Below are 56,949 nucleotides of genomic sequence, written 5' to 3' on the forward strand. Positions count from 1 at the left end.
CTAGGTCCTGTCTGGAGTTCAGATCACGCCTGTGGTGCGATGCTGCGGAGCCAGAGCATCGCGCCACACAGGTGCAGTCCGGCTTCGTAGCTCTGCGGGGTCTTGTCGAAGCGGAACGCAATGCCCCGCCAGTTCCGCAGCCGGTTGATACACCGCTCCACGGTGTTGCGCTCGGCGTACAAGGCCGCGTCGTGGCCGACGGGGCGGCCGCCCTTCGAGCCGCGCTTCTTGCGGTGGGCGGCCTGGTCGGCCTTCTCCGGGATCACCGCCCGGATCCCGCGCTTGCGCAGGTAGCGGCGGTTGCGGCGGGAGGAGTACGCCTTGTCCGCGGCTACCGCGTCCGGCCGGGTCCGGGGCCGCCCGACCGGGCCGCGTATCTTGATCCGCTCCAGGACCGGGGCGAACTGCGGGCTGTCGCCGGCCTGTCCGGGCGTGAGCACGAACGCCAGCGGGCGGCAGCGCCGGTCGGCCGCAAGATGGATCTTTGTGGTCAGCCCGCCCCGGGAACGCCCCAGCTCAGCGGCCTTCAGGCGGGCGCGGTGCCGTCGGCGGAGCCGTCGCCGCTCGACACGTGAGTCGTCCCCGTCCCGCCCGTCTTGCGGCTCTTGTCCCTTCGCGCTGCCCCCTTTTCGGCCGCGACGGCCGCTTCCAGGACTGCCAGTTCCTCCGGGGCGAGGACCATCCCGGCGGCGTGGTGGTGGGCCCGGGCGGTCGCCGAGTCCACGCTGACCAGGCCCATGTCGGTCTGGTCGCGGGCGGCGGCCTCGGCGATCACCGCCTCCATCAGATGCTGGAGGACGCCCTGCCCAGCCCAGATCCGGAAGCGGTCGTACGCGCTCTGCCAGGGCCCGTACTCCTGTGGCAGATCGCGCCAAGGGCTGCCGACGCGGAACCGCCACATCACCGCGTTGAAGTGTTTCCGCAGGTCGGGGATGGGTCCGACCGCAGCGATAGGGAGATGGGGCTCGATCAGGGTCCACTGCTCGTCGGTGAGATCGCCTCGCGCCATGACTGATGGCCTATCAAGACCGAGTCCTGCAGCGCAGGCGATCTACCGAACTCGTGATCCGGACTCCAGACAGGACCTAGGGCGAGGGTCTGACAACGGCCCTGGGACCGCCCCTGCCTCGGCAGTTGTCAGCGCCGCTTGCTACAACTTGCAGGCATGTGGATGCGGCACACCGGACACGACAGGCGAGGAACGGCGGGAAGATGAGTTACGCGAGCCATCTGCGGGAGTCGTACGGACTGCCCGTCTTCGACTTCCCGGGGCCCGACGACGAGAAGGGCATGGACCGGCTGCCCGAGGCGGACGCCGTCGCGTGGCGGGTCTCCTCCGACACCTACGACGCGGAGGAGGGCTGGCCCGAGGCGTTCGCCCGGTTCACCGCGGCCGTCGACACGACCCGCGTCCGCGCGATCGTCGTCGGTGCGTGGGAGGAGGCGTACGACAGCGGCCCCGAACCGGTCATCGCCGCGCTCCTCGACGCCCGCCCCCGGCTGCCCGCACTGCGGGCCCTGTTCCTCGGGGACATGGAGTCCGAGGAGTGCGAGATCTCCTGGATCAACCAAGGCGACATCGGCCCGCTCCTCGACGGCTTCCCCGAACTGGAGGAGTTCGGCGTCCGCGGCGGCAGCGGCCTCGTCATCCCTCCCTTCGCCCACCAGCGGCTGCGCTCCCTCACCGTCCAGACGGGCGGCATGCCCTCCCGGGCCGTCCGCAACGTCGCCGCCAGCGACCTGCCCGCACTGCACCACCTCGACCTCTGGCTCGGCACCTCGCAATACGGCGGGGACTGCACCCTGAGCGACGTCGAACCCATCTTGCACGGAGACCGCCTGCCGGGCCTGCGTCACCTCGGCCTGCGCAACAGCGACATCCAGGACGAGATCGCCACGGCCGTGGCCTCCGCGCCCGTCGTCGCCCGCCTGGAAACCCTCGACCTGTCCATGGGTGTCCTCACCGACCAGGGCGGCACCGCGCTGCTCGGCGGCCAGCCCCTCACCCATCTCGCCGCCCTCGACCTCCACCACAACTACTTCGGCGACCCGCTGAAGCAGCGCTTCCGGGACACCCTGGAGAGTGCCGGCGTACGGCTGAACCTCGACCGGGGCAACGCCGACGAGGACGAGTGGGACGGCCGTGTCTGGCGCTTCGTCGCGGTCGGCGAGTAGCGCGGCGGCCATGACGGAGCACACGCCCCCGCGCTGGGCAGTCGTCGGCAACCCGGAGAACCGCCGCGTCGCCCTGTTCGCCCAGGCCGTCCGCGAGGCCGGGCTGCCCGCGCCCCGCATCGTGCCCTGGGCATCCGTCCTGCGCGAGGGCGGTGCCGCGTTCGATCCCGACGAACTCGTACGCCTCGACTCGCCCGGAGAGAACACCGAGGTCGACCGGGCCCTGCGCGGCCTGGACGACCCCACCCGCGTGGAGGGCGGCGCCCGCTGGTACGCGCGGTTCACCGCTGCCGTACGGAGCCTCGCCGGCGGCGTACGCCTCGACGACCCCGACGAGCTGTCCGTCCTCTTCGACAAGCGGACCTGCCACCGCACCCTGGACACCGCCGGGGTGCCCGTGCCCCGCTCCCCGACGTCCGGCGGCGGCACGCCGGTGCGCGGCTGGGACGACGTACGCGCCCTCATGGACGAGCACGGCATGCCCCGCGTGTTCGTGAAACTCGCCCACGGCTCCTCGGCGTCCGGCATCGTCGCCGTCGAGACGGCCGGCGGGGGCCGTATCCGGGCCACCACCTCGGTCGAGACGGCCGAGGACGGACGTCTGCACAACTCCCTGCGGGTGCGCCGCCTCACCAGCGAGCGGGAGACCGCCGCGCTGGTCGACGCACTCGCCCCTGACGGACTGCACGTCGAACGCTGGTGGCCCAAGGCCTCCCTGGGTGGGCGTGCCGCCGACCTGCGCGTGGTCGTCGTGGCCGGCCGGGCCACCCACGCGGTGGTCCGCACGAGCCGCTCGCCCATGACCAACCTCCACCTCGGCGGGAGCCGCGGCGACCTGTCCGCCGTGGTCGAGGCCGCGGGCCCGCGCTGGGCCGACGCCCTGGACACCTGTGAACGGGCCGCGGCCTGCTTCCCCGGCACCCTGTGCGTCGGCGTCGACCTGCTGCCCGCCGTCGGCTGGCGGCGGTTCGCCGTCGCGGAGGTCAACGCCTTCGGCGACCTGCTGCCCGGCCTGACCGGCCTGCCGGGCAGCGGAGCCGAGGGCCTCGGCACGTACGCCGCCCAAGTCGCCGCCGCGCTACCGTACGCACGGCGCCGCGCCCGGGTCCGAGTGCCCCGCTGAGGGCTGTCCCGGGGTGGGGATCGCCTCGGCGCGCTCGGCCTGCAGCAGCTGTCGGCGCTTGGCGCCTCCGGAGACGCGGTGCAGGCTGTACGAACCGGACTTGCGTGCCTCGTCGGCCAGATGCTTGACGGTGCCGCCGCACACGAGCTCCTTGAGCCTCGCGCCAGGGCGGCCGTCGATGTGGAACCACAGCGCGACGTCGTCCCTGTGGGCGAACTGGAAGATGCCGGCGCGTCGGCCCAGGCTGACGCACTGGCCGGCGAACACCTGGTTGAGGGGCGAGGGCTGCTCACCCGCGATGCGGCTGAGCACCGTGTCGGCGGCCCGCGCGCCCATGGGCATCGCGGCCTGGCAGCTCATCCGCAGCGGCAGGTCCGACGGTGCCGCCGAGTCGCCGGCCGCGACGATGCGCGCGTCGTCCACGCTCGTCAGCGTCTCGTCCGTGAGCAGCCGGCCCAAGGGGTCGGTGCTCAGCCCGCTGCGCACGGCCAGGTCGGGCACGCCGAATCCGGCGGTCCAGATGGTCACCTTGCTCGGCAGGTCGCGGCCGCCGCTGAGCCGAACGGCATCGCGGGTCACGGCCGTCACCAGCGCGCCGGGGCCGTCGAGCACGGTCACACCGAGCTTGGCCAGCCGCTTGGCGACCGAACGTCGGCCCCGCTGGTGCAAGTACGGGCCGAGCACCCCTCCGCAGACCAGGGTCACGGCACGGCCCGCCTCCGCCAGCTCGGCGGCGGTCTCGATGCCGGTCGGACCGGCGCCGACAACGGTCACCGCGGCCGTCGCGGGCGCGGCGTCGAGGACCGGCCGCAGTCGCTGCGCCTCCTCCAGGCCGGCGATCGGGTAGGCGAACTCGGCCGCTCCGGGCACGCGCGGGTCGGCGCTGCCGCTGCCCACCGCGTAGATCAGGTAGTCGTAGCCGACCGTTCCGCCGGCCGCCAACGTCACGCTGCGCCCGGCCGGGTCGATCCGTGTCACGGTGTCGACCACCAGCCGGACGCCCTCGGCCAGGACCTCCCGGTAGTCGACGACCGCGCCGTGGGACCCGCCCACCAACTGGTGCAGGCGGATCCGCTCGACGAAGGTCGGGCGCGGGTTGATCAGCGTCACTGTCACGTCGTCGCGTTGCGTCAGGCGGTTGGCGGCCATGACGCCGGCGTATCCGCCGCCGATCACCCGTGCGTCCTCCCCGCCGGCAGGAAGGGCTGGGGTCGCATCCGTGTCGCGCTCACTGCGCGCGCCTCGAGGCCTGGTCGAGTTCGCTGTCGAGGGCGAGGGCGGCGGTGATGAGGGCGAGGTGGGTGAAGGCCTGGGGGAAGTTGCCGAGCTGCTCCCCCGTGGGGCCTATCTCCTCGGCGAACAGGCCGACGTGGTTGGCGTACGTCAGCATCTTGTCGAAGGCGTAGCGGGCCTGTTCGAGCCGTCCCGCCCTCGCGAGCGCGTACACGTAGAGGAAGCTGCAGAGGGAGAACGTGCCTTCGGCGCCCTGAAGACCGTCGGGAGAAGCCTCCGGGTCATACCGGTACACCAGGCTGTCGGAGACCAGTTCGGCGTTCATGGCGTCAAGGGTGGAGAGCCAGCGCGGATCCTTGGGGGCGATGAAGCCGACGAGCGGCATCAGCAGCAGGGAGGCGTCCAGGACGGTACTGCCGTAGTGCTGGACGAACGCCCGCCGCTCCGTGCTCCACCCGCGGGTCATGATCTGTTCCATGATGGCGTCGCGGACCGCGGTCCAGCGGGTCAGGTCCGCCGGGCGTGCGTTGGCCACGGCTTGGCGGATGCCGCGGTCGAAGGCGACCCAGCACATGAGGCGACTGTAAGTGAAGTTCTTCCGGCCGCCGCGGGTCTCCCAGATTCCCTCGTCGGGTCGGTCCCAGTTGTCGGCCAGCCAGTCGAGTACGCCCGCGGAGCGTTTCCAGGCGTCGTAGCCGACGACGTCGTTGGTCTGGCCGGCTTGGGCGAGGGCGTAGACGGCCTCCCCGTAGATGTCCAACTGCAGTTGGTCCGCGGCTCCATTGCCCGCGCGAACCGGAGAGGAGCCGCGCCATCCTTCCAGGTGGTCGAGGACCTCTTCGGTCAGGTGCGGGTCACCGTCGACGCGGTACATGATCTGCAGGGGTTCGCCGTTGGGGGCGCCACCGGCCTGCACCCGTTGCTGCAGCCAGCGGCGGAAGCCGTCGGCCTCGTCGGTGAAGCCGAGGTCGCGCATGGCGCGTACCGACAGGGAGGCGTCGCGGACCCACGTGTAGCGGTAGTCCCAGTTGCGCTCCCCGCCTTCCTGCTCGGGCAGGCCCATGGTCGCCGCGGCGATGGGCCCGCCGGTGGGCGCGTACGTGAGGAGCTTGAGGGTGATGGCAGAGCGGTTGACCATCTGCTGCCAGCGGCCGCGGTAACCGCAGCGGCCGATCCAGCCGTGCCAGAAACGGCGCACGGCCATGAACTGCTCCACCGGCTCGGCCATGCCGAGGGGCGGCGGATCCTCGCTCCCCGCAGCGCTGACCGTCAGCCGGGCAGCCGCGTTCTCACCCGCGTCCAGGGTGACGGTCGCGCGCACGTCCTGCCCGTCGGCCTCCAGGGCAACGGTTTCGACGGCCTGCAGGCGTGCGGTCAGGCCCGGCCCGTCGAAGCGCGCGGTGGAGCCGTCCAGGACCAGCGCGTGCGGTGCCCGGCCGTAGTCGAAGCGGGGGCGGCACTCCAGCGTGAAGCGCACGGTTCCGCGTACCACTCGCATGTACCGCACCACTTGGTGCACGTCCGTGGCTGTGTGCTCCTCCGGGACGGGCATGAAGTCGACGACCTCACCGACGCCGTCCGCAGTGAGGAAGCGGGTGATGAGAATGGCGGTGTCGGCCAGGTAGAGCTGGCGCGTGACCACGCCGGCCCCAGGTGCCGGCCGCTCCGCGCCAAGGACGGCGGGCGCGTCCACGGTGATGCCGAAGTAGCCGCCGCGGTCGTGGTCGAGCAGGCCCGCGAAGATGCTGGGCGAGTCGAAGCGCGGCGAGCAGAACCAGTTGAGCACCCCCTCGGAAGAGACGAGTGCACAGGTCTGCAAGTCTCCGATCAGGCCGTGCTCGGCGATGGGCGGGTAAGGGTGCATCAATGCTCCACATGGGCTGCCGTGATGCTCCGCGGTCCTTGAGCTCGGCGAGCCGGCGCCCGGGGACCGGAGCATGGCCGGCCCGCGGGCCTCCGGCGCCGCGTCAAGCCGGTTCCGGCGCGAAGGGGAAGAGCTCGTCCGCCCCGGGCTGCACGACGCCGTAGCTGTTCTCCGGTACCTCGTTCCACGCGCCGGGCAGGTCGCCGAGGGGCTCGGACACGATCAGGCGGGTCTCGTCGGAGATGTCCTGGAGGTACGCCACGTCGGGGTGGAGCCTGCGCAGCGCATCCACCCGGCTGCTGTAGAACAGCGACCGGGAAGCGTGCTGGCTGGAGTACCGGAAGGCCCACACACGCTCGCCGTCGGTCATGGCGAGCGTCATCTGGAGGGGGAACTCCACACCGTGCTGGCGGCCGGCGCGCTCCACCACTCCCGCCATCCTGGCGACGGCGGTCGGCGGGTCCCGGTCCAGGCCGAAGGTGAGGGCCAGGTAGAACATCACCTCGGAGTCCGTCGTTCCCTCGATGTCGGCGTACAGAGCGGGATCGACGAGCAGGGTGAGGTCCCGGCGCATCAGGTGAAAACCGGCGATGGCCCCGTTGTGCATGAACATCCAACGGCCGTGACGGAACGGATGGCAGTTCGACTGCTGCACCGCCGTCCCGGTCGACGCCCGGATGTGGGCGAAGAACAACGAGGAGTGGACATGGTCCGCCATCTCCCGCAGGTTGCGGTTGTTCCAGGCGGGACCGACGTCCCTGAGGAGCGCCGGAGATTCGTTGTCCTCCGTGTACCAGCCGACACCGAACCCGTCGCCGTTCGTCGTCTCCACACCCAGCTTGGAGTGCAGGCTCTGGTCGATCAGCGAATGGGCCGGTTTGTACAGGATGGTGTCGAGCAACATCGGGGTCCCCGAGTAGGCGAGCCATCGACACATGTGCGATCACCTGTGTTCCCACTGCTACCTGGTGCCACGCGCGCAATGCCGCACGTGGCCCGGACGCCGCCTCTCCGGCGCTTCCATTCTCGCGGCGCCCTCGAAGGATCGCCACGCAGGGGCGACACGTCGCGATCGGTCACCGTTCGGCGGCACGAAGGGCGGCAGATTGCGCCCCATCAGCCGAAATTCCTTCTTCACCTGGGTGATCACGACGGGTTCGGGGGTACCCACATATCGTGATCACTGTTGGGGTCGAAGAGGAGTACCTGCTCGTCGACCCGGAAACCTGCCTTCCCACCCCGCTCGTACGGGAGGTGCGTGCCACGGCCCGCCTGACACCGATCGCGGACGACCGCGAGGTCCAGGACGAGCTGCTCCAGGCGCAGATCGAGGTCGCCACCCCCGTCTGTACGGCCCTGGAGGAAGTGGGGGGTCATCTCCTGCGGCTTCGGCACGCGGTCTCCTCTGCCGCGCAGGCGAACGGGTGCCGCGTCGCGATCTCTGCCACCGCCCCGGTCAGGGACGTCGTACCCGTACCCGTCACCAGCACGGCGAGGTATCTGAAGATGCGGGGCGAGGCCCGGTTGCTGGTGGACGAGCAGCTGATCTGCGGGATGCACGTCCATGTGGGGATCCCGGACCGGGAGACCGGAGTGGCTGTCCTGAACCGGCTGCGCGTCTGGCTTCCGACCCTGCTGGCGATGTCCGCGAACGGGCCCCTGTGGGACGGGCGGGACACCGGGTTCGCCAGCTGGCGCACGATCGTCTTCGGCCGCTGGCCGGTGAGCGGCCCACCACCGTACTTCGCGGGAGCCGCCGACTACGAGGCGCGGGCCGACGGGCTGGTGGAATCGGGGTTGATCCCCGACCGGGGGCAGATGTACTGGCACGCCCGGCTCTCGGACCGGTACCCGACCGTCGAGGTGCGCTGCTGCGACGTCCAGCTCGAGGCGGACGACGCCGTCATGCTCGCCGGCGTCGTCCGCGCGCTCGCCGCCACCGCGATCGCCGAGGAGAAGGCGGGAGCCGCTCCCGCGCTGTGCCCGCCGGAACTCCTGCATGCCGCGACGTGGCATGCGGCCCGGCACGGGATGGGCAGCACCCTGGTGGACCCGGCAGGACGTCTGCGGAGCAGCGTGGACGTGCTGGGCATGCTCCTGCGGCACATCACGCCCGCCCTCGAGGAGAACGGCGACCACCGCGAGGTGAGGGCGCTCGTCCACCGGCTCCTCCGGCATGGCACCTCGGCCGACCGCCAGCGCAGGGCACTGGCCGAAGCCGGCCTGCCGGCGGTCGCAGCGCTGATCACCGCACGGGAAACCACCGCGTGAGTCACTCACCGCGGAGCAAAGCGCTCGGGACACCCCGGCGGAACGGTGTCCGGGTGCGGACGGAGGAGCGGCCGGGACGCCGCCGCGGCTTCACTCTCCCGGGCGCTGCGCCAGACGTGTCCGCGCCGCGGATCCTGAAGCCGGACGAAGCCACGGCCTCTGCGGCCACCGGCCTCAACTGCTGACACGGTTCCGTGGGCCCAGCCCGTCGGCCTCGGGCCGACGGGCTGTCAGGAAGTGGTGCTGGTACTGGGCTTCGCGCGGACGTGCATGCGCTCTCCCTGCCGGCCGAAGAGGCTGAGGATCTCGACCGGCTGCCCGTCGGCGCTGCTGAACCAGTGCGGCAGGCGGGTGTCGAACTCGGCGGCCTCGCCCGGGCCGAGGACCAGGTCGTGGTCGGCGAGGACGAGCCTCAGCCGGCCGTTGAGCACGTACAGCCACTCGTAGCCCTCGTGCGTGCGGTGGTCCGGCTCGGCACCCCGGTCGGTGATGATCATCTTGTACGCCTGGAGGGGGCCCGGGGTCCGCGTCAGGGGGACGAACGTGCCGCCGCTCGGCAAGGCGTGTGGGGTCAGCCGTACCCGGGGATCCCCCACTTCCGGGGCGCCGACCAGGTCGTCCAGGGGCACCCGGTAGGCGCCGGCCAGCGGGAGCAGCAGCTCCAGGCTGGGGCGGCGCTGCCCGGACTCCAGCCGGGAGAGGGTGCTCTTGGAGATGCCGGTGACTTCGGAGAGGGCGGCCAGGGTGAGGCCGCGTTTGGCGCGCAGCCGCCGGAGCCGGGGGGCGACCTCGTCGAGTACCGCTTGGTAGGGCGGTGTTTCGTCCATGCGGACATTCCACCCTCCTGTCCCGGAAATGACAACAAGAGTTGCCGCTGCCCTCCGGCGGGTCCACGCTCCCCGGCACGAGCGGTATCCAGCGGCGGGTGACGTCACCCGCCGGCGCAGTCGGGCTGGAGCCGCGGGAGTCACCAGGGAACGGAGTCCACCTTGAGGCCCATCAGGCTCATCAGGCCCATCGCCGCAGGTCAGCTGGAGGCGGCACCAGCCGGCGACACGGGGAGGCTGCCGTCTACGGTCCGGTGGGCGCTCGCCGCCCTTTCGCTCTCCATGCTGTTGTCCTCGCTCGGCACCAGCATCGCCAACGTCGGCCTGCCGACGCTGGCGGAGGCGTTCTCGGCCTCCTTCCAGCAAGTCCAGTGGATCGTCCTCTCCTACCTCCTCGCCATCACCACCCTGATCGTCAGCGTCGGAAGGCTCGGTGACCTCATCGGACGCCGGCGGCTGCTCCTCGCCGGAATCCTCCTGTTCACGGCGGCCTCGGTCCTGTGCGGCCTGGCGCCCACGCTGTGGCTGCTGATCGCAGCCCGGGCGGCGCAGGGCCTCGGAGCGGCCGTCATGATGGCCCTCACCATGGCGTTCGTAGGCGAGACGGTTCCGAAGTCGAGGACCGGCAGGGCCATGGGGCTGCTCGGAACGATGTCCGCGATCGGCACCGCCCTCGGTCCGTCCCTGGGAGGCGCGCTGATCGCCGGACCCGGCTGGCGGGCGATCTTCCTCGTCAACGCTCCCCTGGGCATCCTGACCCTCGTCCTCGCCCGCCGCCACCTGCCCGTCGACCGGCGGGAGCCGGAGCAGGAGCAGGCGGCCGCGAAGGCCGGCCGAGCCCGCTTCGACCACGTGGGCACCCTGCTGCTCGCTCTGACGCTCGCGGCTTACGCGCTCGCCATGACCATCGGGCGCGGCAGTTTCGGCGCGCTCAACGCGGCCCTCCTGGCGGGCGCCGCCCTCGGAGTCGGCCTCTTCGTACGCGCCGAGTCGAGAGCGGCTTCGCCCTTGGTGCGACCGGCGACGTTCCGGGATCCGGCGCTGAGTGCGAGCCTCGCCATGAGCACGCTCGTCTCGACGGTGATGATGGCGACGCTGGTGGTCGGGCCGTTCTACCTCTCCCGCACGCTCGGCCTCGGTGAGGCGCTCGTCGGACTGGTCCTGACGGCCGGTCCCCTCGTCGCCGCGCTGACCGGCGTGCCGGCCGGGCGGGTCGCGGACCGTTTCGGCGCACCGCGCATGACCGTCGTCGGGCTCGTCGCGATGGCGGTCGGCGCGTTCGTCCTGTCGATGACGTCGGGAGCGCTCGGCGTGGCCGGTTACGTCGCCCCCATCGTGGTGGTGACCGCGGGCTACGCGGTCTTCCAGACCGCCAACAACACCGCCGTGATGACGGACATCCGCCCGGACCGGCGGGGCGCCACCTCCGGCATGCTCAACCTGTCGCGCAATCTCGGACTCATCACCGGCACTTCGGTCATGGGCGCCGTGTTCGCACTCGCCTCGGGGACGACGGACGTCGCGACGGCGCCTTCCTCGGCCGTTGCCACGGGCATGCGGGTCACGTTCGCGGTCGCCGCGATCCTGATCGTCGTCGCGCTCGCCATCGCGGCGGGAAGCCGCGCACCGGCCCGGCGTCGCGCTTCGGGTGGCTGACGGCCCCCGTGGGGCGCGCCGGCGCGACCACCTCCCCCTCGGCTGTCTCCCCCACGACTACCTTCCCGCGGAATCGTTCTCCTGATCGTGCGTTCCCGGCGCCCGGCGACTCGACGAGTGCCCGGCGTCGGCCGACCGCACCGCCATGAGGAGCCCGCTCGCCCAGGCCATGCGGACGGAGCGGAAGTCCTCTCGCTCTTCCAGGTCGGCGAGCAGGCGCTCGACCGAGGCGCCGTGGCCCTGCGGCCAACCAGGCTGGGGGAAGAGGTCGTCGATCAGGTACGTTCCGCCGGGGGCCACGAGCTCCAGGGCCCGCTCCAGGTGCGTGAACTTGCCGGGCCAGGTGTCCGCGAAGACCACGTCGAACGGTTCCCCGTCGTAGTCCCGCAACCACTCGCCGCCGTCCGCGGCGACGAAGGTGATCCTGGGATCGGACCCCAACTGCTCGCGGGCGACCTTCTGCACGGCCTCGTCGAGCTCGACCGTGATCAGCCGGGAGGCGCCGTCCATCCCGCTGAGGAGCCAAGCGGTGCCCTCGCCCACGCCCGTGCCGAGTTCGAGGATGCGGCCACCTGGACGGGCAGCCGCGAGCAGAGCCAGCAGGCTGCCGGTCCGCTCCTCGCAGGACATGTCGAAGCCCGCTTCGCGTGCCGCCGCGCGCAGGGCGGTCAGCGAGTCCGGGATACAGCTCGGTGTGTCGTCCATCCGGGGAGCATGACCGCGTCGCGCTTCCCGTGCAACGCCATTGATCGCGACGGGACTCGCGTCCACTCCCCCGCCCGGACGAGGGAGTGGACCGTGGGGGCCTTCTGCTGCCGGACACCCTCGTCCGGACCTACGGCAGGGCCGCTTCCTCAGAGGTCGCTGCGGACGCCGGCCGGCGCTGCGGTGGCTGAACGGCCGGCAGGACGAAGGCCTGTTCGGCCGCGCAGGTCCAGATCACCGGCCGGACCCGGCCCTCGGCATCCAGGGCGGCCCCGCCCACGCGGTCGTCGTCGGTCACGGCGAACGCGGCGGTGTAGCGGGAGGGGGCGAGCCCGGGCAGGACACGCATCGGACCGCTGCCGGTCCAGTACTGCGCCCGCGCCTCCGGACTGTCCTCCGGAGGCGGGGCCGTATAGCGGAACTCGGCCAGACCGACCGAGACGTCGGTGTTCGGGCTGATGGCCTCGAAGGTACCGCCCATGGCGCCGGGTGCCCAGGGCGCGTACACGGGAGGGCCGTCGGGTTTCTTCCAGACGACCGCGACTTCGCTCCCGCCTTCCGCTTGCCGGCGCTGATAGCCGACGATCCGGCCGGAGTCGGCGATGCCCCGCGTGACGTAGGTGTCCCCCGTGTCGTCGACGGGCCGGAGCACCGACGGCGCGACGGCCGGGTCGGCGGGCCAGTACAGCCCGGGGGTGACCCGGAACTCCGCGCCCGGGAGGCGCTCTTGCGCGTCGCCGTTGCCGGCGACCTGTCCGCGGTTGTTCACGCCGGACAGGAAGGAGAGCCGGTATCCGGCGGGCGGGGGCAGTTCGCGGCGGATCCTGTCGCCCGACCATTCCAGGCCGATGGTCCGGTTCCGGACCGGGTCCCAGACCTGGCCGACGATGACGCCCCGGTCGTTAATGCCGGTCGCCGAGTCCCCGCCGGGCAGCAGCGTGACGGCGCGATCGCCGTGCCGGTAGCTGAAGGCCCTGCTGCCGTCGGGAGTGGACACCTGGCCGACCATGAGGCCGGACCTGTTGACGTCCGCCACCCGGCCCGAGCCGGAGCCGGCGGGCACCGGCACGGCGAACACGCGGGTACCGATCCAGTAGACCGGCACCATCGAGGACATGCCCACGGCCAGGCGCGACGACGGTCCCGGCGCGATGGCGCTGACCTGGGTACGGCGCACCCAGGGGCTCGGGTGCGGATCATCGGTGGCGGGGAGCGTCTCCAGGACCTGGATGGACGGTTTGCAGCCCCTGGCGGCGGAACCCCCCGGATCCGCCTGCGCGGGAGCGGCCGCCACGGATGTGGCGAGGAGGCCCCCCGCCAGCGCGAGGCCGGTGCACGTACTTCTTGTCCTTCTCGTTCCCATGTATCCCCCCGGATGACTTCGTGAGAACCGAATCGGCGAGCACATCCTCGCCGTACCGGACGGGGATGAACAGACATGATCCGGACACATCGGAACCGGCGCCCGAGCCCGCCCCGGACTGCCTCGCGGCGAGTACCCGCTCGTCCCGCACCGACGCCGGGGGCGCTGAGCGCGGAGGCCTCGGGATCAGCCGGTGATGGTGCTTTCGCAGACGGCCGGCTGCCCGGGCGCGGGCGAGGTGCCCATCGCGAGCACCTTGCGGCCGTCGAGGAGGATCGCGCAGGTGGCGACCGCCCCCTTGGTCGCATGCCGTAGGCCGACAGGGGCACCGGCCCGACCTGCGCACCTCCGGAACGGGCGGAGCCCGGCCCGGAGGGATGCCGGACCGGGCTCGCGCACCGGATACCGCCTCAGGCGGCTTCGGGGTGGAGGTCAGGAGACGGTGACGAACCGGGCGATGCTCGGTACCCCCTGGGCGTCGATGGCGAAGAGCATGTAGGTCCCCGGTAGGACCACGCCGGTGTCGGAGGGAACGGACACCGTGTACGCGCCGGTTCCGGCGGGGGTCGACACGAGGGGGACCCGGCGCTGGTCGTTGTCGGTGGAGTGGGTCGCGGCCGCGGCCCGTACCAGGACGAAGGACGCGACCGGGGCCTGGGTGGTCACCGTGAGCGAGGTGCCGGGGGCCGTCCTGGCGGGCACGTCTCCGGTGATGACGGGACGCGGCTTCGGCGATCCGTCCGCGTTGAGCAGGTACGGCGGCGTGAAGACGGCCCCGTCGGCGTGGTTGGTCGCGCAATCGCCGCACAGGCCCCCGCCGCCGGAGAAGATCCGCCCGTCCGGCAACAGGTTGGCCACGCTGTGGTAGTTGCGCGGGATCGCCATGGTGGCGAGCGGGGTGAAGGCGCCGGTGGACGGGTCCCACAACTCGGGGGTCAGGACCGAGGTCGCGTCGCTGAAGGGCACCGGGTAGGACTGTCCACCGAAGACGATCACCTTGCCGTCGGGCAGGACCACGCTGTTGCTGAAGGCACGGGCGTACTCCATGTCGCCGGTGCGGGCGGCCTCGGCCTGGCTGCCCGTGACGCTCACGGTGTACGCGCGCCGGGTGGCGGGCGTGTTCTCGTAGGCGGGCGAGCCGCCCAGCGTGAGCAGTTTGCCGATGTCGTAGGCGACGGCGTTGCCGGTCATGGCGTCCGGGCTGTCGGCCCGGGTGCCGGCGGCGGTGATGCTGCCCTGCCCGCCGGTCGTGATCCAGTTCATCTGCCTGCCCGGGCCCAGTTGCAGGACCTTGCCGCCCGAAGTGGCGTGCAGCCACATGTGGTTGTCGGCGCGGTAGGCACCGGCCGGGTCGGCCGTCATCGCCGGGAGGGCGGAGACGCCGGGGAGCTTCCGCCAGGTACGGGTGTCCGGCGACCAGACCTCACCGGCCTTGTCGCCCGGGGTTCCGCTCCAGGATCCGCCGAGGACGAAGGCCTCACCGGTGGAGAGCAGCGTCATCGCCTGGTAGCCGCGGGCGATGTTCATGCTGGTGGTGGCGGACCACTGGTCGGTGGCCGGGTCGTAGATGCTGGCCTTCTCCGCGTTGCTGCCCCCGGTGACCAGCACACGGCCGTCGGCCAGCATGGCTATGCCCGGACAGAACATGTCGTGGCCGGTGTTGTCGATGCGCCGCTGGGTGACCTTGCCCGTCTTCAGGTCCAGGATCGCGGTCTGGGTGTAGCCGTTGCTGCCGCCGAAGCGGTCGACCGCGTACGCGGACCAGGCGAGCAGCTTGTCGCCCGGCAGGACGGCGGTGGCCACGGGTACCAGCGGGAAGCCGGTGATCTTGCCCCAGGAGCCGTGGACGGCCGGGCTGGCCGGTCCGCTCAGGCGGATCTCGGACGCCGAGGTCCACGGCCCGCGGTTGCCGGCCTCGGTGGTCACCGTCAGACGTACGAAGCGGACGTTCTCGGTACGGATGAAGGTGGCGGTCTTGACGGTGTCGTCGTCCCGCCAAGTGCCCACGGCCACGGGCGTGCCGAAGGTGGTGCCGTTCGTGCTGGTGGTGATGGTGTAGCCGCCCGCCCGGCCGTTGGCCCCGCTCGCGCGGGGGTGGTAGACGAGCGCGGAGACGGCTGCCGTGCGGTGCATGTCGATGGTGATGGTGTGCGGCAGCGGGAGGGGAGTACCGGCATATCGGCTGTGCCACATGGTGTTGGCGTCGCCGTCGAGCACATTGGCCGCGCGGCCGTTCTCGGCGACGGTCTCCTCGTCACTCGCCGCGGCCGTCCATCCGGTCCGGGGCAGGTCGACGGTGGCCGCCGGGGTACCGGGGTCACCGAGCAGGTTGATCTCGGCGGCGGAGGTCCACGGACCTCGGTTGCCGGCCTCGGTGAGCGCCGTCAGCCGTACGAACCGGGCCCCCTGCGGGGCGAACCCGAGCGTCTTGGTGGCGGCGTCGTCCGCGAGGGTGCCGGTGGCGACCGGGCTCCCCCAGTTCTGTCCGTCGGTACTGATGCTGATCACGTACTCACCGACGCGCCCGTTGGCCCCGCTCGCGCGGGGGCGGTAGACGAGCGCGGAGACCACTGCCGTGCGGTGCATGTCGACGGTGATGGTGTGCGGCAGCGGGAGGAGGGTCCCTGCGTACCCGCTGTGCCACATGGTGTTGGCGTCGCCGTCGAGCACATTGGCCGCGCGGCCGTTCTCGGCGACGGTCTCCTCGTCACTCGCCGCGGCCGTCCATCCGGTCCGGTCGAGCACCGGGGCCATGGGTTCCATGGCGTTCGCCGGTGCGATGCCGTGGTGCGGCGACTGCATCGCCGCCTTGCCGTCGGTGGGCGTGGGCCGGGGCGCCGGTGCGCGGCCGGCCGCGGCCGGGCTCGCGACCCCGAGCCACGGCGTGAACCCGAGCAGCAGCGAGCCGAGGCCGAAGGCTATGAGCAACCGGGATCGGCGTAACCAGCGGGGAAAGGCGAGGGAGCGCCTGGACTGCAATCTGACCTCCTGGGGCGAATCGGTATACCCCAGAGAACATAGGCCAGCAGAGCAGCAACTCACCGACAATTAAGCAGAGTTGAGGCCAAACCGTATTGCCGCCCGGATATCCGGCGGCACCCCTGTGGCGGGTGCGGCCGGGCCCGACTACAGCGGCACGCTGTCGCCGGCCTCGAACGCGCCGCCGTGCCCGGGCACGATCAGGTCCGCCGCGGCCAGCACCCGCAGCCGGGAAGCGCGCAGTACCTCGCGGTCCGGGGCCACCGGGTCGTCGGCCGGACCGGCCGAGTGCCACCACAGGTCGCCGGCGAACGCCACCACACCCGAGTCCGTGCCGGCCAGCAGGGTGATGTCCTCGAGACTGTGCCCCGGGGTGCGGATCAGCCGCAGCGACGGGGTGAGTTCGTAGCCCTCGGCGTCCCGGTTCGTCCACTTGTCGCCCAGGTACTCCACCTTGTGGTCGTGGACCCGGGCCTTGCCGAACAGGCCGACGTTCATGGTGTTGTCCGGGTGGTGGTGGCTGAGCACCACGTCGGTGATGTCGTCGGGGCCGAGCCCCAGTTCCGCGAGCGGGCCGAGGATGTCTTCGCGGCTGGACACCATGCCCGGGTCGAAGATCACGTGCCGGCCGCCGTCGGACACGTAGGAGACGGTGGCGGCGACTCCGGGTCCGGTGGAGCCGACGTAACCGGTCGTCAGGATCGTGAACGCGGCGCTGCGGCCGAGCGGTGCGTCGGTGCGGATGTCCGTGGCGGTGTCGGTCGCGGCGTTCGTCGCGGTGACCGCCGTGGCGACCGTCCCGGTGTTCGTCGTGGTGTCGTTCGCGGTGTTCGTCTTCGTGTTCGTCATGGCTGCAATCCTGCCGCGCGGGCCGGCCGCTCACGAGTGGCACACCTGCCAGTGATCGCAGGATTCCTGCCATCATTCGCGCCACCGTGCCACACTTCTGCGATGCCCCCTTTCACGACCGTCGCCGCGTACGTCCCGCCCGGTGTCGGCATGCTCGCCGTGGGCATCGTCACCGAGGTGTTCGGCCCGCACGGACAAGGGGCGCCCGGCTTCGAATTCGCCCTGTGCGCCGACCGACCCGGGCCGGTTCCCACCGACATCGGCGTGCCGCTCGCGATCGCGCACGGCCTCGACCGGCTGGCCGCCGCCGACCTGGTGATCGCCCTGCCCGGGGCCGGGTTCCGTACGCCGCCCGGTCCCGCCGTACTCGGCGCGCTGGCGGCCGCGTACGAGGGCGGCGCGCTGGTCGCGGCCCACTGCGTCGGCACGTTCGCGCTCGCCGAAGCCGGACTGCTCGACGGTCGACGGGCCACCACCCACTGGCGGTTCGCCGAACTGCTGGCCGGCCGCCACCCGGGCGTCACCGTCGAACCCGACGCCCTGTACATCGACGAAGGCCGGATCATCACGGGCGCGGGAGCCGCCGCGGGCTTCGATCTCTGCCTGCACCTGCTGAGGCGGGAGCACGGAGCCGCGATGGCCAACGCCGTCGCCCGGGACATGGTGCTGCCCTCCCACCGCGACGGCGGACAGGCCCAGTACCTGGCCGCCCCCGTCCCCGAGGACTGCGAGGACGAGCGCCTCGCCGAGGTGCTCGCCTGGGCCCGGGAGCACCTCCACGAGCCGCTCCCCGTCGCGGAACTGGCCCGGCGCGCCATGATGAGCAAACGCTCCTTCGCCCGTCGCTTCACCGCCGCGACCGGCACCACCCCGCACGCCTGGCTGCGGAACCTGCGGCTGAGCGGCGCCGAGGAGCTCCTGGAGACCACGGACCTGCCCGTGGAGGAGATCGCCCGCCGGGTCGGCTACGGGAGCGCGGCCGTCCTGCGCGAACAGTTCGTGCGGCGCCGCGGTGTACCGCCCCGCTCCTACCGCCGCTCCTTCACGAGCTCACCCTAAGGCCTGTCCCGTACGCGACCCTCCTGACCTGCGCTGTTGAGGGGCTATGTATTCTGATCCCCACTGCTGAACAAGTTCAAGAAACCGGGGGCCGGTGCAGCACCACCACCGAGCCATGATGTCCGTTTCCGTCGTCGCAGCCGCTGTCGCCCTTGTTCCGGGTATGGCGCTTGCCGCCGACCCGGCCGCGAAGGACGCGTCCGCCAAGATCGGATCCGCCAAGGCCGAGTCGACGCAGACCGACACCTTCACCAGCCCCGCGGAGCGTTCCGTACGCAAGGCTGTCCCCGTCTCGCCCGCCGAGCGGAGCAAGACCGCCGAGCTCGGCAAGGCGTCCGCCGCGGCGGACACGACGTCGCTCGTGGAGGAGAACCCGGGCCTCGGCGTGGAACTGACCGCCTCCGCCATCAGCGCGCACGGCTTCCTGCTGAAGTTCCACGTCACCACCAGTGTCGTCTCCTCGATCCGGATCGACATCAACTGGGGTGACGGCAGCGAGATCGAGACCGAGTACACCACCGACTCCAAGTTCCTGGACCTGAAGCACATTTATGCCGAGGTCGGCACCCACACCATCACGGTCACCGTGACCGACCTGAACAACGAGGTGAGCGCCACCAACAGCCTGGACGTCACCACGCGCGGTTCGGAGTTCACCCCGTACGCCCCGACCAGGCTGCTGGACACCCGTGACGGCACCGGCGCGTCGAGCGCCCGGGCCGTCGAGCCGAACAGCCTGATCCACGTGAAGGTCGGCGGCAACGGCGGCCTTCCGGCAGGTGTCTCCGCCGTGGCCCTCAACCTCACCGTCACCAACGCCGCCGGCCCGGGGCACATTTCCTCCAACGCATCGGACGCGGAGGAGGGGGAGAACACGTCGAACGTCAACTTCGTCGCGGGTCAGACCGTTCCGAACCTGGCGATCGTGCCGGTCGGCGCGGACGGCTACATCACCCTGGTCAACCACAGCTACGGCAAGGTGGACCTGATCGCGGACGTGACCGGGTACTTCACGCGGTCCGCCGCCGCCGGCTACACCTCGCTCGACCCGACCCGCGTCGTCGACAGCCGTCAGGGCCTTGGCACGGCCAAGGGCCAGGTCGCCGGACAGAGCACGTTCGGCCTCCAGATCGCCGGCCGGTCCGGTATCCCGGGCAAGGGCGTCACCGCGGTGGCGCTCAACGTCACCGTCACCGACCCCAAGGCGGCCGGCCACCTGACCGTCTTCCCGAGCGGACAGCAGGCGCCGACCACGTCGAACCTGAACTTCACCGCCGGCCTGACGGTCGCCAACTCGGTGATCGTGCCGGTCGGCCCGGACGGCAGGATCGAGCTCCGCAACGGCTCCTGGAGCCCGGCCGACGTGATCGTGGACGTCGTCGGCTACTACAGCGCCGACAGCGAATCCGCCTTCCTGTCCTCCTACCCCAGGCGTCTGTACGACTCGCGGGAGCGGCTGCGCAAGCCGCTCGCCGGACAGGACTACCTCCACCTCGCGGTGTCCGCCGACAGGCCTTCGATCGAGGCCTACGTCCTGAACACGACGGTCACCAACACGCAGGACGACGGCCACCTCTCCGTGGCCCCGGACCCGAACACGGGCGCCCAGTACGACAACGGCACGCAGGTCCGGCCGACCCCGCCGAGCTCCTCGAACCTGAACTGGACGAAGGGCACGACCGTCGCGAACCTGGCCCAGGCGAGCACCGGCAGGAACGGCATCATCGACTTCTGGAACCGCGGCTGGAAGCCCACGGACCTGGTGGTCGACGTGCAGGGCCTGTACGACACCCGCTGAGCCGCCGGCAAGCGTGGACGACGGCACCCCGGGAGGGGCCCTGGCGGGCATCTCCCGGGGTGCCGTACGCGGACTCCCCGACCCGCCCGGCGCCGAGCCCCGCGGCCCGTGCCGTCCTGCCATCGGACCACCGGCCCCGCGCGCCGTCTCCGACGCCCGCCCCCGCATGTCGGCCCGGGCGGTGCGTGGGACGCTGAGATGGTGCGTGCCCTCGTGGAGCTGCGGACGGGCACCGGCCCCTTGCCGGCGGCCGCGCGGCGGTCCGTCCGGGTCACCCTCGCCGCCTGCGCCGGCTTCTACGGGTTCCTGTACGGGCTGCACCAGCCCGTCACCGCCACCTACGCGCTCTTCACGGCCGTCGCACTGGCCGGTCTGTCGCGGATACCGGGCACCGGCCGCCAACGGGCCGCCGTCATCGCCCGCCTGCTCCCCGCCGCCTGCGCACTCGTCGCCGTGGGCACCTTCCTCGCAGTACGGACCTGGGCCGCCGTGGCCGGCATGCTGGTCATCGGCTTCTGCGTGGCCTTCGGAGCGGTGGCCGGGCCCCGCCAGGCGGGCGCAGCGCCCGGGCTCCAGCTGCTGTACATCCTGCCCAGCTTCCCGCCGTACGCCCCGGACACCCTCGGTGAGCGGCTGACCGGCACCGTCACCGGGGTCCTGCTGCTGATCCTCGCCGAGACGTTCCTGCTGCCCGACCCGCCCGTCCCCCGCTACCGGGACCGTGCCGCCGCAGCCGCCGCCGAAGCCGCCCGGTGCGCCGCCGTCCTGGAGGAACCGCCGCACAGCCTCCCCGGCGCGGAGCTCACCCGGGCCTCGGAGCTCGCCCAGGCCCTGCGGCCCTCGCGGGTCCCGGAGGCTGAACGGCCCGCCGGGCCGGGTCTACGGGAGCGCGCGCTGACCCACACCGGGCTCGCGGCCCGAACCCTGCTGACCTGCCTCCAGGCCCTGCCTCCGCCGGCACCCGGCCGACGGGCCGAGCCGGCCGGGCTGGACCTCGTACGGGCCGTACGGGTGTCGGCGACCGCGACCGCCGCCCTGCTCGCGGAGGGACGGCCGCCCGACACCGGCTCCGCGACCCTGCGGAGCCTGCGCGCCTCCCTCGCCCGGACCTCCGTGCCGGAGCCCGGGTCTGGTCTGCGGCACGCCAAGCTGGTGGAGGTGGCGGACGCCGCGCTGGTCCTGCGCGGGGCCGCGGAGATCGCCGTACGGGGGCGCGCGGCGACCCTGGAGGCAGAACCGGAACCGGAAGCGGGAACGGGAACGGGGCCGGGAAGGGCATCGGCGCGGGGACCGGGAAGGGCATCCGGGTCGCAACCGCCGGACCGGTTCTGGTACGCCCGGCAGAGCACGCTCCGGCTCTGGTGGTTCCGGCTCTCCGGGCACACCGGGCCCAGGTCCGTGCACTTCCAGAACGCCGTCCGGCTCGGCCTGGCCCTCGCGGCCGCCCGCGCCGTCGCCGGGCTCGTCTCCCTGCCGCACGGATTCTGGGCGACGCTCGCGGTCCTGAGCCTGACCCGCACCACCGCCGTGCAGACCCGGGCCACCGTCCGCCTGGCCCTGATCGGCACCTGCGCGGGCGCGCTCGCCGCCGGCGGGGTCCTCGCGCTGGCCGGTGAGGCGAGCGTCCTGTACGAGATCGTGCTGCCGCCCCTGATGCTGGTCGCCTTCTGCGTCGGGCCGGTGCGCGGAGTGGGCTGGGCGCAGGCGATGTTCACGCTGGTCATCGCCATGGCGTTCGCCCAACTGGCGCCCGTCACCTGGCAGCTGGCCGAGGTCAGGTTCCTGGACGTACTGATCGGCAGCGTGATCGGGATCGCGTGCGGACTGCTGGCCTGGCCGCGTGGTGCCCACGACGAACTTGCGCGCGCTGTGGCCGAGTTGCTGCGCGCCGCCGCGGACGACGTCCAGGCGGTCACGGCCGCGGTCGGGCGGACCGGCCCCGAGGGCGCACACCAGCGGGTACGGCACGCACTGGTCATGGTCGAGGCCGCCCACGCCCAGTACCAGACCGAGCGGCAGCACCCTGCCGGACCGGGGCGGGACTGGCAGGCCGCGATGATGGCCGGCCACGAGGTGCTGTGGGGCAACCTGCGGCTCCTCGGCGCCCAGGCCGGACCGCCGCCCGGACCGCGCGAGGAAGCCGCGGTCAGGGAGTACGGGGCCCGGGTGGCGGCGGGCCTGCGCCACACGGCCGGCCTCGCGGGACCGCCGTACGCCCTCGGCCCGGCGCATCCGGGCAGCCGGACCGATCCGCCCCACCGCGCCGCACCGCTCGGCCCGGCCGGTCAGCCGCAGGCCACCGCACCGCAGGCACCCGCGCCGCACCGGCCCGAGCCTGCCGCCGCGCCCCTCGTGTACTTCGCCGCGATGGCCTGGCTGGACACCTTGGCCCGCGATCTGGCCCTCCTCGGGCGGACCACGGCCGAGCCGGCCTCGGACCGGTCCCGGGCCTGACCTGAACCAGCCGCCCCATCCCACCGTGCCGAGCCACACCACGCCCAACACCGGCCGGACCATACGAATTCAGGGCAATCCCACCCCGCCGTCGGCAACTGGATGCCGAGGGGCGTCTCCCGGCCGCATAAGCTCCCGGAGGGGCGGAGACACCTCGATGTCCCCGCCCCTTCGGGGATTCTTCAGCCAACACGGGAACTGACTTGCTATCCAATCTGATGCGCCGCGGACGCGGCGTACTCGCCGTCACCATCGTCACCGGAGCCCTCCTCACCGCCACCGCGCCGGCCCAGGCCGCCGCCTCGCCGCCGGTGACCGCCTCGGGGGCGTTCCTGATGGACGGCACCACGGGGGCCACGCTCTCCTCCAAGGCGGCTGACACCAAGCGCCAGATGGCGAGCACCACGAAGATCATGACGGCCGTGCTGGTGATCATCACACCGGGCGCCGACCTCAACAAGAAGGTCACCGTCAAGCAGGAGTACCTGGACTACGTCGTCCGGGAGGGCGCGAGCTCGGCCCACCTCAAGGCGGGCGCCACACCGACGGTCCGCCAGTTGCTGTACGCGCTGATGCTCCCGTCGGGCTGCGACGCCGCGTACGCGCTCGCGGACACCTTCGGCACGGGCACGACCACGGCGGCCCGCACGGCGGACTTCATCGCGAAGATGAACGCCAAGGCGAAGAAGCTGGGCCTGACCAACACCGTCTACGACTCCTTCGACGGCATCTCGCCGACCGGCAAGAACCTCACCACCCCGCGCGATCTCGCGAAGCTCACCAAGTACACGATGGGCAGCAGCACCTTCCAGAAGCTCGTGAAGACCACGTCGATCAGCAGCGGCGGCACCTCCACCGACGCCAAGTGGACGAACAGCAACCTGCTCGTCCAGCCCCGCCCGACCGGGTACGCGTACCCGGGTGCGATCGGCGTCAAGACGGGCACCGGCACGGCCGCGGGCAAATGCCTCGTCTTCTCCGTGACCCGCAACGGCAAGACGGTCATCGGCGTCCTGCTGAACGACGAGGAGCGCTACGCGGACGCGATGAAGCTCTCCGACTGGGCCCTCGGCCCGGCGGCCGGCTCCAAGACCGCGCTGCAGCGCAGCGACACCGAGCCGATCCCGGACGTCCTCGACTGACGAGGGTGACGCTCATGGTGACGCCCCGGACCGCTCGGTCCGGGGCGTCTCGCGTTCCTCGCCCGACGCCGGTCCCCTCCTGCCCCAGCGAGTGCCAGGGAGCGCCAGGGAAACCGAATCGCCCACGGCCGGTCCCGGCAGGTCGGCGCAGGCGGCCCGCGTCCGGGAGGCCGGGATTTCGCGTACCCGACGGGCCGCGCACGCGGACCGGCGGACCTGACGGGGACCGCCTCCACGGATCTCGGGTTGAGGCCTCGCGCCATCGGCGTAGCGTGAAGAGAGCCGAGCTCAGTGACAGTGCGCGTGGCGGGATACAGGTACGAGGAGCGATTGCTATGGGCAAGCTCTCGATCGAGCAGTTGCGTGAACGTGTCCGCGGGGTCGTCACCACCCCTGACGACGATGCCTACGACGAGGCGCGCAAGGTCTACAACGCCATGATCGACAGGAGGCCGGCTGTCGTCGTGCGCTGCGTCAACGCGGGCGACGTCATGGCCGCGGTCGATTTCGCGCGGGAGAACGAGCTCGACTTGGCGGTGCGTGGCGGCGGGCACAGCGTGCCCGGTTTCGGTACCTGCGACGGCGGCGTCGTAGCCGATCTGTCCGGGATGCGTGGCGTGCGTGTCGACCCCGCACGTCGGACGGCACGGGCCGAAGGCGGCGCGACCTGGGGTGACTTCAACGCGGCGACGCACGCCTTCGGTCTGGCGACGACCGGGGGGATCATCTCGACCACGGGTGTCGGCGGACTCACCCTCGGTGGCGGCATCGGCTATCTCTCCCGCTCACTTGGTCTGAGCTGCGACAACCTGATCTCCGCCGACGTCGTGACCGCGGACGGCCGGCTGCTCGTCGCGAGCGAGGAGGAGCACGACGACCTCTTCTGGGCCCTTCGCGGTGGCGGTGGGAACTTCGGCGCCGTGACCTCCTTCGAGTTCCGGCTCAGCCCCGTCAAGGACATCTACGGCGGGCCGATGCTCTACGAACTGGAAGACGCCGCCACCGTACTGCGCTCCTTCAACGACTACATCACCGATGCGCCGGAGGAACTCGGCGCCTTCCCGGCCTTCCAGCTGGCCCCGCCGCTCCCGTTCATCCCGGAGAACCGGCACGGCGACCCCTTCGCCCTGATCGTGTCGTGCTGGGCCGGGCCGCTGGAGGAGGGGGAGCGCGCTCTCCAGGCCTTCCACGACTTCGCGCCGGTGGTCGCCGAGCACGTCGGGCCCATGCCCTATCCCGCGCTCAACAGCGCCTTCGACGCGCTGGTACCGCCCGGCCTCCAGCATTACTGGAAGGCCAACTTCGTGACCGAGCTCAGCGACGCCGCGATCGCGGCGCACACGCAGCACGGGCCACGGTTGCCGGCCCTGAACTCGACGGTCCACATCTACCCCATCAACGGTGCCTGCCACCGAGTCGCACCGGAGGCAACGGCCTTCGCCTACCGGGACGCCTCGTTCGCCACCGTCATCGCCGGGATGTGGCCCGAGCCCGCGGACAACGAGGCCAACATCGCGTGGGTGCGCGACTACTACGAAGCGACCGCCCCGCACTCGGAGGAAGGCGGGTACATCAACTTCATGGCCGACGACGACCAGGACCGGATCAGGGCCAATTACAAGACCAACTACGACCGCTTGGTCGAGGTCAAGCGGAACTACGACCCAGGAAACCTGTTCCACCTGAACCAGAACATCAAGCCCTAGTCCCCCGTCGGCCGGCCGTGCCGGGCCTCGGTCACTCAGACATCGGTCGGCAGCAGGGCGGCTGCGGTCGCCTCCCAGTGGCCGACGAGCTCGGCGTAGTGCGGGGTGCGCGCGAGGAGCTCGGCGTGGGTGCCCAGTGCCGTCCTGTTTCCGTCGAGGAGCAGGACCCTGCGGGCCCGGGTGGCGGAGACGAGCCTGTGCGCGATGACGATGAGGGTGCCGGGGCGTTCGGCGAAGGCGGCCTCCGCGCGCGCCTCGGCGACCGGGTCCAGATGGCAGGTGGCCTCGTCGAGGACCACCACCGGGGCGGCGCAGGCGTGGACACGGGCCAGCGCGAACAACTGCCGCTCACCACTGGACAGTTCGGTCGCAGGGGCGTGCAGACGGGCGTCGAGTCCGCCGAGCCTGTCGATCACCTTTGAGAGGCCGACCGCCTCGGCGGAGCGCTGCAGCCGGGCCAGGTCGGCGTCGGGGGCGAAGTAGGCCAGGTTGGCGGCGACGGTGCCGGGGAAGACGTACGCCTCCTGCGGCACGAGGGCGATCAGCCGGCAGCGCAGCACCTCGTCGAAATCCGTCACCGGGCGGCCGCCCATGCTCACCGTACCGGCGGCCGGGGGGACGATCCCGGCGAGCAGCGCGGCGAGGGTGGACTTGCCGATTCCGCTCGTGCCGACGACGGCCAGGTGGTCGCCATGGGGAATGTCGAGGGCGAGCCGGCGCAGCACGCGTTCGGCGTGCGGGCCGTACGCGAAGTCGAGTTCCCGCACCGAGATGTCCGCGGCCTCCCCGTGCCGTCCGGGCGCCGGGAACACCCCTGACGGCCCGGCCGACCGGGCCGGCTGGGACGGCTGGGACGGCACTTCGGGCACGGTGGCCGCCTCGGCCAGGCGGTGTCGCAGCGGGCGGCGGTGGCGGCGCGGTGGGCGGCCACGAGCCTGGTGCGGCCGGCCAGCAGGTCGGTGACGGAACGGCTGACCTCTGCTTCGGTCACGGTGTCCAGGCCCGAGGTCGCGTCGTCCAGGACGTGCACGAGCGCCGGGCACACCAGGGCCCGGGCGAGGCCGAGCCGTTGGCGTTCGCCGCCGGACATCGGGGTCTCGTCCAGCGGGGTGTCGTAGCCGGCCGGGAGCCGTCGGACGAACCGGTCGGCCTGCGCGGCGCGGGCGGCACGGACCACGTCCGCGCGGGTGAGCCCGGGCCGGCCGAAGGAGATCGCCTCGTGGACCGTCCGCCCGTACAGCTCGGGCCGCTCGAAGGCGTGGGCCACGAGGGTGCGCAGCCGGTCCAGGGGCAGGTCGCGTACCGGGACGCCGCCGATCGCGATCTCGCCCTCGTCGGGGTCGGTGAGCCGTCCGAGCAGGCCGGCCAGCACGCTCTTGCCCGCGCCGGTACGCCCGACCAGGGCGACGGCGGCGCCGGCGGGCAGGTCGAGATCGAGCCGGTCCAGCACTCGTTCACCGGCGCGGAGGACCGTGACGCCGCGCAGCCGTACGGCGCCGTCCTTGGGCGTGACGCTCCCCGTGCCCTCGGCGGGCGGCTCGTGCCGCAGCACCTCGGCGAGGCGGCGTGCGCCGGCCCGGGCCTGGGCGATCGCGAGCAGTGCGTCGATCTGGTCGACCATGCCGGAGGCCAGGAACAGGTACCCGGAGACGGCCAGCAGGCCCGCCGGGCTCAGCCGGCCGTCCGCGGCCGGCCACGCGTACGGCGCGACCGCGTCATCGGCGACAAGGGCAAGGCTCGGCCGCCCCCCTTGGTTTTCAGGCGTGGACGACTCGCCTCCGAGTTTGCGCAACCCTGCGGTTGCGTGAGGTGCACCGATGTGCAACTCTGGAGTTGCACCCACTGGCGACGACGAAGGAGTCACCTGATGAGCACGGATCGAATCGAACGCGAAACCCTGATCGAGGCATCCCTGGAGCGGGTCTGGTCCCTGGTGGCCGAGCCCGGCTTCTGGGTGGCCGACGAAGCGAGCGTGGCGGGCACCGTGGCCAGGGAAGGGGAGTCGATCGTGGCGAGGAACGCCGAGTACGGCGACTTCCCGGTGCGCGTGGAGAAGGTCCAACCGCCGACGTACCTCGCCTACCGCTGGGCCAGCGCGTTCCCCGGGCAGGAGCTGCGCGAGGACAACAGCACCCTCGTGGAGTTCACGCTGACCCAGGAGGGCGACAAGACGCGGCTGTGTGTCGTCGAGAGCGGGTTCGCGGCGCTGGCCGGGTCCGAGGAGCTGCGCGGCAAGGCGCTGAAGGACAACACCGGCGGATGGCCGCAGGTGCTCGACGCCTTCAAGAAGCGCGCCGAGCAGCCGCCCGCGTGACCGAGGAACGACTCGGCACCGGCCCGGCGGTGGACAACGTCCTCTCCGCACTGGCCGATCCGACCCGCCGCAAGCTGCTCGACCTGCTCGCCGCACAGGGCGAGGTCACGGCGACGACGCTCGCCGAAGGCCTTCCCGTATCCCGGCAGGCGGTGGTCAAGCACCTCGCCGTCCTGGACGCCGCCGGCCTGGTCTCCGGCAGCCGGGTCGGACGCGAAGTCCGGTACACGGTGCGGCCCGCGGCCCTGGACGCGACGGCGCGTTGGATGGCCACGCTCGCCGCCGACTGGGACCGCAGGCTGGCCGGCATCAAGCGCATCGCCGAGACGGCGGAGCGGGAGGCTGTCGCCAAGCAGGAGCGTGAGGAGAGGGAGCGGGACTCGCTCTAGGACGCCCCGGGGGGCGGGGTCGCCGACTTCCCGCCCCACGGTTCAGCCCGCCAGCGGCACCGCCGCTGCCAGTCTCCCGCCCGCCGGGAAGTACAGCCGGTCCAGGCGGGCCGCGGACGGCCACTCCCGCGCCCGGTGGAAGCACAGGTCGCTCGGGATCGGCACCTCCCGCAAGTCGGCCGCGTGCGCCCCGTCGGGCAGCGCGGCGGCCGTCGCCGCCAGCAGCGGATCGGCCGAGGACGCCCACGCGGCCACGGGCGCCGGCCGCGGCCACGGCTCGCCGGTGTTCGGGAACAGCCATCCCCCGTCGCCGGAGACCCGCGGGGCCGCGCCATGCCCGGCCCCGGCGGCCTGCCGGGCCCGCCGCGCGAAGGCGAGCAGCAGGGCAGGCAGCGATTCGGCGACCAGTTTGAGTTCGGGATGCTCCCGGAGCCGCGCCGGTTCGGAGGGGACGGAGACCACGTACCCCCAACGCCCCGTCGCCGGGTCGATACGGACCTGCGCGAGCGCGCGGCCGCGCCCGTAGCGGATCTCGGCGAGCGGCCAGTACGTGCCGTCCCCGCCCAGGATCCGGTGGAGCTCGGGGTCCACGGCAAGTTCGGGAGCACCCGGCAGCAGGCGCAGCGGGGGCAGCCCGGTGACGGTGACACCGCCGATCTCGCGGAGCACCACCCGGATGTCCTCGGGCACCGGGACGGGCCAGGCATCCAGGACGGAATCCTCGCAGCCCGCGTCGAGTACGACGAAGTCCGGGTGACGGGAGGCCAGTTCGCGCAGTTCGGCCACGGCGCGGTGCGCGGCGTCCTCGGGCAGGGCGGGGCGGCGGACGGGGCGGCCGAGGAAGTCCCCGCTCACGACGGAGCGCAGGAGCAGCGCCCGGCCGTCTCCGGCCAGGCTGAACAGGATCTCGCTGCCGCTGGTGTCTGCCGTGCCGTACCCGGTGGAGAAGTAGGGCTCCCAGGCGACCCCGCACGGGTATCCGGGCAGTTCGCGCAGGTCGACCACATCGGTGAGCGGGTCGCCGGCCCCGATGAGGGCGGCCAGCTCCGTGTCCGTGCCCTCTGCCACCCCTACGCTCGGCACGGCGGCGACGAAGACCCGCGGTGCGGGCGGCTGCGCGCAGTCGGTCAGGCGGGCCGCGAAGGCGGCCAGCCATCCGAGGAACTCCGGTGCCTCGACGGTGACTTCGCGCTCGTCCTGCCGGTAGGGGTACACGGACACGACCGGCCCCCACGGCCCCGTCCCGGCGCCGACGATCAGCGAGCCCTCACCGAAGTCCAGGTCGCCGAGCGTCCAGCAGCCGTCCGCGAAGACCTGACGGCCGCGCGGCCCGAACGCGTACCGCTCGTCCTCGGTCTCCACCCCGCCGATCTCCCGCAGTACGGTCCTCAGCTCGTCCGGCACTTCCACCGGCCAGGCGTCAAGCTCGGCGTCCGTGAACCCGTCGAGAAGCTCGACCTCGTCCGCCCTCTCCCGCGCCAGCTCCCGCAACGCACGGATCACCACTGCCGCGTCGGTCATCGCCCACACCTCTTGCCTCGTATCGCGCCGTTCCGCTGCACGACCGCCGGGGCATCGCCGGGCGGTCGCACCGGGCACCGTACATCGCCGCCGTGTCGTAGCGCGCCGCCCAGGCCGTCGTAGCCCGATAGTGGGAACCGTGAGCGACTCGCCAGAAGGAACCGGGCAAGCCCGAGCGGGCGGCGCAGGTGGCGGCGGCGCCGGCGTCGGTGACGAAGGCGTCGGTGACGCCGAGGAGCGCGTCGCGTGGTCCGGGCCGCAGGGCGCGCAGGCCTTCGCCGCGGTGGAAGCGGCCACGGACTGGCTGCTCGGGTACCCCTTCGTCTTCCGGACCCTGGCCCGCTGGATCGACAGCCGTCACGTCCTGGTGGACTACGGGTGCGGGCCGGGCAAGGTGGCCGACTACGGGGCCCGGCTGCTCGGAGCGAGGGTGCTGGGCGTGGACACCTCCCCCGAGATGCTGGCACTGGCCCGTGACTCCGGGACGGCCGTGGCCGAATACCACCTGGTCGAGGGCAACCGGACCGTCTGCCTGGCCGACGCCAGCGCCGACGCGGTGATGTGCAACCACGTCCTGGCGTCCCTGCCGACCGAGGAGGCGGTGCTGGCGGTGTTCGGAGAGATCCGCCGGCTCCTGCGGCCCGGAGCCCCGTTCGTGCTGCTGGCCACCGATCCCGCGTGCAGCGGCCGGGAGTACGCCTCTCTGCGCATCGGCGAGCCGGGCGGGAAGTACGGTCCGGGCGACGAGCTGTCCGTACGGCTCCGGCGTACGGACGGAACCTGGCAGGAGATGCGCAATCACGCGTGGCCCGTGGACGTGTACCCGGCCCTGCTGGAGCGCGCCGGATTCGGGGACGTCGTGCAGCACCGGCCCACGGTGGACGAGGCGCTCGGTCTCGTCGACGCGGACTTCGGTGCCGGCCGTACGTGGTCGGCGGAGCGGGCCAGTCCGCCGCTGGTGATCACGACGGCGCTGGCCGTCTGACGGTCCGGCAGCGGGGCTGCCGCGTCCCGATTCGGCTGGAGAAGCCGAGGATTCGAGAGGCCGATTCTCCGGCGCAGGGGTGATGACGGTTCCATCATGACACGTCAGACGGTGTTTTCGTAGGACTGACGGCACATCCGATTTCCCTTGTTCGGACCCCCGTTCGGATCTCAGAATCACCGTCATGAACTCCTCTTCGCACATCAATCACCACGCCGTACTGCGAGCACGAGTGGCTCTCCTCGCGTCGGGGACGCTGCCTGCCAAGGAGGAAGTCGCGGCCTACCGCGTGCTCGTGCACGTAAGTCCGCTCGCCTATCTGCCCCGCCTCGCGGCGGCACTGTGGGAGTACAGCCGTCAGGAATTCGCCGGAGAGCCGCAGACGGCGCTGGCTCTGCACGCCGAGGCCGTCGCCGCGGCCCGCCGCATGTGCGCGATGGAACCCGAACGGGCCGACCTCCTCGTCGTCTCGCTGATCCACTACCGGGCGCAGCTGCTCCTCATGGACCGGCTCGCGGAGGTCCCCGCGGTGGACAAGGAGATCGTGGTGGCCAAGGGGTTGGCGGACCTCACCTGATCCGGTCCGCCCCGCCCGGCCGGGTTCCTTCCGGTCTCGGCTCCTTGGTTCTTCCGGACGGCGTGCCGGCCGGAAAGGCGGGCTGGCGAGGGGCGGTCCGCGGCGTGAGGATGCTCCCCGGCCGGGCGGGCCGGCCTGGGAGGGCGGGGAGCCGATGAAGTCAGGGCGCAAGGGGCCGCGGGGCGGCCGGGCCGGGGTGCTGGCGCGGGGTGCGGTGACGCTGCTGCTCGCCTGTGCGGGGGTGGCCGTGGGACCCGTGGCGGCGCGGGGGGCCGGTCCGGACTCCGTAGCGTGCGGCGTGGACGCGGGCGCGCGGGGCCTGGCGAGCGGGGCCGTACCGGGAAGCCTGGTGTCGGTGGACCGCGGCGATGGCCGGATCAGCCAGGTGCAGCTGTTCTCCGATGCCACGGCCCCGGAGGGCCTGAACTTCGCCTGGCACCGGGAGCAGGACGCGCCGGACAGTGCGTACGGGCCGTGGCGGCGGGTGAGCGCCACGGCCGTCGGGCCGGGGAACGCTTCCATGAGCGCGGTCGAGAACGCGGCGGGCGCTCTGGAGGTGCTGTTCACCGCGGGCGGTTCCTTCTGCCACACGGTGCACAGCGGCGGCGCCGGCGTCTGGAGCACCCCGTCCAAGACCGGGCGGGAGCCGGCGCCAGGCCTGGACGGGGGCCGGATCCGGCCGAATTCGGTGGATCGGACGCAGGTCTCCGGCGGCCCGGCGCGCTTGGAGGTCGAGCGGACCTCGGGGCTGCTGGACGGGGACATCGTCAAGTTCACGATCGCGGGCGGTCCGCCCAAGGCGTACGTCTGGGTCAAGCAGTGCGGCACCTCGGCGTCGGCGGCCACCTGTGACGATGCCACCGGCCGCCAGTTCCGCGTCCTTCCGGACGGCACTTTCCAGCTCTCGCCGAAGAAGCTCTACGCCCGACTCGACACGTCGGCAGGGGACTTCGACTGCCGCACGGCACCCGCCGTCGAACCCTGCACCCTGGCCCTCACCGACAACGACGGGTCCGTGCTCGCCACGCTCCCGCTGCGCTTCCGTCCGCACGGTGGTCCGGAAGCGCCGCCGACCCTGCGCGTGAACCCGGACGAGGGGCTCGTGGACGGCCGCACGGTACGCGCCACGGGCAAGGGCTACGAACCGCGCTACCACTCCCTGGTCATGGAGTGCGCCGCGGGCTCCGCCGACACCCTCGGCTGCCGGCCCCGTAGCAGGCCCCCGGCGACCACCGACAGCGGGCGGATCGACGAGGAGGTCGCCCTGTCGGCAACCTTCACCAGCATCGACGGCCGCTCCGTCGACTGCCGCGCGAAGGGCGCCTGCGAGCTGGTGGTCTTCGGCACCCGGGTCCGCGGCCCGGAAACCGTCCGCCACCCGCTGGACTTCGCACCGGGGGCCGCCGGCTGAGCGGGCGCGGCGAGACCCGGAGGAGAGCCGCCCCAGCCGCCCCCGCCGTCCCAGCCGCCCTAGGCGTCCTAGGCGTCCAGTACGAGGTCGGCCGCGGGGACCGACTGGCAGGTGAGGCAGTTGTCCTCGGGCAGGTCCTCGGACGGGGCCACCAGATGGGTGACCGCCCCGTCCAGGACCGGAACGGCGCAGCTCTCGCACTGGCCGACGCGGCATCCGCTGGGGAGTCTCACCGCGGCCTCCTCCGCGGCGGCGAGGAGGGTGCCGTCGCCCTTGCGCCAGGTGAGTTCCGTTCCGGAGCGGGCGAAGCGGACGGTGAACTCGGCGCCGTCGGGGACGGTCACCTCGCGGGTGGCCGCCTGGAACTTCTCGCTGAAGATCTCGAAGCGGGGCACTCCGCGGTCCCTCAGGGCCGCGGTGAGTGCGTCGATCATGGGCGGCGGTCCGCAGAAGTAGAAGCGCGCGCGGCGCTCGACGAGTCCGGGGTCGATGTCGTCGACGGAGATGAAACCGGCCCGGTCGTAGTCCTCCCCCACCGCGTCGCCGGGCAGCGGGTTCGCGTAGTGCGTGACGATGCGCAGGGCGGGGATCCGGGCCGCCAGGGTGCGGATCCGTTCGCGGAACGGGTGGTCGGCCGAGTTGCCGATGCCGTAGTGCAGGACCACCTCGGGGACGCTGCCGCCGGTCGCCGCGAGGGTCTCCAGGTAGCTCATGAAGGGGGTGATGCCGATGCCACCCGCCAGCAGCACGACGGGGGCGTCGGTGTCGGTGGGGAGGGCGAACCCGCCGCCGGGAGTGGCCAGGTGGAGCCGGTCGCCGGGCTTCAGGCTCTCGTGGACGTAGGTGGAAAAGCTGCCGTCGGGCACGTGCCGGACGGCCAGGTGGTACGCCCGGCGCCCGGGGTCGATCGCCGGGCCGGTCAGGGAGTAGCTGCGCCCGTGGAGCGCGTCCGCGACGGTGCCGTCCTCGTTCTCGGCCCGGACGGTGAGGTGCTGGCCCGGGCGGAAGTCGGGCAGGGGCCCGCCGTCGAGGGGCACCATGCGCAGGGTGCGTACGCCCTCGCCCTGGGGCTCGACGGCGGTGACCGTGAAGGGACGAGTGCCGGCCCAGGCTCCGTCCGCCGGGGCCGGGGTGATCTCGCACACCGAGGAGCGCAGGGGTACCGAGCCGCTGACGGGGTCCGTGACGGTGTGGTCGATAAGGAGGTTGAAGTTACTTCCCGACCTGCTCAGGGGGTCGGCGCCGGGCAGCGCGAGGTCGGGAGCTCCCTGCCACCAGCCGAACTCCGCGACCACGACGGCCGGGTGGAGGGAGTCGTCGAAGCGGGCCCGCATGCGGACGCTGCCGCGGGGGGTGGCGAGCTCCACCCACTGGCCTTCGCCGATGCCGCGGGCGCGGGCCGTTTCGGGGCTGATGTCCACGCACGGTTCGGGTGAGCGGCGGCGCAGCGAGCCGATGTCCCGGTGCTGGCTGTGGACGAAGTAGCCGTTCTTCGCGCAGGTGAGCACGAGGGGGTGGTCCGGTCCGGGGGCGGACGGTTCGGCGTGTTCGGGGACGGCCGGGTAGCCGTGTTCGGCCATGCGCTCGGAGTAGAGCTCGACGCGGCGGGTGGGGGTGTCGAAGCCTCGTACGGCCGGGGTGCCATCTGCCTGGGCGGCATCGGCCGGGGTGCCATCTGCCTCGGCGGCATCGGCCGGGGCTGCGTACTTGCGGTGGCGGACGGGCTGGGCGACCCGTACCCCGCCCTGCTGGGCGCGGAGCTCTCCGGTCGTCAGGCCCAGGGGTGCCAGCTGGTGGTTCCACGCGGCCTCGATGTCTCCGTCGAAGAACTGCGCGCCGAAGCCGAGGCGTTGGGCGAGATCGAAGACGATCTCCATGTCGGAGCGGGTCCCCGCCATCGGCTCGACCATGCGCGGGCGCAGCTGGACGTGTTCGGCGGCGCGCTGGTCGACCTCGAAGCCGAAGCGCAGGGCTTCATGCTCCCAGGCGCTGTTGACGGGCAGCACGATGTCGGCGGTGGTGCTGGTGGGGTTGTGGAACATGTCGATGTGGACCTGGAAGTCCAGATGGGTCAGGGAGCGCGCGGTCTGCTCGGAACCTGGCTGGGAGACAACGAGGTTGGCTCCGAAACCGATCAAGGCCCGGACCTTGTACGGGTCCCCGTGCTCGATCGCGCGCCGCAGGTCCCCGGCGTTGATCCATCCCGTGGCGGGCGGGCCCAGTGGGTGCTTGTCGAGGCCGAGGGCCTTGGCCCGCTGCTCCGGGTCGAACTGCCCCGGGTCGGAGGCACCGTTGAACGGGAGCGGGGAGAGCGGGACGTTGCCGCCCGGCGTGTCGTAACTCCCGGTCAGGGCGTAGAGGGTGGACATGGCCCGGTCGATCTGGGTGGCGTTCGCATGCTGGCCGACGCCCGTCCAGCCGTAGTACGCGACCGAGGAGGCGGCGGCGATCGTGTCCGCGAGTGCGCGGATCTCCCGTTCGGGGATCCACGTGGTGCGGGCCGCGCGGTCGGCGGGCCAGGCCGCGCAGGCGTCGGCGTAGTGCGCGAAGGCGGGGCGGCATTCGACGGGCCCGGCCGGTGTCTCCACCTGGTACGCGCCGTGGAGGGCGAACCTCTCGGGGCGCCGAGCCATCCGCGCGGTGTCGTAGGGCTCGGGGGCGCCCGCGGTCTCGTCCCAGACGACGAAGCCGTGGGTGGCGGGATTTCCCGTCAGGTCGGCGGCGCGCAGGAACCGGCGGGTGTCGGAGCGGACCAGGAGGGGGCCGTTGGTCCAGTCGCGGACGAACTCCGCGTCGTAGCGGCCCTGTTCGATCAGCAGGTTCGCGAGGGCCAGGGCGAGGGCGGCGTCGGGCGTGCGCGCCGTCCTTGTGCCAGTTGCAGATCTCGGTGCTGTAGCAGGTGTTCGGACTGCCGAAGTGGCGGACGAGGCGTTCGATCCACTCCAGGGAGTCGGCCAGCGCGGTGGCGCTCGGCGAGGTCAGAGCGAAGGCGACGGCCTCGGGGCCGCTCTCGGCCGCGATCGCGCTCATCCGCGCCGAAATCTCGCTCATCGCCTCCTCCCAGCCGATCTCCTCCCAGCCCGGGTCCGGGTCCGCCTTGGGGCGGGTGCGGCGCAGCGGGGAGGTAAGGCGGCGGGTGCTGTGGGCGATCTCCGGGGCGGCGCGGCCCTTGGGGCACATGGCGGCGCCCGTCGGGTGCTCGGTGTCGGGGCGGACGCCGGTCAGCCGGCCGTCCTCGATCGTGTAGACGGCACCGCAGCGCGACTTGCAGAGCGTGCAGAAACCACGCTTCTCCTCGATCATCCCGCACACCTCTCCGGCTTCGCGCGCACCCGGATCCCGTTGTCCCGCTCGCGCCCCTTCCATCGAAACACCCCGCGCTCCCGGCCCGTACCCCCAGAGGTCCCGACATCTCCCGCCCTTCGCCCCTCGCGGGCAGCCCCAGAGCCCCTGATCCGAAGGAAGCGGCCTCGGCCCCGATCCGGCCGGGTGTGCTCCGTACGAGTTCTCTTCTGTGCCCGTTCGGCCCCACGGGCCGCGTTCATGATCATCGGTCTGGCCGGAAATCGTTTTGATGCTGCCATCCGGCCGAAGGCGATCTGGGAGGGCTGCGTGACGACGATGCCATCGACACACCGTGTACGACTGCGGCGGCAGGGCAGGACGTGGAGTGTGGCCGGGGCAGTGGCCGGGGCGCTGCTCGTCGTCGCCGCCGCGCCACAGTCCGAAGGCGGACCCCCGGTCTCGGGCGAGCAGCCCGCCTCCGTGGAGCTGCTGGTCGGCCGGGTGCTCGACAAGGGCGGCCGGCGGTGCGCGGTGGAGGCCTTCCGGGCCGAACTGTGCGGCGGGCTGGATCAGCGGCTGGTACGGGCCACCGCGCGCGGGGCCGGTTCCGTGGTGCGCGATCCCGCGTCGCAGGGCGCGGCCCGCGCGGCGGCGCACACGGTCGTGCTGCCCACGGACGCCGCCGGCCCCCTCGAGATCACCCTCGCCGGACCGGGCATGCTCACCTACGTGACCGTCCACGACGGCCACGGGCGGTACGTGGGCGGCGCACTGGGGGCCAGAGGACACCGCTGGGCGAACACCGAGCCGATGCGGGCCGGCGAGACCTACACCGTCCGGGTCGGCGCGCAGGACGCGGCGGGCACTCCGGTCGGTGTGACCATGGCCTTCCGGACCGCGCCGGCGACGGAGGACGGCAGGCTCACCGTCGAGTTCGGGCCGAAGCCCGGCACCTACGGAGCGGGGCAGATCGTGACGGCCTCCCTCAGCCACCCGGTCCCCGCCGCGGACCCGGCGGCGCGGGCCCGGCTGGAGCGGGCGCTGCAGGTCACCTCGGAGCCGGCGGTCGAGGGGGCCTGGCACTGGGTCGACGACTCGACGCTGCACTACCGGCCCCGTACGTACTGGCCCGCCCACACCGTGGTGCAGGTGCTCAGCGGCCTCGACGGGGTCGAAGTCGCGGACCGGGAGTACGGCGGGGCCTCGGAGCCCCTGCGGTTCACCATCGGGGAACGGATCGAGGCGGTCACCGACGCCGCCGAGCACGAGATGACCGTACGGCGCAACGGCAAGGTCCTGCGCACGATCCCGGTGACCACCGGCAAGGCCGGCTTCCTGACGCGCAGCGGGGTCAAGGTCGTCCTGGGCAAGGAGTACAAGGTCCGGATGCGCGGGGACACCGTGGGAATCAAGCGCGGAACGAGCGAGTTCTACGATCTGCCCGTCTTCTACGCGACCAGGGTGACGTGGAGCGGCGAGTACGTGCACGCCGCGCCCTGGTCGGTCGAAGCGCAGGGCGAGGAGAACGTCAGCCACGGCTGCACGGGCATGAGTACGGCGGACGCGGCCTGGTTCTTCAACACGGTGCGCGAGGGGGACCTGGTGTCGGTGGTGAACAGCGGCGGAGCGCCGATGACCCCCTTCGACAACGGCTTCGGGGACTGGAACCTGGATTGGGCGGCATGGCAGGCGGGGAGCGCCCTGAGGGCCGCCGCGGAGTCCCCGCTCGCGCCCGCTTCCCCGCTCGTGCCCCCTTCCCCGTACGCGTCGGCTCAGGCCTCGGCGCACGGCCCGTCCCGGCTGCGCCCGCTCACGTGAGGAATTCCCGGCCGGGGCGGGTCCACGGCCCGCGCGAAGGAATGCCCGGAGTTTTATCGGGCGGGCGGACACACGGATCCGATTAACGGTGAACGCTCTTCTTCGGCATATGCCAGAACCTCATCGGGAGGCCGCCGGGGGTTCTGATCCTTTCCCGGTCCGACAGGTGATCACTCGCTGGACAAGGCATAACCGATGGATAGAATCGCTGCGTTACTGCAAAATGGGGGGGTCCATGCAGAGCTACTGTCCTTGCTGCCTGCTGAGCGGGTCCGGGAATCACGACGCGCATGATTCATGGTTACGCCGCGGGTTTTCCCGATTACCGGAACTGACCGAGAAGGAACAGGAACTGTTCGGGCTGATGGCCTGCGGGCCGTCCAACCAGGAGATCGCCGAACAGCTGCAAGTAACCATCCGCACGGTGAAGTTCCACATGGAGAACATCCGGATCAAGTTGGGCGACCTTTCGCGTCTCCAGATCTGCATCCTCTCCGTTCACCGCCGCATCGGGGCTTGTCCTGTCGGACACGGCTGAGCAACTCGGGCTCCGGAGCCGCTCGGCCGGACTCCGGAGCCGCTCGAACCCACCGCCCCTCAGGCCCCGGAGCCGGTCAACGTCGCCGCCAGCCGCATGCGCTCCTCGTGCTGCTTCTTGGCCAGGTCCAGCATCTCGGCGTTCTGCTCGATCACCCGCTTCTGGTACGCCGTTTCGACGCTGAACCAGACGCCCACCAGGTTGGTCTCCTTCTTGCAGGCGACGTCCTGCTGCGCCGCGGCGATCGCTCGCGGACCGTTCAAGTCGGCGGGCTTCAAGCCGAGTTGACTTGGCGCCTTCACCGGATCGTCCACCTTGTGGCCCTGCTTGGCCATGCGCGCGCTCCATTGCCCCAACACCGCCCGGATCCGGCTGTCCTCCCGGGAGCGGGCGAAGGAGTCCAGGCCGAAGCCCTGCACGGCCATGTTGTCGACCGTGTCGTCGGTCGGCGTGTGGAGCTTGCGGGCGCTCTCGCCCAGACAGCCACCCGCGGGAACCGTCTGGCCGGCGACCGTCGACGTGCCCTCGGCCGACTTCTCCGCCTCCTCCTGGCTCTTCGGACCCGGCTTGGACATGTCGGCCTCCGGACCGGCCAAAATCAGCCGCTCATTGGGGCCCATGGGCGGCTGCGCCGGCTTGTCCTTGACGAGCCGCGGGTTCGCGTACCCGTACCGTGTGGCGTCGGCCTCACTGGACACGCCGTAACGGAGGGCCCCGTCCGACGTGGCGGCGGGATCCGCCTTCCGCCGCTGGTCGTACCGGAGTCCGTAGCGCTTCATGCACTGGTCGATGAGCACGTCTTGGGCCACGTCGAGCACCGCGTGCTGCTGGGGAGTCGGCAGATAGGCGGCGAGCGGGAAGACGAGATCCTTGCTTTCGAGCTGGATCCGGACGGCTTCGGCGGCCGGCTCCTTGCCGCCTCCGCCCCCGCCGTCACCCGCGTCCGAACAGCCGGAGAGCAACAGCACGAGCATCGTGGCGGAAACGGTCATTGCGGTCGGCACGGGACGTGGCGAGAACATGGTGACTCCGATGGAGGAACGACTACGATACGTGAATGGCTGCTCCGCCCGGCGCTTACGGGCGGAGCAGCCATGTTCACGTGCGGGGCATTGCCGGACTAGCGGTTGTAGTACGCCGAGGAGAGCTGGTTCCAGTAGGTGGAAGACAGATCACCCTTGGCTCCCGCGTTGATGTAAGTGCCGTACCCGTAGCCGTACCAGTCGGTGTGCACGGACCAGCGCTTGCTGTCCTGGTTCGAGAAGGACTCGGTCCAGTCGTTCGTGGTGTGCCCGGAGCAGCTGCGGGAGCCCACGAAGTAGTCGTCCTGGAAGTCCTCGTCCGTGCTGTACAGGTCGAAGACCGAGTTGCTCTGGCTCCCCTGGCAGAACAGTCCGAGCTCGCCGGAGGTGAGCCAGCCGTCCTTGCCCGCCGCGGAAGCCGTTCCGGCGCCCACGCCTACGGCGGCCAGAACCAGGCCGGCGGCCGCGAGGGTACGCAGAGAGTTGCGGATGCTCATCGAGCATTCCTTTCCATTGGTCATCAGATACGTGCTGTCGACCGGAGGACATCGACTCGCAACGTCAGCCCCCCAGCTGCCGAGGAATCAACCATCTCAACTGACCTGCCACAACTGTCCCTTGGGACAGGGCGCCGAGGATCGAAAGTGATCTATGGTGCCAGCGAGGCACGGTCGAAGCCCTGCCCTGGCTCCTTTCCGGATTCCGGTCGGAGCATTGTTAAGGAGTTTGCTATGGCACTTCGACGAGTACGCGCGGTGGTTGCCGTTCCCGCGCTGCTGTCCCTCACCCTGCTTCTCGCGGGGTGCTCCGGCGGTGACGCCTTACCCTCCGGCGGTGCGGAGAGCGGGGCTTCCACCCCGACCGCGAAACCGTCCTCGCCCGGCAAGAAGGACGAGGCCGATCCGCGGCAGGCCGCCTTCTTCCGCTGCGTGGAGGACAAGGGCGTGCCGATGCGCGACACCGGCTCCGGAGTGCGGGTCGTCGACGAGGCGAAGGCGGACCCGGCCAAGGTGCAGGAGGCCGAGCGGTCCTGCGAGGGTCAGCGGGTCCTACCGTCCATCGGTGCCGAACAGCTGGCGAAGGCACGGAAGTTCACGGAGTGCATGCGCGCGAACGGCTTCCCCGACTTCCCCGATCCCGATCCGCGCACGGCGCAGCACGACCTGGGCAAGGTCGACATCAAGGACTCCGCCCAGGGCCCCGCCGCCCTCCAGAAGTGCGGCGGCACGCCGGGCGGGCAGGTCGGCGGATGACCAGCGCTCCCACGCGCTCCGATGACGGGACGGTCGGTCAGGACGGCACCTCCGCGGAGATGCCCGCCGACGGCGCGTCCGCCGGCCTGGCCCGGCAGCGCAGGTGGGTGGCCGTGGTCGTCGGCGGAGCCGTGCTGCTCGCCGGCGCCGGTGTGGCCGCCTCCCTGGTGATCAAGTCCCCGGCCCAGACGGCCGCCGACGCCGCCCCGCCACCCCTGGACGTGCTCGTCGCGCGCGTCGAGAAGCGCGTCCTGCGCGACACGGTCATCGTGCGCGGAACGGTCAGCGCCGCTCAGAGCACCCAGGTCATCCCGGCGGTGGCGGGCACGGAAGGGGCGAGCGCACCCGTGGTCACCAAGGTCCCCGTCCGCCAGGGCGACCGGATCGACGCCGGGAAGGTCCTGCTGGAGGTCTCCGGCCGGCCGGTGTTCGCCCTCCCCGGCAGCCTGCCGGTCTACCGCGATCTCAAACCGGGCGCGACCGGCGACGACGTGAAGCAGCTCCAGAGGGCCCTCGCCGGACTGGGCCACCCCGTCGGCGGCGACCCGGCGGGCACCTTCGGGTCCGGGACCAAGACCGCCCTCACCGCCTTCTACACCTCGATCGGCTACGACGCGGTGCCGGCCGTGGCGGACCGGGGCGAGGCCGTGTCCTCCGCCGAGGAGGCCGTCACCGCGGCCGAGCGCTCCCTCGAAGACGCCCGCGGCTCCGCCGCACGCGGCGACACCTCGGGGACGACCACCGGTGGTACGGAGGGGGGATCCGGGGACGGCAAGGGCGGCACCGGCACGTCGGGCGGCAAGCCGGGCGGCTCCGGCGGCCAGGACGCGGCCCGCGCGGTGTCCCGGGCCGAGGAGGACCTCCGCAAGGCGCAGAAGCGGCGCAGCGACGCGAAGGCGGCCGCCGGGCCCATGCTCCCGGCCGGCGAGGTGGTTTTCCTGGAGTCCTTCCCCGGCCGCGCAGACTCCGTCTCCGTGCACCCCGGTTCCCCGGTCAACGGCAGCGCGATGTCCCTGTCGGCGGGGGCCCTCGTCGTGCGCGGACAGCTCCAGGAGCACCAGCGGGGGCTGGTCCGCCCGGGCCAGAAGGTCGCGATCCTCTCCGAGCTCAGCGGGCTCACCGCGGCCGCCGAGGTGCTGTCCGTCGCCGACACCGCGCAGGCGGAGCAGCCGTCCGGGCAGAGCGGTACGGGAACCACCGGCGGCCAGGGCCAGCAGGCGCCGGCGCCCGCCACGGCGACCGGGTACGCGCTGGTCGTACGGCCGCTGCAGGCGCTCGACGCGAAACTCGTCGGGCAGGACGTACGGCTGACCGTGGAGGCCGCCGCGACCGACGGCGACGCCCTGGTCGTCCCGGTGTCGGCCGTCTCGGCCGGCGCGGACGGCCGCACGACGGTGACCGTGGTCGACGGTACGGGGGCCCAGCGCCGGCTCGAGGTGCGGCCGGGCACCACGGGGGACGGATACGTGGAGGTCAAGCCGGTCGGCGACGGGCAGCTCGCGGAGGGGAACAACGTGGTCACGGGGGTCAACCCGGGTGTCGCGGGCAAAAACGGCAAGGGTGACGGCGGCAAGGACGGCGGGAACAAGGACGGCGGCGCCAAGAGCGGCGGCGCGCAGGGCGGTGGCGGCAAGGCCGCCGGAGACGGCGCCGGACGGGGCGGCTCGAAGGCGGGGGTGGACTCATGACCGCCGCCGATGCCGGTGCCGATCTCGAATCCGGGAAGGCCGGGGAGGCCGACGGGACCGGCGAGTCCGCCGCGTCCGCCGCGTCCGCCGCGTCCGCCGCGTCTGCGCCGCCCGCCGTGCCGCCCGTCATCGAATTCCGCCAGGTGGGCCTGACGTACCCCGGGCCGCCGCCCGTGGCGGCCTTCCGGCCCTGCGATCTCACCGTGAGGCGGGGAGAGTTCGTGACCGTCGTCGGCCCCTCCGGCTCGGGCAAGTCGACGTTCCTCAACATCGTCGGACTGCTCGACGCCCCCACCAGCGGCGGCTACCTGCTGGACGGCATCGACACCGGCGCGCTCGGCGACAGCGACCGGACCGCGCTGCGCGGCCGCCGCGTCGGTTTCGTGTTCCAGTCCTTCCACCTGCTGCCGCACCGCTCGGCCCTGGAGAACGTGAGCCTGGCCATGCTCTACAACGGCGTACCCCGACGCGAACGGCCCGCCCGCGCCCGCGAAGCCCTGGACCGCGTCGGCCTCGGCCACCGCGTCGACGCCGTCCCCGGACGCCTGTCCGGCGGCGAGCGGCAGCGGGTCGCGATCGCCCGGGCCCTGGTGGCCCGGCCCTCGCTGCTGCTGTGCGACGAACCCACCGGGAACCTCGACTCCGTCAACGCCGAGACCGTGCTCGCCCTCCTCGACGAACTCCACGGCGAGGGAATGAGCGTCCTGGTCATCACCCACGATCAGGAGGTCGCCGCCCACGGCGGCCGCACCGTCGCCATCCGCGACGGCGTACTGCGCGAGCAGGTGCGGGCATGAGGCTCCGGTTCCCGCGGGGGCCCCGGCGGCGTTCGGGTGCGCGGCCGCGGGTCGAGCCCTCCCGCTTCGCGCCCCGGGACGCCTTCGGCGAGTCCCTCGCCGGGGTGCTCCAGCGGCCGGCCCGCTCCGCGCTGACCGCCCTCGGGACCGTCCTCGGGGTGGGCACCTTCGTCGCGGTCCTCGGGCTGACCGTCACCACCTCGTCGCAGATCGACAGCCGCTTCAACCTGCTCACCGCGACCGAAGTCACCGTCGAGGACGTCGCGTACTCGCAGAACGAGTTCGCCGGCCCCGGCTTCCCCGCGGACGCCGACGCCCGGATCGGGCGCCTCGGCGGCGTCCGCCACGCCGGTGTCTACCACTCCGTCCACCTCGACGGCACCGCCGGTGTCCGGGCCGCGCCGGTCGGCGGGTCCGGGGGGGCGGAGCGGATCGACGTCGTCGCCGCCTCCCCCGGTGCGCTGCTGGCCGCCGGGCCCCGGATGTCCCGGGGCCGCCTGTACGACGAGTACCACTCCGGTACCCGCCAGCGGGTGGCTCTGCTCGGCGCGAGCACGGCCGCCCGGCTCGGGGTCACCACCTTGGACACCCAGCCCGCGGTCTTCATCGGCGACGAGCCGTTCACCGTCATCGGCATCATCGAGGACGTGGAGCGCAAGGCCGACCTGCTCCTGTCGGTCGTCGTGCCCCGCACCACCGCGGAGGAGGTCTGGGGGGCGCCCAAGGGGACCGGCACGACGATGCTGATCGCGACGGCGCCCGGAGCCGCACAGCAGGTGGCCCGGCTCGCGCCCACCGCGCTGCGGCCGGACCACCCGGAGTACTTGAGGGCCGTACCGCCGCCGGACCCCAAGACCCTGCGGTCCGGGGTCACTTCGGACCTGGAACAGCTCTTCCTCGTGCTGGCCGGGATCTGCCTGGTCATCGGCGCCGTCGGGATCGCCAACACCACCCTCGTCGCGGTCCTGGAACGCACCGGGGAGATCGGCCTGCGGCGGGCGCTCGGCGCGCGGGGCCGGCACATCACCGTCCAGTTCCTCGTCGAATCCGGGGCGTTGGGCTCGCTCGGCGGGCTCGTGGGCACCGCGCTGGGCACGGCCACCGTCGTGGCCGTGGCCGTCGTACGCGACTGGACCCCGGTCATCCATCCGGCCACGGTCGCGGCGGCCCCGCTGCTGGGCCTGGTCACCGGAGTCCTGGCGGGCCTCTACCCGGCCTGGCGGGCCGCCCGCATCGAGCCGGCGGAGGCCCTGCGCCGCTGACCGGCACCCGGTCCGGTGTCAGGCCAAGTGCCGGTACCGGCGGGCCGTCGACGAGCCGTCGTCGCGGGCGAGTTCGGCGTCCTCGAGGTTGCTGCGGACGGTCCGGGTGGTCGGGCTGCCGCTGCCCAGGCGCCTGAGGGCACTGGCGAGGGTCTCCTCGTACAGCGGGACGGCCCGGTCCAGGTCCCCCGCCATCTGGTACGCGCCCGCGAGGTTGTTGCGGGAGGCGATGATGTCGGGGTGATCGCCGCTCAGCACCCGCACCCGGTCGGCGAGGGTCTGCTCGTACAGCGGGACGGCCTGGCCGAGGTCTCCCGCCGACTCGTAGGCGTGCGCGAGGTCGTTGCGGGTGGCGAGGGTGTCGGGGTGATCGCCGCCCAGTACGCGCTCCCTGTCGGCGAGCGCCCGCTCGAACAGCTCGATGACCCGGTCCAGATCGCCCGTGGACCGGTAGGCGTACGCGAGGTCGTTGCGGGTGGCGAGGGTGTCGGGGTGATCGCCGCCCAGTACGCGCTCCCTGTCGGCGAGCGCCCGCTCGTGCAGCGGGATGGCCCTGTTGAAGTCCCCCGCCGTCTGCAACGCGTATCCGAGGTGGTTCAGCGAGCGCAGGGTGTCGGGGTGGTCGTCGCCGAGCACCGCCTCCCGGTCGGCCAGCGTCCGCTCGAACAGCTCCACGGCCCGGTCCAGGTCCCCCGCCAGCTGATGGGTGTAGGCGAGGTAGTGCCGGGTGGTGAGGGTGTCGGGGTGGTCGTCGCCCAGCACCGCTCCCCGGTCGGCCAGCGTCTGCTCGAACAGCTGCACCGCCCGGTCCAGCTCCCCCGCTGACCGGTGGACGTAGGCGAGGTGGTTGCGGGTGGCGAGGGTGTCGGGGTGATCGTGGCCCAGCAGGCGTTCCCTGTCGGCCAATGCGCGCTTGGCGTACAGGGCGGCCCGGTTGAGCTGCCCTTGACCGTTCAGGAAGCAGGACGACTCGTACAGCAGGACGGCACTGCTCTCATCGTCCTGCTCCGGGGTGGTGGCGGCCATCAGCGCGTCGACGTGCGGAATGAGGGTCTGCCACCGGGACCACCCGCCCACGTTGGTGGTCGGGGCATCGGGCAGTGCGTGGAGGAGCAGGGCAGTGGCCCGGGCGCGGGCGGTGGCGGTGGCTTCGGGAGTGCGGTGGGGATCGGCGCCGGGGCCGGTCTGCGGGTCCGGGGTGCGGGCGACGGCCTGGACGAGCCGGTGCGTGGCGACGGTCTCGGGACCCAGGGTGATCATGCTGTAGCTGTACAGGAGCCCGAGGGCTTCGTCGACCGTCGGCGAGTCCTCTTCGTCGGGGCTTTCGAGGAGGTCGCGGGGCACGTTGTCCGGGGCGAGGAAGGACAGGACGCTCAACAGGTCCACGGCGTAGGGGTTGGTGAGCGCGATGGTGTCCAGGGTGATGCGCCAGATGCGGGCGATGGTGCGGGCGTGGGCACCGCCTCCGGCGGGGGTGGCGAACATCCGGGCGGGGCGGCTGGCGAGTTGGGCGAGATACCGGGCGTGAGTGGTCTGGTTGTGCTGGATGTAGGCGCCGGCCTGTTCCAAGGCCAAGGGGAGGAAGCCGAGTTCGGCTGCGAGGTGCGCGGCGTCCTCACGATCTCGTTCGCCGGTCCGGCCGGTGATGTTGACCAGGAGTTCCACGGCGGCGTCGGGAGCAAGTACGTCCAGGGCAATGGGGTGGGTGGTCAAGTGGTGCCATCCAATAGCGCGACGAGTGGTGATCAGATGGTGGCCGCCGGCGAGCTGGCCGATGAGTGGGGAAACGTGGTCGGGATGTTCCGCATTGTCCACGATCAACAGCCATCCGGGGTGGGCCTGAAGCCAGCCGGTGGCCCATTGTGCGTGGTCCTCGGTCGTGGTGTCGGGGAGGCTTCGCCGGGCCGGGTGCAGGCGGAGGGCCAGTTCCGCGAGCCCGGTGTCCATCGTCTCGGGGCTCGATGCGGTGAGCCACCACACGACCGTGTACTGGTCACGGTGGGTATGGGCGTAATGCAGGGCAAGGGTGCTCTTTCCGACTCCGCCGAGGCCGTGGACGGTCTGCGTCACGACGGCGGCGGTCCCCTGCATGGCGGTCCACAGTCTCCTCATGTCGTCATCTCGACCGAAAAAGAGAGCACTGGCGGGCAGGGGAAGGTTGTTCAGTCCCGCGGAAGCCGCCACTTCGGCAGGTGACAAGAACGCCTCGCGCGGCAGTATCTGGGTGCGCGCGTCGATGCTCGCGCGGTCACCCGTGCTGATAACCCCGCCGTTCACGCCGGCGGCCACGGACCGCGGACCCGAGGCCTCGCCGGACTGCGCGGGCGCTGGGGGCTCCAGCCCCGGGACGGGAGTGGTCACCGCTGTAAGCGGGCGTTGTCGCCGGTGCTGATGATCCCCGAGCTGTCCCGGACGGCCACGGAGCGTTCGCCGGAGGCGGTGATGTTCACGCCCGCGCCGCCCAGGAGCAGGGCGAGGTCGCCGGCCAGGCCGGCGTCCGCGGCCAGGGCCTTCCTGATCTGGACACGCAATGCGGCCTGGACATCGGGGTCGTCGGGCGATTCCGCCATGTCGGCGAGGGCTTGCCCGATACCGGGACGGCCGGCTTCCCGGTGCCAGATGCGCTGCAGGATGCGCTGCCCGAGCGTGAGCGTGGCGTCCGCGGTGGCGTCGGTCGCCCGGGTGAACACGGCCGTGCCGTAGGCGCCGGCCGCGGCGGTGACATAGGGCGTGATCTCGTTGGCTATCGTCAGCACGTCCATACCGCCCCCGTCGCAGTGTTACGGCACGTCAGATATCGGTGGACCGATGATGCCATCCCGGGGCTTCGCACAAGAGGCATCGGCACTACCGAATTGCCTCGGACGGCTGCACCGGCGAATTCCCCGAGAAATGAGTGACTGAAGTGATGGCGTGAGGCTTCAGGTATTACTGGCGCCTCGCGATGCTTTCGGGGCCGGAGTTTCCAACCCATTTCCCTCAGGCGGCAGCCTGAAGACGTCCCGGAAGAAATGAACTCGGCCTGTCGTTGCGGAAAGGGAAGAGAGGCCCGGGCTCCTGTCGTGCTCACCGCCTGCCCGTGGGCGGGCCGCTTCGGCGGGCCGCGTCGTGGGCCGTGAGGGCGGCCGCCAGGTGGCGCGCGTCCGCCGGGTCGGTGGCGTCGCGGCCGGTGAGCAGACGGATGCGGCCGAGGCGGTAGGTCAGGGTGTTGCGGTGGACGGTGAGGGCGTCGGCCGCCTCGGTGCGCCGGTAGCCCGCGGCGATGAACTCCCGCAGGGTGGCGAGCAGATGGGGCTGCCCGTCGAGGGGTTCGAGGGTGCGGGCGAGCGCGTCGCGGGCGGGGCCCGGCCGCACGAGCTGGTACTCGACCGCCAGGTCGGCCAGCCGGTAGAGCCCCGAAGGTCGGCCCAAGTCCTCTGCCAGTGCGAGGACTTCGGAGGCTTCCGCCTGGGCTACCGGGATCTCGGCGTGGTCCTCGGCGGTGGCGGCCGCCGCCGTGCAGCGCAGTTCGGCCGCCGCGTCGAGCCGCCCGAGCAGCCGCCGGGTCGCGCCGTCCTGCCCGAGCGGGACGAGCAGCACTCCCCCGTCGCCCTTGAAGGTGGCCAACACCTCGGGATTCCGGTCGAGTTCGGAGCGCACGGCCCGCAGGATGCGGGTCGTCGCGCTCCCGGGGGCCTCCGGGAGCCGCAGGACGACCACGTCGTACCGCTCGGCCAGCGTGCGCCCGTACCGCTCCGCCGCACGCCGGGCCGGACGGCCGGCGAGCAGGACACCGGCGAGGTTGCGGCCGTGCTCGCGCTGTTCCCAGTCGAGGTCGGCCTGTTCCCTCAGGTACGCCTCGGCGACCTTGGGCATGACCTCGCCGAGGAAGGCGAGCAGACCGGTGACCAGCGCGTACGGGTCTGCGGCGGGTTCGGGGCCGGCCATCGCGAGCTCCCAGGCCTGGCGGGCGCCGATCGGGTAGACCCGTAGCACCGCTTCCAGGGGTACGCCGTCCCTGGCCCGTTCGGCGCCCCAGGCGATGGGCGCGGCCAGTTCGTGTTCGGCCGGCGGGCGCCCTTCGGCGACGGTGGTGAGGAACAGTCTCAGTACCGCTTCGGTGTTCGCGACGAGGTCGCCGCCGAGGATGCTGTCGGGCAGCAGCCGGTAGGCGGGGATCGCCGTGGTGAGGCGGGCGACGGTGGCGGCGGCGATCTCCGGCACCCGGGGCAGCAGGGACGCGGCGAACCCGGGCGCCCCCGGTTCGCGCTCGCGTTGGGCTTCCTCGTCCATTCCCGCATTGTCGCCGTGCACAAACGCGGGAGGAAGCTTCTGCGCGTACCGCCAGGGGACACCAGCGGTGCGCCGGAGCATTCTGTGCAGTCCGACCAGGCGTCACACCCCCGTCAGGAGATGTCGTATGGCACACAGCACCCGTGCGTCGCGGACCCGCCGATGGCTCGCCAGGGCCGGCCTCCCGCTGGCCCTCCTGCTCGGCTCCGCCTTCCCGGCGCACGCCGCCGCCGACGGCGTCGCGGCGGGCGGCGTCGCAGCGGGCGGCGTCGCAGCGGGCGGCGTCAACGACTTCTCCTGCCGGCCGAGCTCCTCCCACCCCGAGCCGGTGGTGCTGCTGCACGGCACCTTCGCGACCTGGTACGAGGACCTCAACTTCCTCCAGGCCGACCTGGCCGCCCGCGGCTACTGCACCTTCGCCCTGACCTACGGCGCCTACGACGGCTTCCCGCTGGTCGGCGGGCTGAAGCCGGTCGCCGTCTCCAACCTGGAGATCAAGGAGTACGTGGAGAAGGTGCGCGGCGCGACCGGCGCCGCGCAGGTGTCCGTCGTGGGCCACTCCGAGGGCGGGCTCCAGGCCCTCTACCTGGCGAAGACGCAGGGCATCCAACCGCACATCAAGGCCGTCGTCGCCATCGCTCCCCCGACCCACGGCACCAACGCAGCCGGCCTCCTGGACCTGGGCGACAGGCTGCTCGGGCGCCAGACCATGGAGCAGATCGTGACCAGCGTCGGCATCCCCGTGCTGGCCGACGAGGTCCCCGGAGGTCCGGCCATCGTGGCGCTCAACGACGGCCCGGTGGCCCAGCCCGGGATCTCCTACACCATCATCTCCTCGCGCTACGACGAGCTCGTGACCCCGACCGAGACGGCGTTCGTCCGCGAGCCGGGGGTCAGGAACCAGTACGTGCAGGACTACTGCCCCTTCGACCCGGTCGGCCACATCGGCGAGGCCTACGACCTCAACGTCTGGCACATGGTGCGCAACGGCCTCGACCCGCGCCGCGCCACGCCGATCCTGGTGTGCGCGGTGGGCTCGCCCGGCTAGACCTCCCGGACCGGGCACGGCACGGCCGCCTTACGGGAGCGGCGCGCCCCGGGCCGTCAGCCACAGCGAGTACCACTCCTCGTGGCTGAGGTCGGGGGCGCGCAGCGCCGCGTCGCGGCAGGCGCGGATGCGATCCGGGCGGCCCGTGCCGACGATGGGGGCGATCCGGGCCGGGTGGCGCTGCAGCCACCACAGCAGGATCGTCTCCGGTGTCGTGTCCTTCGCCTTGGCCAGGGTCTGCAGGAGTTCGGCGGTGGCGTGCTCCCGTACGCTCTCCTGCCGTCCGGTGAAGCGGCCTTGGGCCAGCGCTCCCCAGGCCTGGATGCGGACTCCGTTGGCCACGCAGTACTCCACGGTGCCGGCCGGGAAGCCGACGGAGGCCGCGGCCGGGGTGTTCACGAGGACTCCGTCCTCGAGCCAGTCGCGCCGGTCCAGGCTCATTTCCAGCTGGTTGGCGACGAGCGGGAAATCCAGGTGGCGTTGCAGCTGGGCGCTCTGCGCGGCGTTCATGTTGGAGACGCCGAACTCCCTTACGAGGCCTTGCCGGCGCAGTGAGGTGAGGGCCTCGGCGGTCTCCCGCGGATCGGCCAACGGGTCGGGCCGGTGCAGGAGCAGGACGTCGATGACGTCGGTGCGCAGCCGGGTGAGGCTCTCCTCGACGCGGCGGGTGACGGTGGCGCCCCGCAGGTCGTACATGCCGGGGCGCTCGCCCTCGGCGAGGCGGATCCCGCACTTGGTCTGGAGCGTGACGCGCTCTCGCAGACCCGGGGTGCGGGCGAGCACCTCGCCGAAGACGGCTTCCGCCTTTCCGTGCCGGTAGATGTCGGCGTGGTCGAACATGGTGATGCCGCTGTCGAGGGCGGCCTCGATCACCGCCTCGGCCTCGTCTATGTCCTCGGCCCGGTACGGGCCGGGCTCCCAGCTGCCGCCGAGAGCCATACAGCCGTAGATCAACCGGGTGTCGCCTGTCACTGATGCCGTGATCGCCATGCGTTCACCCTACGAGGCGGACGCCTTCCACAGCACCCGGTCACCGTCCACGATCACCAACTCCCCGGCGGGGCGGAGCAGCAGCCGCGCGCCCGGGTGGCCGGTGGTGCCGCTCGACCAGGCCGGGCGGCCTTCGGCGGTGCGCAGGACCAGTTCGCCGTCCTGGGTGAAGACGGCGTTTTGGCCGGCGCCGCCGCTGTCGCTGTGCCACCTACGGCGGCCCTCGCCGTCGAGCAGGACGAGGTCGCCGGCGCTGTCGAGGGTCAGGCGGACCTTGCCCGCGTCGAGGACGTCGCCGGCGCGCAGGACGGAGCCGGTGTGGAACTCGATGGAGTCGTCGAGTTCTCCGGTGGCCAGGGCGCGCAGGACGGGCAGGGAGGGGCTGAAGGCGTAGACCGCGCCCTCGGTGCGCACGAACCGGCCGAAGTAGAGGGTGTCGGCCCGGCTGCCGCTCTCGGAGGGGGTCTCGAAGGCGCAGGGCGAGTCCGGGCCGAGTACGGGGTCGGCGCCGGTGCGGGGGTTGCGGCCGGGCGGGAAGTCCGTCTCGTTCAGCCACTTGCGCGCCACCAGCTCGAACTGCCCCACCAGGTCCGCCTGGTGGCAGACGAAGAGCAGTCCGCGCGAGGCCTCAGGGCCGTGGTCGGTGCCCAAGTCGGGGTCGTAGACGGGGCCGTACGGGATTCCGCGCCGCATCAGGCGGCGCCCGTCGAGCTCCGCCTGCGCCAACGGGGGGCGGCCCGGGGTGAGGACGAGGCCGCCGCGCGGGTTGCCCTTGCGGATGTGGGCGAACAGCGGCATCCGCCAGCCGTGCGGGTCCGCGCTGTAGTCGAGCGTGGCGTCGGGGTCCTCCCCGGGCTTTGGGAGCCGTTCGGCGGCGGGGCAGAGGGCGACGGGCATCCCGCCCGGCCAGCGGCCCATCATCCGGGCCCCGAGCCACTCCCGGCCGGCGTCGGCGGGCGCGGAGCCGGCGCGCTGGAGTTCCGCGAGGCGCAGGGCGACCTGCGTCCACCAGCCGGGCACGTCCTGCGCGAGGCGGCGTACGACCTGGAAGGCTCCGCCGGTGGCCCAGGCGGGCAGGGCGGTGGGCCGCTGCCCGACCCGCTCGGGCCCGACGACGAACTCTCCGGCGGGGATCAGCCGGGTGCCCGGTTTGCCGAGCACGGTGGTGCCGGTGGCCGGGTCGGGCTCGTCGAAGCCCCGTACGCCGGGCTGGCTGATGCAGTCGGCGAAGCCGAAGTGCTCGTGTCCACGCAGTTTCCCGGGGAGGGTGGCGCCGTCCTGCCGGAAGAGGACCGTCGCACCGGCCTCGACCGCGGCGTCGCGGTGTCCGGCGACGGCGGTGGCCAGCCGTTCGGGGTCGTCGGCGGCCACGGTGAGGACGGCGTGCACCGCGCGCCCTGGCTCCTCGGCGCCGAAGAGCCAGGACTGCGGGGCGCTGGTGCCGGTGTCGCCGAGGTCCCGCGCGCGGGCCGCGGCGCCTTGCGTGAAGGCCTCGGCATTGGAGCCGGCCGGGGCGGCGGGGAAAGGTTCCCTGCCGGCGAACAGGCGCAGCCCCGGATGGGTGAGGCTGAGCCCGGTCCACAGGCCGGACATGGATGCGGGGTCGATGCCGCCGGCGCGCCGGCGGGCCTTGCTGAAGGCCTTGTTGAAGCGCGCCACTTCCTCCGTGGTGGAGATCGAGGGCAGCAGGCGGTTCAGCCACCGGCGGGCCTTGCCGGCGTCGCGGAAGTGGAGGAAGAGGAGGCAGGCGTGGTCCTTGCGGAATCCGGCGAGGATGTCGCCCTGGCTGTGGCGGTCGGTGCGCAGCGGGAGCGGCTCGGGGGCGGCCGCCCGCAAGTGTTCCGCGGCCGGCGCCGCCGGCGAGGCGGAGGCCGGTGCGGCCCACGCCGCCGGGGCGAGGTTCGCGGTGATGCCGGCGGCGGCGAAGGCCGCGGTCCGGACCACGGTCCTGCGAGCGGGTCCGGCGTGGGGGCAGCCAGGGGACGGCGACGGGGCGGGGGCCATCGGCTTACTCCAGGGGGAAGGGGTGTGCGGGCAAGTGCGGGAGCGGGGCGAGGAAGGCGGGTGGAGGCGGGGGGACGGATTCAGCGGCGCGGCGTAGGTGTTCGGCGGCGCCTGGAGGGTGAGGGCGCCGCCCGCGTGCCGCTTGACGCGCGGTTCCACGTGGCGCCGGCTGGTGTCGACCGCGTGCGTGGCGATGGTGGGTGCGAGCAGCGCGGCCCGGGTGCGTGGCGATGGATGGGCGCGAGCAGCACGGGCGGCCCGGCTTGGTCGGGGGGGGGTGCGCGTGGTTACCTCGCGACGCGACGGGATCGACGTGCACGCCCGAGGCGTAGGTGTGGTCGAGCTGGAGGACCAGCGAGACGCCGTAGCCGCGGACACCGCCGAGGGACGCGATGCCGGGCATCCCGCGAAGGCCCCTGGGCCGGCCGATGACGACCATGAAGGCCAGGGAGGGGACGGCCGCGCCGATCAGGCTGACCACGATGGAGGGGGAAGCCCGTCCTGGATTTCCGCCCCCCGGACGCGGCGCCGCACCATCAGCCGGTTGACCGCGTCCCGCGAGTCGTCCACTGCCTTGGGCGGCGTCTCCGGCGGGATTCTATGAGGGCGCCGGCCTCGGCGTGGTTCCCCTTGCGGGCGATCGCCACTTGGGCCGGACTCACCGTCAGCAAGGCGAGGGCGAGGTTGGCGAGGGACGAGGAGAAGCCGACCCCGGCGGCGGTGCCGGCGGCCGGGCCCGCGTCCGGCATGCCGCGGTCGCGCGCCGGGTAGTGGCCCGGCCGTGAGGCGCCGACGGCGACCAGGGCGGCACCGATGACGGCGATGACGGCGATGGCGGCGATGGCGGCGATGGCGGCGATGACAACCACGGGGTCGAGGACTCCTCGGTGCGGGGGCCGGCCGGCAGCACGCGCTGCCAGTGATCAACACCCTCCTTGATCATTGCCGCCCGCGCGCGCCGAGCGCACCGATGGGGTGACGCGCCCGCAATCCGACGCTCCGCCCTCTCGGACCGTCTCCCTCCGGTCTCGCCGGTCCCGCGCGCCGCACTCCCGCCCCGCGCCGTCCGCCTGGCCGGGCAGGCCGGCTCAGGCAGGTCGGACCGGGCAGGTCGGACCGGGCAGGTCAGCCGGCGGGGACGAAGGTGCGCCGGTAGCTCAGCCCGGGGCGGCCGTCGACGGTGAGGTCCCCCACCGCCGTGAAGCCGGTCCGGCGCAGGACCGCCGCGGATGCCGCGTTGTCGAGGGTGGTGACGGCGGTGAGGAGGTGGAGCCCGTACTCCGAAGCGGCGAGCCGGCAGACTTCCGCGACGGCGGCCGTGGCCGTGCCCCGGCCCGCCGCGCGTTCGCCGATCCGGTAGCCGAGTTCGGCGGAGCCTTGCTCGACGTCGACGAGGTTGACCCGGCCGACCAGTTCTCCGCGCGCGTCGAGCACGACGTGGAAGTGGCAGGCGCCCGTGTCCTGTTCGGCGAGCAGCGCGCGGTGGCGCTCGTCGAACCCGGTGAAGTACGCGTCCCCCCGGTCCGGCACGGACCGCGCGAAGTACTCCCTGTTCTCCCGCTCGAAGGCCAGCAGGATGTCTCCGTGGTCGGCCCGGAGCCTCTCGAGTCGCAGCATGCCCGGAGCCTATACGGGCCGTCCGGACCGGCTCCAAGGGATTTTCCGCGCTCCTCGCGGGGAACACCGTGGGAGCGTCGCAAGGTGCCCGGGAACCGGTAAGTCGGCCTTGACGCCGGGGTGTCGCAGGGGCATGCGACGATGTTTTCCTTGTCCGGGGGGACCGGGCTCGGACCGAGTCGGTATACGACCAAGGGGTGGGAATGAAGGCAGGGAAAGCCGCCGCGGGCATCACCGCGGCACTGATCGTGACGGTGGGCCTGAGCGCCTGTACGGCCGGCACGTCGGTGGGCAAGCATGCCGCCGACACCGCGGAGACCCTGGTCGCGACGCTCACGAAGGCTTCCGACGAGGCCTCGAAGTCGGGCTCGGCCAAGGTCAAGATGACCGTGACGATGCCCGACACCGGTGGCAAGCCGGTGGCGATGGAAGGCATCTACTCGTGGGGCAACGGCCTCGCGATGGAAGCCGAGATGCCGGCGAAGGACCTCCAGATGGAGGACCTGGTCGCGGACGGCACGGTCACGATGCGGCTCGTGCAGGGCGCGTACTACTACGGCATCGACCCGGCGCCGGACGGCCCGTTCAAGGGCAAGAGCTGGCTGAAGGTGGAGGCCTCCGCCGTCCTCGGCGAAAAGGGCGCCTCCGCCATGAACGCGGGCAACAGCGACCCGACGGCCGGCCTCAAAACGCTCAAGTGGGCCAAGGACGTCACCAAGGTCGGCACGGAGACCGTCAACGGCAAGAGCGCGGTTCACTACCACGCCACGATCCCCAAGGACAAGCTGGGCGACGCCGCTTCCCTGTTCGGCGCGGTGGGCGGCGGCACTGCCACCGAGCTCGTCGCGGACGTCTGGGTCGACGACGAGGGCATGCCCGCTCGGCTGAGCCAGACCTACGGCAGTGTCAGCGCCGACGTGGAGTTCCACTCCTTCGGCGTCGCGAAGGACATCCCCATCCCGCCGGCCGACGACACGGCCGACATGACCGAGCTCATCAAGAACGGCGGAGCCGGCACGGGCCAGGGCTGAGGTGCACGGCTGCCGGCCGGCGCGAGCCCGGCCGGCAGCACTCGGGGGGTGCGAGTGCGTACCGGACGGTTCAGTTCATATCCTGGGACCGCACGCATCGCCGCGCAGACGCGAAGGACACCTCCCATGGAAGCCGACACGGCGAGCGCCACGGACGAGTACGGCATCCCGGTCAGCCCCGGCCCCTCCGACGCCTCCCGGCTCAAGCGCCAGGCGATCATCGACGCGGCCGCAGCCGAGTTCCTGGCCGAGGGCTACTCCGCCGCCTCCATGGACGCGATCACCAGCCGCTCCGGCGTTTCCAAGGCCACGATCTACAAGCACTTCGGCAACAAGGAGCGGCTGTACCTCGCCGCCATCGGCGGGATACTGCGCCGCACGTACGCCGGCCTCGAACCCTGCAGCTCCACCATCGCCGAGGCCGACGACCTGCGCGGCGCCCTGATCAGCCTCACCCGGGACTGGGCCACGCTGATGCTGCGCCCCGACATCATGTCGCTGCGCCGGCTGGTCATCGGGGAGATCGACCGCTTCCCGCAGCTCGGCCGGCTCTGGTACCGGATCACGTACGACATGAACAACGGCCCGCTCACCGAGGCCGTCACCGCGCTCAACCGGAGCGGGAAGCTCGACGCTCCCGACCCCGCGCTCGCCGTCCAGCAGCTCGTCGCCGCCACCGTGGGCGTCCCGCAGCTCGTCCACACCTTCGCGCCCGACGCCGAAACCGACCCGGTGGAGCTCACCCGCGTCGTCACCTCGGGCGTGGACCTGTTCCTGGCCCGGTACGCCACCTCGTAGCCGTACCCGGAATCCGGCACCCGGCGGCCGTGGCCGTGGCCGCCGGACGCCGGACACGGCGGTCACCCGGCTCGGCTCACGTCCACTGCTCGGCGGGCGACCTCCCGGGCAGCGGCTTGCCGATGAGGGCCAGCGCGCTGAAGAAGTTGACCTGGCCGATCGCGATCGCGAGGGTGGCGAGCGCCTTGGCGTCGTAGTGCGCGGACGCCTCGGCGTACAGCCCGTCGGGAACCCGCTCACCGTGCACGGACGGCTGGAGCACCGCTTCCGCCAGCTCCAGCGCGGCGCGCTCGGCGCCGGTGAAGTACGGCGCGTCCCGCCAGGACGCCACCGCGGTGATCCGCTCCTCCGTCTCCCCCGCCCTGCGCAGGTTCCCCGTGTGCAGGACCGTCAGATAGGTGTTGCCGACGATCTGGCCGGCGCGCAGCTGGATCAGCCCGATCGTGATCCGTGCCACCGATCCGTTGCCCGTGGCCTTGAACAGCGCCGCCCCCACCTCGCCGAGTTCGGGAACGAGCTCCTGCGGGTTGGACATCCGCGAACCCGCCGCGATCCCCGCCGTCTTCGTACGCGCTTCCATGTCCGTCTTCCTTCCGTAGCACCGTCGTTGTCGTCGTTCTCCGCTATGACGAACCCCGTCGCGCGGATGTGACAGGCGTGCGCGTGCGTGTCCGGATGTGACAGAAGGCCGTCATTGCGGATGTGGGGGGCGGAGGCGACGATGGGGACATGCCCCGCACCCGCCGTATCGTCATCGTGGTCTTCCCGGACGTCGATCTCCTCGACGTGACCGGCCCGGCCGAGGTCTTCGCCCTGGCCAACCGGGAGACCGGGGGCCGCGCGGGCTATCTGGTGCAGCTGGCGGGCCCCTCGCGCGGCGAGGTCACCACTGCGGCCGGGGTCCGGCTGCTGGCCGACCTCTCCTTCGCCGAGGTCGGCGGTGTGCTGGACACGCTGCTCGTGCCCGGCGCGGTGGACCTGCGCCCGGAGGGTCCGGTCGCCCGGGTCGACCGGGAGATCGTGGAGTGGGTCAAGGCGACGGCGCCGCAGGCCCGCCGGGTGGCGTCGGTGTGCGTGGGCGCGCACCTGCTGGCCGCGGCCGGGCTGCTGGACGGGAAGCGGGCG

The 56,949-nt window shown here is 72.3% G+C and carries 46 protein-coding genes and 2 pseudogenes (1 of these 48 only partly in view); 24 read left to right on the top strand and 24 right to left on the bottom strand.

Annotated features, from left to right (window positions below):
• Positions 1-23 precede the first annotated feature (23 nt).
• Positions 24-1,009, bottom strand: a pseudogene (locus J7F03_RS24520) (IS5 family transposase).
• A 203-nt stretch (positions 1,010-1,212) separates the two neighbouring features.
• Between J7F03_RS24520 and J7F03_RS24525 the strand changes: the two are divergent.
• Together J7F03_RS24525 and J7F03_RS24530 are read left to right on the top strand one after the other, a co-directional pair.
• A complete protein-coding gene (locus tag J7F03_RS24525; RefSeq protein ID WP_214952969.1) occupies positions 1,213-2,175 on the top strand; it encodes an STM4015 family protein in 963 nt (320 codons plus the stop codon).
• 10 nt (positions 2,176-2,185) lie between these two features.
• Positions 2,186-3,298: an STM4014 family protein gene (locus tag J7F03_RS24530; RefSeq protein WP_214952971.1), complete on the top strand. Its 1,113-nt coding sequence runs from the start codon at positions 2,186-2,188 to the stop codon at positions 3,296-3,298.
• Here the strand turns inward: J7F03_RS24530 and J7F03_RS24535 are convergent.
• The 3 genes from J7F03_RS24535 to J7F03_RS24545 all read right to left on the bottom strand — a co-directional run bounded on the left by J7F03_RS24535 (position 3,254) and on the right by J7F03_RS24545 (position 7,332).
• A complete protein-coding gene (locus J7F03_RS24535; RefSeq protein WP_308379944.1) occupies positions 3,254-4,474 on the bottom strand; it encodes an FAD-dependent oxidoreductase in 1,221 nt (406 codons plus the stop codon). The two genes, J7F03_RS24530 and J7F03_RS24535, sit on opposite strands and share 45 nt — an antisense overlap.
• 52 nt (positions 4,475-4,526) lie before the next feature.
• Positions 4,527-6,395, bottom strand: coding sequence for a glycoside hydrolase family 15 protein (locus J7F03_RS24540; protein WP_214952975.1), 1,869 nt, complete (start codon positions 6,393-6,395; stop codon positions 4,527-4,529).
• Positions 6,396-6,498: 103 nt separating this feature from the next.
• Positions 6,499-7,332 carry a class II glutamine amidotransferase gene (locus J7F03_RS24545; protein ID WP_214952976.1) on the bottom strand — a complete coding sequence of 278 codons (834 nt, stop codon included), beginning with the start codon at positions 7,330-7,332 and terminating at the stop codon, positions 6,499-6,501.
• A gap of 239 nt (positions 7,333-7,571) precedes the next feature.
• Here J7F03_RS24545 and J7F03_RS24550 point away from each other — a divergent pair, with 239 nt between their 5' ends.
• Positions 7,572-8,666: a glutamate--cysteine ligase gene (locus tag J7F03_RS24550; protein WP_214952978.1), complete on the top strand. Its 1,095-nt coding sequence runs from the start codon at positions 7,572-7,574 to the stop codon at positions 8,664-8,666.
• A 230-nt stretch (positions 8,667-8,896) separates the two neighbouring features.
• On the opposite strand, the gene J7F03_RS24555 is transcribed toward J7F03_RS24550, so the two are convergent.
• Complete coding sequence (locus J7F03_RS24555) at positions 8,897-9,493, bottom strand: helix-turn-helix transcriptional regulator (protein ID WP_214952980.1); 597 nt, start codon at positions 9,491-9,493, stop codon at positions 8,897-8,899.
• Positions 9,494-9,655: 162 nt separating this feature from the next.
• Here J7F03_RS24555 and J7F03_RS24560 point away from each other — a divergent pair, with 162 nt between their 5' ends.
• The gene (locus J7F03_RS24560) at positions 9,656-11,149 is read left to right on the top strand and encodes an MFS transporter (RefSeq protein ID WP_251072417.1); all 1,494 of its coding nucleotides are present in this window, start codon (positions 9,656-9,658) and stop codon (positions 11,147-11,149) included.
• 57 nt (positions 11,150-11,206) lie between these two features.
• Here the strand turns inward: J7F03_RS24560 and J7F03_RS24565 are convergent, their stop codons facing one another.
• From J7F03_RS24565 to J7F03_RS24580, 4 genes are all read right to left on the bottom strand, one after another.
• Positions 11,207-11,854: an O-methyltransferase gene (locus J7F03_RS24565; protein WP_214952982.1), complete on the bottom strand. Its 648-nt coding sequence runs from the start codon at positions 11,852-11,854 to the stop codon at positions 11,207-11,209.
• A 130-nt stretch (positions 11,855-11,984) separates the two neighbouring features.
• Entirely contained in the window at positions 11,985-13,217 is a 1,233-nt protein-coding gene (locus J7F03_RS24570) for a hypothetical protein (protein WP_214952984.1), read from the bottom strand.
• A gap of 432 nt (positions 13,218-13,649) precedes the next feature.
• Positions 13,650-16,145 (bottom strand): discoidin domain-containing protein, encoded by a 2,496-nt coding sequence (locus tag J7F03_RS24575; protein ID WP_251072418.1) that lies wholly within the window; start codon positions 16,143-16,145, stop codon positions 13,650-13,652.
• 198 nt (positions 16,146-16,343) lie between these two features.
• Positions 16,344-17,045, bottom strand: a complete 702-nt coding sequence (locus J7F03_RS24580; protein WP_251072419.1) for an MBL fold metallo-hydrolase — start codon at positions 17,043-17,045, stop codon at positions 16,344-16,346.
• Between the two features lie 102 nt (positions 17,046-17,147).
• Between J7F03_RS24580 and J7F03_RS24585 the strand changes: the two genes are divergently transcribed.
• From J7F03_RS24585 to J7F03_RS24605, 5 genes are all read left to right on the top strand, one after another.
• A complete protein-coding gene (locus J7F03_RS24585) occupies positions 17,148-18,104 on the top strand; it encodes a GlxA family transcriptional regulator (RefSeq protein WP_214952986.1) in 957 nt (318 codons plus the stop codon).
• Between the two features lie 163 nt (positions 18,105-18,267).
• Positions 18,268-19,902: a hypothetical protein gene (locus J7F03_RS24590; RefSeq protein ID WP_214952988.1), complete on the top strand. Its 1,635-nt coding sequence runs from the start codon at positions 18,268-18,270 to the stop codon at positions 19,900-19,902.
• 198 nt (positions 19,903-20,100) lie between these two features.
• Entirely contained in the window at positions 20,101-22,356 is a 2,256-nt protein-coding gene (locus tag J7F03_RS24595; RefSeq protein WP_214952990.1) for an FUSC family protein, read from the top strand.
• A gap of 218 nt (positions 22,357-22,574) precedes the next feature.
• Positions 22,575-23,498 carry a D-alanyl-D-alanine carboxypeptidase family protein gene (locus J7F03_RS24600; protein WP_214952993.1) on the top strand — a complete coding sequence of 308 codons (924 nt, stop codon included), beginning with the start codon at positions 22,575-22,577 and terminating at the stop codon, positions 23,496-23,498.
• 335 nt (positions 23,499-23,833) lie between these two features.
• On the top strand, positions 23,834-25,204 hold the full coding sequence (locus tag J7F03_RS24605; protein WP_214952995.1) for an FAD-binding oxidoreductase: 1,371 nt from the start codon (positions 23,834-23,836) through the stop codon (positions 25,202-25,204).
• Positions 25,205-25,239: 35 nt separating this feature from the next.
• Here the strand turns inward: J7F03_RS24605 and J7F03_RS41265 are convergent, their stop codons facing one another.
• Together J7F03_RS41265 and J7F03_RS24610 are read right to left on the bottom strand one after the other, a co-directional pair.
• Positions 25,240-25,905 carry an ABC transporter ATP-binding protein gene (locus J7F03_RS41265; protein ID WP_308379951.1) on the bottom strand — a complete coding sequence of 222 codons (666 nt, stop codon included), beginning with the start codon at positions 25,903-25,905 and terminating at the stop codon, positions 25,240-25,242.
• Positions 25,800-26,996 carry an ABC transporter ATP-binding protein gene (locus J7F03_RS24610; protein ID WP_214952997.1) on the bottom strand — a complete coding sequence of 399 codons (1,197 nt, stop codon included), beginning with the start codon at positions 26,994-26,996 and terminating at the stop codon, positions 25,800-25,802. The genes J7F03_RS41265 and J7F03_RS24610 overlap by 106 nt, the downstream gene beginning before the upstream one ends.
• 75 nt (positions 26,997-27,071) lie before the next feature.
• Between J7F03_RS24610 and J7F03_RS24615 the strand changes: the two genes are divergently transcribed.
• Entirely contained in the window at positions 27,072-27,518 is a 447-nt protein-coding gene (locus J7F03_RS24615) for an SRPBCC domain-containing protein (RefSeq protein WP_214952999.1), read from the top strand.
• Positions 27,515-27,907: a metalloregulator ArsR/SmtB family transcription factor gene (locus tag J7F03_RS24620; protein WP_308379945.1), complete on the top strand. Its 393-nt coding sequence runs from the start codon at positions 27,515-27,517 to the stop codon at positions 27,905-27,907. The genes J7F03_RS24615 and J7F03_RS24620 overlap by 4 nt, the downstream gene beginning before the upstream one ends.
• A 42-nt stretch (positions 27,908-27,949) precedes the next feature.
• Here J7F03_RS24620 and J7F03_RS24625 read toward each other — a convergent pair whose 3' ends face one another.
• The gene (locus J7F03_RS24625) at positions 27,950-29,428 is read right to left on the bottom strand and encodes a hypothetical protein (RefSeq protein WP_214953003.1); all 1,479 of its coding nucleotides are present in this window, start codon (positions 29,426-29,428) and stop codon (positions 27,950-27,952) included.
• Positions 29,429-29,567: 139 nt separating this feature from the next.
• Between J7F03_RS24625 and J7F03_RS24630 the strand changes: the two genes are divergently transcribed.
• From J7F03_RS24630 to J7F03_RS24640, 3 genes are all read left to right on the top strand, one after another.
• The gene (locus J7F03_RS24630; RefSeq protein WP_214953005.1) at positions 29,568-30,413 is read left to right on the top strand and encodes a class I SAM-dependent methyltransferase; all 846 of its coding nucleotides are present in this window, start codon (positions 29,568-29,570) and stop codon (positions 30,411-30,413) included.
• A gap of 184 nt (positions 30,414-30,597) precedes the next feature.
• Entirely contained in the window at positions 30,598-30,990 is a 393-nt protein-coding gene (locus tag J7F03_RS24635) for a hypothetical protein (protein ID WP_214953008.1), read from the top strand.
• 154 nt (positions 30,991-31,144) lie between these two features.
• Complete coding sequence (locus J7F03_RS24640; RefSeq protein ID WP_214953010.1) at positions 31,145-32,401, top strand: neocarzinostatin apoprotein domain-containing protein; 1,257 nt, start codon at positions 31,145-31,147, stop codon at positions 32,399-32,401.
• Between the two features lie 68 nt (positions 32,402-32,469).
• On the opposite strand, the gene J7F03_RS24645 is transcribed toward J7F03_RS24640, so the two are convergent.
• Positions 32,470-35,235, bottom strand: coding sequence for a molybdopterin dinucleotide binding domain-containing protein (locus tag J7F03_RS24645; protein ID WP_308379952.1), 2,766 nt, complete (start codon positions 35,233-35,235; stop codon positions 32,470-32,472).
• A gap of 100 nt (positions 35,236-35,335) precedes the next feature.
• Positions 35,336-35,767 (bottom strand): annotated as a pseudogene (locus tag J7F03_RS41270) (molybdopterin-dependent oxidoreductase); the annotation flags it as partial.
• A 420-nt stretch (positions 35,768-36,187) separates the two neighbouring features.
• On the opposite strand from J7F03_RS41270, the gene J7F03_RS24650 reads away from it, so the two are divergent.
• Both J7F03_RS24650 and J7F03_RS24655 read left to right on the top strand, forming a co-directional pair.
• Complete coding sequence (locus tag J7F03_RS24650; protein ID WP_374104386.1) at positions 36,188-37,504, top strand: Ig-like domain-containing protein; 1,317 nt, start codon at positions 36,188-36,190, stop codon at positions 37,502-37,504.
• 235 nt (positions 37,505-37,739) lie between these two features.
• Positions 37,740-38,042 carry a helix-turn-helix transcriptional regulator gene (locus tag J7F03_RS24655; RefSeq protein WP_214953012.1) on the top strand — a complete coding sequence of 101 codons (303 nt, stop codon included), beginning with the start codon at positions 37,740-37,742 and terminating at the stop codon, positions 38,040-38,042.
• 59 nt (positions 38,043-38,101) lie between these two features.
• On the opposite strand, the gene J7F03_RS24660 is transcribed toward J7F03_RS24655, so the two are convergent.
• On the bottom strand, positions 38,102-39,034 hold the full coding sequence (locus J7F03_RS24660) for a hypothetical protein (RefSeq protein ID WP_214953014.1): 933 nt from the start codon (positions 39,032-39,034) through the stop codon (positions 38,102-38,104).
• A 128-nt stretch (positions 39,035-39,162) separates the two neighbouring features.
• A complete protein-coding gene (locus J7F03_RS24665) occupies positions 39,163-39,561 on the bottom strand; it encodes a hypothetical protein (protein WP_214953016.1) in 399 nt (132 codons plus the stop codon).
• Positions 39,562-39,795: 234 nt separating this feature from the next.
• Between J7F03_RS24665 and J7F03_RS24670 the strand changes: the two genes are divergently transcribed.
• The 4 genes from J7F03_RS24670 to J7F03_RS24685 are packed head-to-tail and all read left to right on the top strand — an operon-like array spanning position 39,796 to position 44,064.
• Positions 39,796-40,317, top strand: a complete 522-nt coding sequence (locus J7F03_RS24670) for a hypothetical protein (protein ID WP_214953018.1) — start codon at positions 39,796-39,798, stop codon at positions 40,315-40,317.
• On the top strand, positions 40,314-42,005 hold the full coding sequence (locus J7F03_RS24675) for a peptidoglycan-binding domain-containing protein (protein WP_214953020.1): 1,692 nt from the start codon (positions 40,314-40,316) through the stop codon (positions 42,003-42,005). The genes J7F03_RS24670 and J7F03_RS24675 overlap by 4 nt, the downstream gene beginning before the upstream one ends.
• The gene (locus J7F03_RS24680) at positions 42,002-42,802 is read left to right on the top strand and encodes an ABC transporter ATP-binding protein (RefSeq protein WP_214953022.1); all 801 of its coding nucleotides are present in this window, start codon (positions 42,002-42,004) and stop codon (positions 42,800-42,802) included. The genes J7F03_RS24675 and J7F03_RS24680 overlap by 4 nt, the downstream gene beginning before the upstream one ends.
• A complete protein-coding gene (locus J7F03_RS24685) occupies positions 42,799-44,064 on the top strand; it encodes an ABC transporter permease (RefSeq protein ID WP_214953025.1) in 1,266 nt (421 codons plus the stop codon). Before J7F03_RS24680 ends, J7F03_RS24685 begins: the two co-directional genes overlap by 4 nt.
• A gap of 18 nt (positions 44,065-44,082) precedes the next feature.
• Here the strand turns inward: J7F03_RS24685 and J7F03_RS42060 are convergent, their stop codons facing one another.
• The 3 genes from J7F03_RS42060 to J7F03_RS24700 all read right to left on the bottom strand — a co-directional run bounded on the left by J7F03_RS42060 (position 44,083) and on the right by J7F03_RS24700 (position 48,336).
• Positions 44,083-46,176, bottom strand: a complete 2,094-nt coding sequence (locus J7F03_RS42060) for a tetratricopeptide repeat-containing protein (protein WP_214953027.1) — start codon at positions 46,174-46,176, stop codon at positions 44,083-44,085.
• Between the two features lie 245 nt (positions 46,177-46,421).
• On the bottom strand, positions 46,422-46,826 hold the full coding sequence (locus J7F03_RS24695; protein ID WP_214953029.1) for a hypothetical protein: 405 nt from the start codon (positions 46,824-46,826) through the stop codon (positions 46,422-46,424).
• A gap of 304 nt (positions 46,827-47,130) precedes the next feature.
• Entirely contained in the window at positions 47,131-48,336 is a 1,206-nt protein-coding gene (locus J7F03_RS24700; RefSeq protein ID WP_214953031.1) for a CdaR family transcriptional regulator, read from the bottom strand.
• Positions 48,337-48,463: 127 nt separating this feature from the next.
• Here J7F03_RS24700 and J7F03_RS24705 point away from each other — a divergent pair, with 127 nt between their 5' ends.
• A complete protein-coding gene (locus J7F03_RS24705) occupies positions 48,464-49,384 on the top strand; it encodes a triacylglycerol lipase (protein WP_251072420.1) in 921 nt (306 codons plus the stop codon).
• Positions 49,385-49,414: 30 nt separating this feature from the next.
• On the opposite strand, the gene J7F03_RS24710 is transcribed toward J7F03_RS24705, so the two are convergent.
• From J7F03_RS24710 to J7F03_RS24725, 4 genes are all read right to left on the bottom strand, one after another.
• Positions 49,415-50,374 (bottom strand): aldo/keto reductase family oxidoreductase, encoded by a 960-nt coding sequence (locus J7F03_RS24710; protein WP_251072421.1) that lies wholly within the window; start codon positions 50,372-50,374, stop codon positions 49,415-49,417.
• Between the two features lie 9 nt (positions 50,375-50,383).
• On the bottom strand, positions 50,384-52,318 hold the full coding sequence (locus tag J7F03_RS42065; protein ID WP_214953033.1) for a peroxidase: 1,935 nt from the start codon (positions 52,316-52,318) through the stop codon (positions 50,384-50,386).
• 596 nt (positions 52,319-52,914) lie between these two features.
• On the bottom strand, positions 52,915-53,247 hold the full coding sequence (locus tag J7F03_RS24720; protein ID WP_214953035.1) for a hypothetical protein: 333 nt from the start codon (positions 53,245-53,247) through the stop codon (positions 52,915-52,917).
• 256 nt (positions 53,248-53,503) lie between these two features.
• Positions 53,504-53,995 (bottom strand): GNAT family N-acetyltransferase, encoded by a 492-nt coding sequence (locus tag J7F03_RS24725; RefSeq protein WP_214953037.1) that lies wholly within the window; start codon positions 53,993-53,995, stop codon positions 53,504-53,506.
• A 203-nt stretch (positions 53,996-54,198) separates the two neighbouring features.
• On the opposite strand from J7F03_RS24725, the gene J7F03_RS24730 reads away from it, so the two are divergent.
• Positions 54,199-55,026 carry a hypothetical protein gene (locus tag J7F03_RS24730; protein ID WP_214953039.1) on the top strand — a complete coding sequence of 276 codons (828 nt, stop codon included), beginning with the start codon at positions 54,199-54,201 and terminating at the stop codon, positions 55,024-55,026.
• Between the two features lie 126 nt (positions 55,027-55,152).
• Positions 55,153-55,824: a TetR/AcrR family transcriptional regulator gene (locus tag J7F03_RS24735; RefSeq protein WP_214953041.1), complete on the top strand. Its 672-nt coding sequence runs from the start codon at positions 55,153-55,155 to the stop codon at positions 55,822-55,824.
• Positions 55,825-55,900: 76 nt separating this feature from the next.
• Here the strand turns inward: J7F03_RS24735 and J7F03_RS24740 are convergent, their stop codons facing one another.
• On the bottom strand, positions 55,901-56,404 hold the full coding sequence (locus J7F03_RS24740; protein ID WP_214953043.1) for a carboxymuconolactone decarboxylase family protein: 504 nt from the start codon (positions 56,402-56,404) through the stop codon (positions 55,901-55,903).
• Positions 56,405-56,553: 149 nt separating this feature from the next.
• Here J7F03_RS24740 and J7F03_RS24745 point away from each other — a divergent pair, with 149 nt between their 5' ends.
• On the top strand, positions 56,554-56,949 hold the 5' portion of the coding sequence (locus tag J7F03_RS24745; protein ID WP_214953045.1) for a GlxA family transcriptional regulator. It continues 588 nt past the right edge of the window; 396 of the gene's 984 nt are visible here — the first part of the coding sequence; the start codon lies at positions 56,554-56,556; the stop codon falls past the right edge of the window.

The organism is Streptomyces sp. ISL-43, assembly GCF_018614195.1.
Classification (GTDB): domain Bacteria; phylum Actinomycetota; class Actinomycetes; order Streptomycetales; family Streptomycetaceae; genus Streptomyces.

What these genes read in the sequence shown, in the direction of transcription:
- J7F03_RS24545 (WP_214952976.1), bottom strand. Translation starts at nt 7,332, where the DNA reads ATGTGTCGATGGCTCGCCTACTCGGGGACCCCGATGTTGCTCGACACC.
- J7F03_RS24660 (WP_214953014.1), bottom strand. Translation starts at nt 39,034, where the DNA reads ATGACCGTTTCCGCCACGATGCTCGTGCTGTTGCTCTCCGGCTGTTCG.
- J7F03_RS24600 (WP_214952993.1), top strand. Translation starts at nt 22,575, where the DNA reads ATGCGCCGCGGACGCGGCGTACTCGCCGTCACCATCGTCACCGGAGCC.
- J7F03_RS24565 (WP_214952982.1), bottom strand. Translation starts at nt 11,854, where the DNA reads ATGGACGACACACCGAGCTGTATCCCGGACTCGCTGACCGCCCTGCGC.
- J7F03_RS24585 (WP_214952986.1), top strand. Translation starts at nt 17,148, where the DNA reads ATGCCCCCTTTCACGACCGTCGCCGCGTACGTCCCGCCCGGTGTCGGC.
- J7F03_RS24640 (WP_214953010.1), top strand. Translation starts at nt 31,145, where the DNA reads ATGAAGTCAGGGCGCAAGGGGCCGCGGGGCGGCCGGGCCGGGGTGCTG.
- J7F03_RS24705 (WP_251072420.1), top strand. Translation starts at nt 48,464, where the DNA reads ATGGCACACAGCACCCGTGCGTCGCGGACCCGCCGATGGCTCGCCAGG.
- J7F03_RS24725 (WP_214953037.1), bottom strand. Translation starts at nt 53,995, where the DNA reads ATGCTGCGACTCGAGAGGCTCCGGGCCGACCACGGAGACATCCTGCTG.
- J7F03_RS24685 (WP_214953025.1), top strand. Translation starts at nt 42,799, where the DNA reads ATGAGGCTCCGGTTCCCGCGGGGGCCCCGGCGGCGTTCGGGTGCGCGG.
- J7F03_RS24580 (WP_251072419.1), bottom strand. Translation starts at nt 17,045, where the DNA reads ATGACGAACACGAAGACGAACACCGCGAACGACACCACGACGAACACC.
- J7F03_RS24695 (WP_214953029.1), bottom strand. Translation starts at nt 46,826, where the DNA reads ATGGACGTGCTGACGATAGCCAACGAGATCACGCCCTATGTCACCGCC.
- J7F03_RS24670 (WP_214953018.1), top strand. Translation starts at nt 39,796, where the DNA reads ATGGCACTTCGACGAGTACGCGCGGTGGTTGCCGTTCCCGCGCTGCTG.
- J7F03_RS24525 (WP_214952969.1), top strand. Translation starts at nt 1,213, where the DNA reads ATGAGTTACGCGAGCCATCTGCGGGAGTCGTACGGACTGCCCGTCTTC.
- J7F03_RS24735 (WP_214953041.1), top strand. Translation starts at nt 55,153, where the DNA reads ATGGAAGCCGACACGGCGAGCGCCACGGACGAGTACGGCATCCCGGTC.
- J7F03_RS24665 (WP_214953016.1), bottom strand. Translation starts at nt 39,561, where the DNA reads ATGAGCATCCGCAACTCTCTGCGTACCCTCGCGGCCGCCGGCCTGGTT.
- J7F03_RS24615 (WP_214952999.1), top strand. Translation starts at nt 27,072, where the DNA reads ATGAGCACGGATCGAATCGAACGCGAAACCCTGATCGAGGCATCCCTG.
- J7F03_RS24740 (WP_214953043.1), bottom strand. Translation starts at nt 56,404, where the DNA reads ATGGAAGCGCGTACGAAGACGGCGGGGATCGCGGCGGGTTCGCGGATG.
- J7F03_RS24710 (WP_251072421.1), bottom strand. Translation starts at nt 50,374, where the DNA reads ATGGCGATCACGGCATCAGTGACAGGCGACACCCGGTTGATCTACGGC.
- J7F03_RS24625 (WP_214953003.1), bottom strand. Translation starts at nt 29,428, where the DNA reads ATGACCGACGCGGCAGTGGTGATCCGTGCGTTGCGGGAGCTGGCGCGG.
- J7F03_RS24700 (WP_214953031.1), bottom strand. Translation starts at nt 48,336, where the DNA reads ATGGACGAGGAAGCCCAACGCGAGCGCGAACCGGGGGCGCCCGGGTTC.
- J7F03_RS24530 (WP_214952971.1), top strand. Translation starts at nt 2,186, where the DNA reads ATGACGGAGCACACGCCCCCGCGCTGGGCAGTCGTCGGCAACCCGGAG.
- J7F03_RS24605 (WP_214952995.1), top strand. Translation starts at nt 23,834, where the DNA reads ATGGGCAAGCTCTCGATCGAGCAGTTGCGTGAACGTGTCCGCGGGGTC.
- J7F03_RS24570 (WP_214952984.1), bottom strand. Translation starts at nt 13,217, where the DNA reads ATGGGAACGAGAAGGACAAGAAGTACGTGCACCGGCCTCGCGCTGGCG.
- J7F03_RS24555 (WP_214952980.1), bottom strand. Translation starts at nt 9,493, where the DNA reads ATGGACGAAACACCGCCCTACCAAGCGGTACTCGACGAGGTCGCCCCC.
- J7F03_RS24655 (WP_214953012.1), top strand. Translation starts at nt 37,740, where the DNA reads ATGCAGAGCTACTGTCCTTGCTGCCTGCTGAGCGGGTCCGGGAATCAC.
- J7F03_RS24595 (WP_214952990.1), top strand. Translation starts at nt 20,101, where the DNA reads ATGGTGCGTGCCCTCGTGGAGCTGCGGACGGGCACCGGCCCCTTGCCG.
- J7F03_RS24730 (WP_214953039.1), top strand. Translation starts at nt 54,199, where the DNA reads ATGAAGGCAGGGAAAGCCGCCGCGGGCATCACCGCGGCACTGATCGTG.
- J7F03_RS24590 (WP_214952988.1), top strand. Translation starts at nt 18,268, where the DNA reads ATGGCGCTTGCCGCCGACCCGGCCGCGAAGGACGCGTCCGCCAAGATC.
- J7F03_RS24540 (WP_214952975.1), bottom strand. Translation starts at nt 6,395, where the DNA reads ATGCACCCTTACCCGCCCATCGCCGAGCACGGCCTGATCGGAGACTTG.
- J7F03_RS24675 (WP_214953020.1), top strand. Translation starts at nt 40,314, where the DNA reads ATGACCAGCGCTCCCACGCGCTCCGATGACGGGACGGTCGGTCAGGAC.
- J7F03_RS24680 (WP_214953022.1), top strand. Translation starts at nt 42,002, where the DNA reads ATGACCGCCGCCGATGCCGGTGCCGATCTCGAATCCGGGAAGGCCGGG.
- J7F03_RS42060 (WP_214953027.1), bottom strand. Translation starts at nt 46,176, where the DNA reads ATGAGGAGACTGTGGACCGCCATGCAGGGGACCGCCGCCGTCGTGACG.
- J7F03_RS24635 (WP_214953008.1), top strand. Translation starts at nt 30,598, where the DNA reads ATGAACTCCTCTTCGCACATCAATCACCACGCCGTACTGCGAGCACGA.